General features: G+C 70.9%; 46 protein-coding genes and 5 pseudogenes. 27 read left to right on the top strand and 24 right to left on the bottom strand.

All coding sequences use genetic code 11. The annotated features are described in order from the left end of the window. Nucleotides 1-486: 486 nt before the first annotated feature. The 7 genes and pseudogenes from ABEB13_RS00245 to ABEB13_RS00215 form a co-directional block, all read right to left on the bottom strand. Complete coding sequence (locus tag ABEB13_RS00245; RefSeq protein ID WP_345703705.1) at nucleotides 487-1065, bottom strand: NUDIX domain-containing protein; 579 nt, start codon at nucleotides 1063-1065, stop codon at nucleotides 487-489. Between the two features lie 21 nt (nucleotides 1066-1086). Then, on the bottom strand, nucleotides 1087-1320 hold the full coding sequence (locus ABEB13_RS00240) for a WhiB family transcriptional regulator (RefSeq protein ID WP_345703704.1): 234 nt from the start codon (nucleotides 1318-1320) through the stop codon (nucleotides 1087-1089). 669 nt (nucleotides 1321-1989) lie between these two features. After that, on the bottom strand, nucleotides 1990-2493 hold the full coding sequence (locus ABEB13_RS00235) for a MarR family winged helix-turn-helix transcriptional regulator (protein WP_345703703.1): 504 nt from the start codon (nucleotides 2491-2493) through the stop codon (nucleotides 1990-1992). A 49-nt stretch (nucleotides 2494-2542) separates the two neighbouring features. Continuing rightward, a complete protein-coding gene (locus ABEB13_RS00230) occupies nucleotides 2543-2953 on the bottom strand; it encodes an STAS domain-containing protein (protein WP_345703702.1) in 411 nt (136 codons plus the stop codon). Beyond that, nucleotides 2950-3958, bottom strand: a pseudogene (locus tag ABEB13_RS00225) (cobalamin B12-binding domain-containing protein). The gene ABEB13_RS00230 and the pseudogene ABEB13_RS00225 overlap by 4 nt, the downstream one beginning before the upstream one ends. Nucleotides 3959-4116: 158 nt before the next feature. Next, nucleotides 4117-5726 (bottom strand): annotated as a pseudogene (locus ABEB13_RS00220) (PP2C family protein-serine/threonine phosphatase). Between the two features lie 243 nt (nucleotides 5727-5969). After that, a complete protein-coding gene (locus ABEB13_RS00215) occupies nucleotides 5970-7154 on the bottom strand; it encodes a PP2C family protein-serine/threonine phosphatase (protein ID WP_345709483.1) in 1185 nt (394 codons plus the stop codon). A 1230-nt stretch (nucleotides 7155-8384) separates the two neighbouring features. Here ABEB13_RS00215 and ABEB13_RS00210 point away from each other — a divergent pair. The 3 genes from ABEB13_RS00210 (at nucleotide 8385) to ABEB13_RS00200 (ending at nucleotide 10517) form a co-directional block, all read left to right on the top strand. Then, complete coding sequence (locus tag ABEB13_RS00210; RefSeq protein WP_345703701.1) at nucleotides 8385-8975, top strand: hypothetical protein; 591 nt, start codon at nucleotides 8385-8387, stop codon at nucleotides 8973-8975. An 819-nt stretch (nucleotides 8976-9794) separates the two neighbouring features. Beyond that, nucleotides 9795-10091: a hypothetical protein gene (locus ABEB13_RS00205; RefSeq protein WP_345703700.1), complete on the top strand. Its 297-nt coding sequence runs from the start codon at nucleotides 9795-9797 to the stop codon at nucleotides 10089-10091. Nucleotides 10092-10208: 117 nt separating this feature from the next. Next, nucleotides 10209-10517 (top strand): DciA family protein, encoded by a 309-nt coding sequence (locus tag ABEB13_RS00200; RefSeq protein WP_345703699.1) that lies wholly within the window; start codon nucleotides 10209-10211, stop codon nucleotides 10515-10517. Nucleotides 10518-10577: 60 nt separating this feature from the next. Here the strand turns inward: ABEB13_RS00200 and ABEB13_RS00195 are convergent, their stop codons facing one another. Together ABEB13_RS00195 and ABEB13_RS00190 are read right to left on the bottom strand one after the other, a co-directional pair. Continuing rightward, the gene (locus ABEB13_RS00195; RefSeq protein WP_345703698.1) at nucleotides 10578-11306 is read right to left on the bottom strand and encodes a hypothetical protein; all 729 of its coding nucleotides are present in this window, start codon (nucleotides 11304-11306) and stop codon (nucleotides 10578-10580) included. 45 nt (nucleotides 11307-11351) lie between these two features. Then, complete coding sequence (locus ABEB13_RS00190; RefSeq protein WP_345703697.1) at nucleotides 11352-11981, bottom strand: HEAT repeat domain-containing protein; 630 nt, start codon at nucleotides 11979-11981, stop codon at nucleotides 11352-11354. Between the two features lie 956 nt (nucleotides 11982-12937). On the opposite strand from ABEB13_RS00190, the gene ABEB13_RS00185 reads away from it, so the two are divergent. The 7 genes and pseudogenes from ABEB13_RS00185 to ABEB13_RS00155 all read left to right on the top strand — a co-directional run bounded on the left by ABEB13_RS00185 (nucleotide 12938) and on the right by ABEB13_RS00155 (nucleotide 19395). After that, complete coding sequence (locus ABEB13_RS00185; protein WP_345703696.1) at nucleotides 12938-13579, top strand: AAA family ATPase; 642 nt, start codon at nucleotides 12938-12940, stop codon at nucleotides 13577-13579. Nucleotides 13580-13795: 216 nt separating this feature from the next. Continuing rightward, a complete protein-coding gene (locus tag ABEB13_RS00180) occupies nucleotides 13796-15346 on the top strand; it encodes a Mu transposase C-terminal domain-containing protein (RefSeq protein ID WP_380232069.1) in 1551 nt (516 codons plus the stop codon). Between the two features lie 127 nt (nucleotides 15347-15473). Further along, nucleotides 15474-15767, top strand: a pseudogene (locus tag ABEB13_RS00175) (hypothetical protein); the annotation flags it as partial. Nucleotides 15768-15821: 54 nt separating this feature from the next. Beyond that, a complete protein-coding gene (locus ABEB13_RS00170; RefSeq protein WP_345709482.1) occupies nucleotides 15822-16097 on the top strand; it encodes a hypothetical protein in 276 nt (91 codons plus the stop codon). 122 nt (nucleotides 16098-16219) lie between these two features. Continuing rightward, nucleotides 16220-17158, top strand: a complete 939-nt coding sequence (locus tag ABEB13_RS00165; protein WP_345703694.1) for a hypothetical protein — start codon at nucleotides 16220-16222, stop codon at nucleotides 17156-17158. A gap of 49 nt (nucleotides 17159-17207) precedes the next feature. After that, nucleotides 17208-18224, top strand: a complete 1017-nt coding sequence (locus tag ABEB13_RS00160) for a DUF4238 domain-containing protein (RefSeq protein WP_345703693.1) — start codon at nucleotides 17208-17210, stop codon at nucleotides 18222-18224. A 121-nt stretch (nucleotides 18225-18345) separates the two neighbouring features. Beyond that, entirely contained in the window at nucleotides 18346-19395 is a 1050-nt protein-coding gene (locus ABEB13_RS00155) for a DUF4238 domain-containing protein (RefSeq protein WP_345703692.1), read from the top strand. A gap of 772 nt (nucleotides 19396-20167) precedes the next feature. Here the strand turns inward: ABEB13_RS00155 and ABEB13_RS00150 are convergent. The 3 genes from ABEB13_RS00150 to ABEB13_RS00140 are packed head-to-tail and all read right to left on the bottom strand — an operon-like array spanning nucleotide 20168 to nucleotide 22835. After that, entirely contained in the window at nucleotides 20168-20596 is a 429-nt protein-coding gene (locus tag ABEB13_RS00150; RefSeq protein WP_345703691.1) for an NUDIX hydrolase, read from the bottom strand. Continuing rightward, nucleotides 20593-21846: a DegT/DnrJ/EryC1/StrS family aminotransferase gene (locus ABEB13_RS00145; RefSeq protein ID WP_345703690.1), complete on the bottom strand. Its 1254-nt coding sequence runs from the start codon at nucleotides 21844-21846 to the stop codon at nucleotides 20593-20595. The genes ABEB13_RS00150 and ABEB13_RS00145 overlap by 4 nt, the downstream gene beginning before the upstream one ends. Continuing rightward, on the bottom strand, nucleotides 21843-22835 hold the full coding sequence (locus tag ABEB13_RS00140) for a Gfo/Idh/MocA family protein (protein WP_345703689.1): 993 nt from the start codon (nucleotides 22833-22835) through the stop codon (nucleotides 21843-21845). Before ABEB13_RS00140 ends, ABEB13_RS00145 begins: the two co-directional genes overlap by 4 nt. Before the next feature lie 154 nt (nucleotides 22836-22989). Between ABEB13_RS00140 and ABEB13_RS00135 the strand changes: the two genes are divergently transcribed. Beyond that, complete coding sequence (locus ABEB13_RS00135; RefSeq protein WP_345703688.1) at nucleotides 22990-24315, top strand: helix-turn-helix transcriptional regulator; 1326 nt, start codon at nucleotides 22990-22992, stop codon at nucleotides 24313-24315. Here the strand turns inward: ABEB13_RS00135 and ABEB13_RS00130 are convergent. Together ABEB13_RS00130 and ABEB13_RS00125 are read right to left on the bottom strand one after the other, a co-directional pair. Further along, nucleotides 24302-24802, bottom strand: coding sequence for a hypothetical protein (locus ABEB13_RS00130; RefSeq protein ID WP_345703687.1), 501 nt, complete (start codon nucleotides 24800-24802; stop codon nucleotides 24302-24304). The genes ABEB13_RS00135 and ABEB13_RS00130 overlap by 14 nt on opposite strands. Before the next feature lie 545 nt (nucleotides 24803-25347). Next, on the bottom strand, nucleotides 25348-25665 hold the full coding sequence (locus ABEB13_RS00125; RefSeq protein ID WP_345703686.1) for a hypothetical protein: 318 nt from the start codon (nucleotides 25663-25665) through the stop codon (nucleotides 25348-25350). On the opposite strand from ABEB13_RS00125, the gene ABEB13_RS40100 reads away from it, so the two are divergent. Continuing rightward, entirely contained in the window at nucleotides 25616-26323 is a 708-nt protein-coding gene (locus ABEB13_RS40100; protein WP_380232061.1) for a DNA/RNA non-specific endonuclease, read from the top strand. The two genes, ABEB13_RS00125 and ABEB13_RS40100, sit on opposite strands and share 50 nt — an antisense overlap. Beyond that, nucleotides 26281-26925 (top strand): SMI1/KNR4 family protein, encoded by a 645-nt coding sequence (locus tag ABEB13_RS00120; protein WP_345703685.1) that lies wholly within the window; start codon nucleotides 26281-26283, stop codon nucleotides 26923-26925. Before ABEB13_RS40100 ends, ABEB13_RS00120 begins: the two co-directional genes overlap by 43 nt. A 38-nt stretch (nucleotides 26926-26963) precedes the next feature. On the opposite strand, the pseudogene ABEB13_RS00115 reads toward ABEB13_RS00120, so the two are convergent. The 6 genes and pseudogenes from ABEB13_RS00115 to ABEB13_RS00090 all read right to left on the bottom strand — a co-directional run. Continuing rightward, nucleotides 26964-27067: pseudogene (locus tag ABEB13_RS00115) on the bottom strand (IS5 family transposase); the annotation flags it as partial. A 336-nt stretch (nucleotides 27068-27403) separates the two neighbouring features. After that, nucleotides 27404-29719, bottom strand: a complete 2316-nt coding sequence (locus ABEB13_RS00110) for a hypothetical protein (RefSeq protein WP_345703684.1) — start codon at nucleotides 29717-29719, stop codon at nucleotides 27404-27406. A gap of 80 nt (nucleotides 29720-29799) precedes the next feature. Then, nucleotides 29800-30552 carry a hypothetical protein gene (locus tag ABEB13_RS00105; protein WP_345703683.1) on the bottom strand — a complete coding sequence of 251 codons (753 nt, stop codon included), beginning with the start codon at nucleotides 30550-30552 and terminating at the stop codon, nucleotides 29800-29802. Nucleotides 30553-30967: 415 nt separating this feature from the next. Then, nucleotides 30968-33352: a Mu transposase C-terminal domain-containing protein gene (locus tag ABEB13_RS00100; protein ID WP_345703682.1), complete on the bottom strand. Its 2385-nt coding sequence runs from the start codon at nucleotides 33350-33352 to the stop codon at nucleotides 30968-30970. Nucleotides 33353-33429: 77 nt separating this feature from the next. Beyond that, on the bottom strand, nucleotides 33430-34098 hold the full coding sequence (locus ABEB13_RS00095; RefSeq protein WP_345703681.1) for a TnsA-like heteromeric transposase endonuclease subunit: 669 nt from the start codon (nucleotides 34096-34098) through the stop codon (nucleotides 33430-33432). Between the two features lie 151 nt (nucleotides 34099-34249). Next, nucleotides 34250-35254, bottom strand: coding sequence for a TniQ family protein (locus tag ABEB13_RS00090; RefSeq protein ID WP_345703680.1), 1005 nt, complete (start codon nucleotides 35252-35254; stop codon nucleotides 34250-34252). A 554-nt stretch (nucleotides 35255-35808) separates the two neighbouring features. On the opposite strand from ABEB13_RS00090, the pseudogene ABEB13_RS40095 reads away from it, so the two are divergent. The 8 genes and pseudogenes from ABEB13_RS40095 to ABEB13_RS00055 all read left to right on the top strand — a co-directional run. Beyond that, nucleotides 35809-35949, top strand: a pseudogene (locus ABEB13_RS40095) (DEAD/DEAH box helicase family protein); the annotation flags it as partial. Next, nucleotides 35910-37628 (top strand): helicase associated domain-containing protein, encoded by a 1719-nt coding sequence (locus ABEB13_RS00085; RefSeq protein ID WP_425559944.1) that lies wholly within the window; start codon nucleotides 35910-35912, stop codon nucleotides 37626-37628. The pseudogene ABEB13_RS40095 and the gene ABEB13_RS00085, both read left to right, overlap by 40 nt. After that, nucleotides 37562-38143, top strand: coding sequence for a helicase associated domain-containing protein (locus tag ABEB13_RS00080; RefSeq protein WP_345703678.1), 582 nt, complete (start codon nucleotides 37562-37564; stop codon nucleotides 38141-38143). Before ABEB13_RS00085 ends, ABEB13_RS00080 begins: the two co-directional genes overlap by 67 nt. Before the next feature lie 223 nt (nucleotides 38144-38366). Then, nucleotides 38367-39626 carry an ABC-three component system protein gene (locus tag ABEB13_RS00075; RefSeq protein WP_345703677.1) on the top strand — a complete coding sequence of 420 codons (1260 nt, stop codon included), beginning with the start codon at nucleotides 38367-38369 and terminating at the stop codon, nucleotides 39624-39626. Then, nucleotides 39623-40108, top strand: a complete 486-nt coding sequence (locus ABEB13_RS00070; protein ID WP_111489416.1) for a three component ABC system middle component — start codon at nucleotides 39623-39625, stop codon at nucleotides 40106-40108. The genes ABEB13_RS00075 and ABEB13_RS00070 overlap by 4 nt, the downstream gene beginning before the upstream one ends. Before the next feature lie 31 nt (nucleotides 40109-40139). Beyond that, nucleotides 40140-42089 (top strand): DUF3732 domain-containing protein, encoded by a 1950-nt coding sequence (locus ABEB13_RS00065; protein ID WP_345703676.1) that lies wholly within the window; start codon nucleotides 40140-40142, stop codon nucleotides 42087-42089. A 267-nt stretch (nucleotides 42090-42356) separates the two neighbouring features. Further along, on the top strand, nucleotides 42357-43271 hold the full coding sequence (locus ABEB13_RS00060; RefSeq protein ID WP_345703675.1) for a hypothetical protein: 915 nt from the start codon (nucleotides 42357-42359) through the stop codon (nucleotides 43269-43271). A 29-nt stretch (nucleotides 43272-43300) separates the two neighbouring features. Next, nucleotides 43301-43546 carry a hypothetical protein gene (locus ABEB13_RS00055; RefSeq protein ID WP_345703674.1) on the top strand — a complete coding sequence of 82 codons (246 nt, stop codon included), beginning with the start codon at nucleotides 43301-43303 and terminating at the stop codon, nucleotides 43544-43546. Nucleotides 43547-43609: 63 nt separating this feature from the next. Here ABEB13_RS00055 and ABEB13_RS00050 read toward each other — a convergent pair whose 3' ends face one another. Then, nucleotides 43610-43774 (bottom strand): hypothetical protein, encoded by a 165-nt coding sequence (locus ABEB13_RS00050; protein ID WP_345703673.1) that lies wholly within the window; start codon nucleotides 43772-43774, stop codon nucleotides 43610-43612. Between the two features lie 178 nt (nucleotides 43775-43952). Here ABEB13_RS00050 and ABEB13_RS00045 point away from each other — a divergent pair, with 178 nt between their 5' ends. From ABEB13_RS00045 to ABEB13_RS00025, 5 genes are all read left to right on the top strand, one after another. Beyond that, nucleotides 43953-46496 (top strand): helix-turn-helix transcriptional regulator, encoded by a 2544-nt coding sequence (locus ABEB13_RS00045; protein ID WP_345703672.1) that lies wholly within the window; start codon nucleotides 43953-43955, stop codon nucleotides 46494-46496. Further along, nucleotides 46493-47197, top strand: coding sequence for a helix-turn-helix domain containing protein (locus ABEB13_RS00040; protein WP_345703671.1), 705 nt, complete (start codon nucleotides 46493-46495; stop codon nucleotides 47195-47197). Before ABEB13_RS00045 ends, ABEB13_RS00040 begins: the two co-directional genes overlap by 4 nt. A 118-nt stretch (nucleotides 47198-47315) precedes the next feature. Beyond that, entirely contained in the window at nucleotides 47316-48323 is a 1008-nt protein-coding gene (locus ABEB13_RS00035) for a DEAD/DEAH box helicase (protein WP_345703670.1), read from the top strand. Then, nucleotides 48263-49657, top strand: coding sequence for a helicase associated domain-containing protein (locus ABEB13_RS00030; RefSeq protein WP_345709481.1), 1395 nt, complete (start codon nucleotides 48263-48265; stop codon nucleotides 49655-49657). Before ABEB13_RS00035 ends, ABEB13_RS00030 begins: the two co-directional genes overlap by 61 nt. Nucleotides 49658-50114: 457 nt before the next feature. Beyond that, the gene (locus tag ABEB13_RS00025; protein ID WP_345703669.1) at nucleotides 50115-50732 is read left to right on the top strand and encodes a hypothetical protein; all 618 of its coding nucleotides are present in this window, start codon (nucleotides 50115-50117) and stop codon (nucleotides 50730-50732) included. Nucleotides 50733-51508: 776 nt separating this feature from the next. Here the strand turns inward: ABEB13_RS00025 and ABEB13_RS00020 are convergent. From ABEB13_RS00020 to ABEB13_RS00010, 3 genes are all read right to left on the bottom strand, one after another. Next, nucleotides 51509-52273, bottom strand: coding sequence for a hypothetical protein (locus ABEB13_RS00020; protein WP_345703668.1), 765 nt, complete (start codon nucleotides 52271-52273; stop codon nucleotides 51509-51511). 110 nt (nucleotides 52274-52383) lie between these two features. Further along, entirely contained in the window at nucleotides 52384-53427 is a 1044-nt protein-coding gene (locus tag ABEB13_RS00015; protein WP_345703667.1) for a hypothetical protein, read from the bottom strand. 8 nt (nucleotides 53428-53435) lie between these two features. Beyond that, complete coding sequence (locus tag ABEB13_RS00010) at nucleotides 53436-53693, bottom strand: hypothetical protein (RefSeq protein ID WP_345703666.1); 258 nt, start codon at nucleotides 53691-53693, stop codon at nucleotides 53436-53438. A 1844-nt stretch (nucleotides 53694-55537) separates the two neighbouring features. Here ABEB13_RS00010 and ABEB13_RS00005 point away from each other — a divergent pair. Beyond that, nucleotides 55538-56188 carry a hypothetical protein gene (locus ABEB13_RS00005; protein WP_345703665.1) on the top strand — a complete coding sequence of 217 codons (651 nt, stop codon included), beginning with the start codon at nucleotides 55538-55540 and terminating at the stop codon, nucleotides 56186-56188. The last annotated feature ends 1483 nt before the right edge of the window (nucleotides 56189-57671 follow it).

Below are 57671 nucleotides of genomic sequence, written 5' to 3'. Positions count from 1 at the left end.
GCCGGCACCGCGATGCGTCAGTAGGCGGGGGAGTGGGTGGGCGGGTTGGCGAAGGGGGCGGTGCAAGCCGCTCCTCGAGGCCGGGTGGCCGGCGCGTCCTTGTCGGCTCAGGGGCAGGGGTCCGACGAGCTGTCCTGGAACGTGCCGGGCGTGCCCCTGGGGAGTGCTGCTTCGCGGCACCATGTGAACGGACCGCACAGATGAGTTGCTTCCGGTGGCAGAGCCGTCGACCTCGACAGCCGAAGCACGGTGGCAGCCGACACCACGCGCAACCGGTCGTCAGCACATGGACGACCGCGGCGAACACCGCCTCGTCGTCCAGGTTCGCCGTCCCACCACCGTGCGGCCGCACCCGAGCAGCCGGCCGGACGGCTCCATCACATCCCACAAGCCATCAGGAACTCACCCCCACCCACCGCTCCCCATGAGCGATCCAGCGACCCGGCCACCACGGAGGACCCGCTGTCAGAGCGATCCGGCGGCGCGTCACCGGGCCGTCGCCAGGGAGCCGAAGAAGCGGCGCATGCGGTCCCGGTCCTCCGGAAAGGCGGACGCCCAGGCGCTGTCGAGAGCGAACCAGGCGGCGGGCTGACCGGGCTCGCACCGCAGGGGCTGCCGCGGGTCGACGACCGCCGCGTACGACAGGCCGAGCGTGGTCGCCGCCGAGTCCGCACGGAAGCGCCGCACGAAAGCCATCGCCGGCCTGTTCAGCAGCACGGCGGACAGACCCGTCTCCTCGAGAAGCTCCCTGGCCGCCGCCCGGCGCGGCGTCTCGCCGGCATCGACCTTCCCGCCCGGCGGCACAAGCCCACGCCACGGGTGTTCCTCCAGCAGGATCCTGCGGCCCCGGACATCGAAGACCCAGACCTCGGCCACCAACGGACCGCTGTGCTCGGCGGTCCCGGCTCCGTCCAGCCATCCGGCGGCGCCGGGGAGCCGGACTGCAGCCGCGGCCACGTCCTGCCGCGCGGCCCGGACAACGGTGGGCGACAGGGTGCCGCGGCCGCCGGTTTCCCGGCCGCCGTCCTCCCCGGCCCGCTGCCGCCGCCTCTCCCGTTCGTCCATGCCGCCCCACACCCCGTGGGCCTAGCCCGTGGTCATCGCTGTTTCCGCGCATGTCGCTATGACCGGGCAGTGGGCGCAGACGGCTTTGGCGCGCCGGGTCTGTGTGATCCCGGGTCTCTCATTGCTGATGGGGAAGAACAGTTCCGGATCCTCGGAGACGCAGGCGGCCGCCTGCCGCCAGTGCGGGAGAGGGTTGCTGTTCCCGGGAGAGTGCGGCACGGGGTGGTTGCCGGTCCGGTTCGGGTCGCCGCACATGGATCGATGCCTTCCGCTGCGTGCCGCCCACGGGCGGGGCCGGGAGCGGAGCGTTCATGGGAATGGTGGAAGCATCACTGGCCGGTCACGGCCGATTCCACTTGCATCATTCGCGCATCGTCTGTGCCATCCGGTCGCCCGCCGCTGCCCCACGCGTCCGAACGCGGCCCGCTTCGTGTTCGTCGGGCATGGGAGCGCCTTGCGTACGTTGCTGGAGGGCCTGCGCAGGGGGCAGGCCGTCGTCCTCGTGGCGGGCGCGGCGAGGATCGGGAAGTCCGGTAGTGGGGGCCTCCGACGACAGCGGTGTGCAGGGGGTGTCCGGCCGCCACGGCCGCCTCGACGCGTCGCCCCGGGCCGCCGGGCGCGGGCTCGTTCGGGATGATCGCCGGTCTCGAGCCGTCCCAGGAAGCCCTCGCGGCTCGGCTGCGCTGATCGTGGAGCGCAGCCGGGGGGTTCTGGGTGTGTGGGTGTGGGTGGTGTTCTGCTGGTCTGGTCGGCGTGGTTGGTCGGGCTGGTCTGGTCGGCGTGGTTGGTCGGGCTGTGTTGTCCGGTGTTGGTGGGTGGTGGTCATGTCGGGTGGCTGTTGAACGGCATGGGTGGCTGTTGGGGGGTGGTACGGGCCGGGTGGTCGGCTGGTTGTCGTCCGTGGGGGTGTCGCGGTGGTGTCGGTCAGGCTGCGGAGTGGTTGTGGGGTGTTTGGTGTCTCTCGCCGGGGGTGGTGTCCAGGTGTGTCCGGAGGGCTGTGAGTCCGGTGGCCAGGGCACGGCGTTCGGTGGGGGGCATGCTGTTGATGGCCTGGTGGAGCATGGTGTCGCGTTGTTCGCGGATGCGTTGCAGGTGTTCTTTGCCGGCGCGGGTGAGTTGCAGGGTGATCTCGCGGCCGTCGTCGGGGCAGGGCAGTCGTTGGAGGAAGCCGATGGCCTGCAGCCGGTCGCACATGCGGGTCACCGTCGGGGGAGCGGAGGCGAGGCGTTGGCATACGGTGCGCATCCGTATGCCGTTTTCGCGGTCGACGACGTACATCAGGCGCAGCTGGGAGGTGGAGCTGGGGGCGGTGGTGCCGGTGGTGGAGTGTCTGGCGTGCTCCCACATGACGTCGAGGAGTTCGGTGATGGTGCTGGCGGACCGGGTTGCTTCGTGCCAGGTGTGGGGGGTGGCGTCTGGTGCGGTCACGGTTTCCCCGTCGGTGGGTGCTTGTGCCAGGTGGAGGGCCGGCAGTGGTTCAGGTGGTTCCGTCCGGTCCGGTGGGGCGGGCCGGTAGGGCGCTGTCCTGGGTCGCCGGGGTTTTTGCGGCACCGATGGGGTGGGGATGAGTGAGGTGTTCGCGGGTTCCGGTGAGGTCCAGGAGCCGGTCCAGCTTGGCAGGTCTGTCGTCCAGGTGCAGACGTACGCCTGCCGCGGTGGTGCGGCGGCCGATCATCAGCAGGGCCGACAGGCCCATGGGGTCGACCGTGCCGAGGTCCGCGCAGTGCAGATGCAGGTCGGTCAGGGCGGTCCGCCGCGCGAGTTGCGCGGTGACCTCGTCGAGGAGGAGGTCGGCGCTGGTGTGGTCGAGGTCGCCGTGGAGCTCCATGCGGATGCTGTCCTGGGTGTCGACCGTGGTCAGCTGCAGGTGGCGGGGGTGTGTGGTCATGCGGTGTTCCCGGCGGCGGTGGGGTGGGCGGTGGTGAGGGTGTGCGTGGCGGCCTTGAGGATGCGGGTGGCCCGGGGGAAGTCGTGGAGTTCACGGGCGAGGAGATCCAGGGCGGGGGGCAGGCTGTGGGGGTACGCCTCGTGCCGCGAGGATCTGCGCGGTCCAGGTGATGAACCGGGTGAAGAGTTCGTCGTCGTCGAGGTAGAGGGCGGTGGCGAGGAACTCCACGATGTGCGCGAGGTCTTCTGCGGTGCGTTCACGCTGGGCGTCGTTGTGGGCGCGCAGGGCGGGGACGGTGTCCTGCAACGCGGTGAGGACGGTCCCCACGAGGGTGGCGCTGTGACGGGCGACCGTGGTGTATTCCTGGTCGGCCAGGTGCGGCAGGTCGTCGAATTGCTGGTGGTCGGGTTGCGGTCGCGGCAGCGGACTTCTGGCGAGGTGGTCGGCGGCGGCGCGGGCCTCCGGTGCCCAGGCGTCGGCGCCCAGCAGTCGCGCGTACCGGCCCCGGGGGCCGAAGGCGGCACCGCCGACGATGACGGGGACCCCGACGGCCTGGCAGGCGGTGATCGCCGCGTGCGCGGTCGGCAGCCTGGTGGCGATGGAGCCGGAGAGCGCGACCGCGTCCGCTCGGGTGTGGTGGAGGTGGGCGATGAGATGCGGGGTGGGTACCTGGGCGCCCAGGTAGTCGACGTGCCAGCCCCGCAGTTTCAGGACCTCTGCGAGCAGGCGGGCCGGCAGGGCGTGCCATTCGCCGTCCACGCAGGCCACCGTGATCCGGCCCCGGGTGGCGGTGGTGCGGGCGGTGGGGTGCATGCTCACCGCGGTGACGGCACGGTCGTTGATGGCGGTCGCCGCGTGTTCCTGGGCGACGCTGATCCGGTCGGCCGCCCATTCCTCACCGACGCGGCTCTGCACCACGGCGATCACATCGAGCAGGACGTCCTCCGGGGCGGTTCCCTCGTCCAGCATGCGCAGTACGAGTTCGGTGGCCGCGTACTCGTCCATGGCCGAGACGGCGTGCCACACCTGCTCGGCGGGCTCTTTCGCGTGGCCGGGGTGCCGCACCTGCTCGGCGGGCTCTTTCGCGTGGCCGGGGTGCCGCACCTGCTCGGCGGGCTCTTTCGCGTGGCCGGCGTGGGGAGGACGGGGCGGGGAGGACGTGCTCATGCGGTGAACCTGCCTCGGGTGTGTCCGTTCACCGCGCTGAGGTGGTGGGTGCGGGGGCGGAGATCACGACGACGGCCATGTCGTCGTGGGGACGGTTGCCGAGCCATTGGGCGGCCAGCATCTGTACGTGTTCCGCGATCCCCTCGGCGGGCATGCCCGCGCATCCGGACAGGGCGCGCTTGAGGCGTTCCTCACCGAACAGATCGCCGCCCAGCGGCCCGCCCTTGGCTTCGGTGATGCCGTCGGTGTAGAGGACGCACGACTCGCCGGGCGCCAGGGAGACGGCGGCGGTGGTGGCGGAGATGTTCGGGATGGCTCCGATCAGGGTGCCGTGGGTGTCGGCTTCCTCGACGGTGCCGTTCGCGCGGATGATCAGCGGGCTGGGGTGGCCGCCGCTGGTGAGAGTGAGGTCCACCATGTTCCCGCGTCGTACGGCGGAGGCCAGGACCATGGTGGCGAAGCGGGTGTGGTGGGAGCTGAGCAGCGCCGTGTTCAGCAGGTTGAGCATCCGCTGGTGGTCGCCGGACAGGGGCAGCAGGGCGTGCAGGGTGTTACGGATCTTGCCCGTCAGTACGGCGGCTTCCAGGCCCTTGCCGCACACGTCCCCGAGGGAGACCAGGGAGGCCTCGCCCTCGACGGCCGCGGGGTGCACGTCGTAGAAGTCGCCCCCGATGCGTTCGTGGTCCGCGGACGGCCGGTAGCGGCCGGCGAAGTCCACCCCGGAGATCTGGTGCAGGACCGGCGGCATGAGCTCACGCATCAGCACGTCGGTGATCGCGCTCTGCTCCGCGTACAGGCGGGCGGCCGACATCGCGGCCCCGGCACGGGCGGCGAACAGCCGGCAGAAGACCTCCTCCTCGTCGCTGAAGGTTGCGGTTTCCGCCTTGCGCAGCAGGATGAGCGCTCCGGCCGGCACACCGTGCCCGGGCAGCGGGGTGATCACGATCGAGCCGACCGGCCCCAGCCCCTGGGGCAGCATCCACTCGGGAGCCGTGGACGGGTCGATCCACCGCGAGGGCACCGGCGGGAATCCGCGCAGCGCCTCGCCCAGACCCGGTACGTCGTCGGGGTCCACCGTCACGGTGGACTGGGTGGGAGTGCCGCCGCGCAGGCAGGTCACCACCGGCATCCGGCGCCCGGGAACCGCCGCGACGGCCAGCGCGGCGTCCGCGAGGCTTTCGGCGGCCATCTGCGCGGCCACGTCCATGCAGCGTCCCAGGTTGAGGGAGGAGAGCAGGACACTGGACGCCTTCGCGAGGAACGCGGCCCGCTCCTGCTCCATGCGCAGAGCCTCCCGCACGAGCTGGTGGTCGGTGTCGTCCACCAGCCACCACGCCACCCGGCCGTCGCCCCGCACACTGGGGTGCGCCCGGAAACGCCGTCCGCCGATGCCTCCGCGCGGCGGCTCTTCGGTGTCCGGGGCCGCGTGCGGACCGGGGGAGCCCGGCGCGGCGTGCGGACCGGGGGAGCCCAGCGCGGCGTGCGCGGCACAGAGCCAGGCCGGGGCCACGTCCGCCAGAGGTGCCCCGGGCGCCGCGGCGGGCAGGAGAAGACCTGCGGCGTCATTGCAGTGCACCACAGCGCCCCGGGCATCGGCGACCAGCACCGGGTACGGGGCCCCCACCCAGTCGAGGTCCGGTCCCGCGTCCGAAGGAGTGCGCGCTTGAGTGGAAACCAAATATCGAGGATTCGCTGGGCGAATCCCTCACCTCATCACCTAGATGTTTGCCTGGAGGCAACCATCTCCGGTGCTGCCCCTGATTGGCAACCTGCTCCCTGCCCCGTGCGGGCTTCTCGCAAAGGAGCTGCCGTTTCTCCACATGAGGACCACCCCCGGGTGATTTCGAGGTCAGCGGTCGCGGTCGGCGGTGGGGCCGTGCCAGTCCAGGCACATCACCAGGGAGTCGTCCGCCGCCGGGCCGGACCCGCGGTGGCCCGTCAGCTCCTGCAGCATCACTCTCGGCACCTGCGAGGCGGGCAGGAGACGGGTGCCGCTGATCGAGGCGGCCAGCGCGCGGAGGCTGTACTTCTCACCGCCCGGCGACAGCGCGTCGAAGACGCCGTCGCTGATGAAGAGCAGGCGGTCTCCGGGTTCGACCCGCAAGTGCTGCGGCAGGTAGGAAGTGTCCTCGTACATGCCCAGGGGCATCTGCGCCTCCAGCTCGATCGGCTCGATCACCCCGCTGCGCACACGCCAGACCTTCGGGGAGCCGGCATCGACAATCTCCACCTGTCCGGTCGGAAGATGGAAACGGAACAACAGTGCCGACACGTACTGGCTTCCCCCGTGCTGTCCGTACACGGCCTGATCGGCGAGATAGGCCTGATCGCTCAGGCTCAGGCCGGCGCGGCGGGCATTGCGCAGGGCGTTGATGGCGAGGTTCGTCAGCAACGCGGCGTCGATGCCCTCGCCCATGCCGTTGCTCACGGTCACATACAGGTCGTCGGCCGACGCCGACCAGTCGAAGCAGTCACCGAAGATCGCGTAGGCGGGCTCCAACTGGGCGCCCAGGCTGTACTCCGGCCGGGAACAGGAGCGCCCGGGCAGCAACTGCCACTGCATCTCGGCGGCCAGTGTCAGCCGCTCCGCCCGACGCGCCTGCAGGAAGAGATCCGTGTCCCGCTCCGCGACCACCACCTCGTGCGCCAGCGCGTCGGCGCACTCCTGCAGGTCCGCCAGCACGGCGGCGGCCGGCTCGCCGTCCCCCGGCAGGGTGACGCCGAGGACACCCAGCCGGTCGCCCCGGACACTGACCGGCAGGTACACCGTCACCTCGGACGCCGATCGGTCATGCACGCAATGCGGTTCCTGGGCGCCGAACGCACGGCCCGGAGCACTGTCGTTCACCGATACCGGCGGACGGGTGTGCGGCAGCACCCCGACGGGCTGCAACCTCGTCATGGCGTAGTCGACCAGCAGCAGGTCCACCGCCGAGGCACGATGGCGGCGCACGATCGCGGAGCGGACCACGTCGAAAATCTCGTGGGGCGCGGCCTCGCGCAGAGACCGCTCGACCGAACGAGGTCTGTCCATGGACACCACAACCGCCTTCTTCCGCGAATCTCCATCAAAACGACTGCGACATCGACCAGCCGACCGGCCGACCGGCCGAACGGCACGAAATCCCATCCGGGAGTGTCACATGCGCGAGGCCCCGCGCCCGGCCGACCCACGTGCGCCGGGCCACTTCCCGCGAATCATCCGATCGTTGGCCGATGCGCAACGCCGACCGATGAGCAGCGGGCGCGGACGGAGCCGTCGCTGCCGGAACGGACGCCGCGCAGGGCCGGGAGACTGTGAACTCCGGGCTCTGCAGCGGGGCCGGGGGCCGGGGGCGGGGGGCCGGGGGGTCGGGGCCCGCGGTCGGCTCGTTTCGGTGAGTCCGGCGGGAACGTCCGGCCCCGCCATCGAGTCCGGAGGGTTGCTGTCCCGGTCGGGCCTTCGTCCACGAGGGCGGCCCGACCGGCCCGGAACCGCCGACCTCGTCGATGCCCGGGATCCGCGTGGGCGTCCCGGGAATCCCACGGCACCACGCACGCCACTCCACGCCGTGCCCGGCGAGCCGCGCGCTGTCCGGGAGCGATTTTTTCCGGCTCAGGGCCGGCCGGTGTGAGCCGGGCCGATCGGTTTCGGTGGCCGGCCGTTCCCGCGCTCCACGCCGCCGGCGGGGCCGGCCCGGATGCGGCCGTCACTCCGTGCACCCCGGACGAGCCGGGGCATGCCGGCTTGCGGGCGTGCGGTTCGGTACTGGCCAGGTACCCGCCTGTCCCGGGCAGTTATTTCGCGGCCGGATGCCATGGACAAGGGAGCCGGCGGCTCGAGGCTAGCGCGTGCTTGTGACAGTGGCGAGCGTGTGTTTCCGGGTTGGTTTGGTTCCCGCCCTGTTGTCTCGCGCCCGCTGCTACGGTTCGAACCCAGAAGGAAGCCGCCTCATGGCTAACAGTCCTTCTGTACAAGTTTTTTGATGGCCAATCATCTCTGCTGTGTGTGCGGGGGCAGCTTGACGTGACCCGCGGGGCACGCGTCGCTTCGGCGGGCCAGTCCCTCTGCACCGATTGGAAAGGACTCGCAGGAACAATGCCTTCGAATGCTGGCGCAGGACCGGGCGGGGTGGCTGCCGGTCCGCTGCTGGGGGAGCCTCCCCGGCCGATGGCGCAGTGGATCGTCGCGGAGACGACGCGGCGGACCATCACCGCCCAGACCACTGACGGAGCTCGCCGTTACGAGCTCTCGTACGACTCGGAATCTCCGGGGCGAGGACGGGTGAGCATCATCGGCTGCGACACGGACGGGGAGGTCGTTGCGGAACTGCGGGGCGACGTCGTCACCGCTGACCTCCCGCTGATCGCTCGCCTGCTGACAGCTGCCGCAGGTCCGGGCGGCACAGGCGACAGGGTGACCGCAACGGGTCCGCGGACACCCCACCGGCCTCCTCGCACCGGGGAACTGTGGAGTGGCGAGGAGGAGGACCGCCTGGCTGCCCTCCACGGTGAGGGCAGCGATCCGGCCGACATTGCGCAGCACCTCGGACGCTCCGAGAACTCGGTCCGCTGGAAGCTTCACTCCCTTCGCCTGGCCGCCCGCCCCGACGACCTGGTACCGGCTCCCCGCCCCGCCCTGCCCGAGCCTCCCAAGGCCTACACGGTGGAGGAGAAGCGCCGCGAACACCCCAACGCCTACAAGCGCTGGACGGCGGAGGAGGACGCGGACCTCCTCGACCGCTGCGCCAACGGGGTGTCATTGGCCGAACTCGCCGAGGAGTTCGGCCGCTACGAGGGGGCTATCGCCTCGCGCCTGCTCAAGCTCGACGCACAGGGGCCGGCCGTCGGGGAGGCCGAGGAGTTCGGAGGGTGACAGCGGCCGGCCTGCAGCGCCTCGGGGCGGCGTCCGCTGTGGCGGCGCCGACGTTCCCTCGCGGGCCGGGCCCCGGCCCGCGCCCTGAAACCCCTCTGCCGGGTTGATACACACCCTGTTGTTGTGAACCGAGAACCGGATCCGTCACCGACCGCCGTTCGAACGAGGAACCACCGTGAACCCGACCGGCCTTCTCGACGACAAGAGCTCCGCCCTGCGGGCCTTCTTCGACGACGAGTTCCCTGCCCTCCGCGCGCTGCGGGCCTCTTACCGGGCGGCTCTGTCCCCCCGTCTTCCGGCCCAGCGGCCCGCGCCGCCAGTCGGGAGCGCGCCGCGGTGGGGCACCATCGGCGCGGCGATCGACCGTCGCCTGCGCTGGTCGCTGCGCTCGGTTCAGCCGCGCGGCCGCTCGGTGGAGGCGGGGATTGCGATCTCGGCCGAATACGCCCCCGTCTTGAGGCTGGTCGGCGCTGAACTGCTCGACACGATCGACGACCTCATTGCTCGCGAGCGGCTCGACGGCCGCGTACTGCCCGTCGCCCGGGCGTCCGAGACGGAGGATCGCCTCGCGCGCCTCGCCTGGGCCGCGGCACTGTTCGAGGAGGTCTTCCGCACCGGAAGGGTCTGGCCCGCCATGCCGCTGGCCGAGGCCGACGGTTCTCTCACCCTGGAGACCTTGATGCGGGCCGTGCCCGACCATGAGGTGCGGGACATCGCTGCGATGGTGGAACGGGCCTGCCACGGGGGCCTGGAGGCGCTGCGCGCGGCGACTGCACCCGACCAGGTCGTCCTCGCTCCGACTTTCGCGGCAGCGCCGATGTGGGAGGCGCGGACGCCGATTGGATCGCCTACCGCACTCTCGTCGACGTCAAGGCGACGACCTCCCCGGACAAGCTTCCGGGGAGGGACATCCACCAGCTCGCCGGCTACCTGCTCCTGGACTACGACGACGTCTACCGCATTGAGCGTCTTGGCTGGTACCAGGCTCGGACGGGGTCGCTCACCACTTGGGACACCGCGGAGTTCCTCGCCCTCCTGGGATCGCGGGATCCGTTGCCGCGGTTGCGCGGTCGGCTGCGGGCGGCCCTGGCTTCCCGCACTGCCGTTCTGCGCTGAATCCCGTCCGGCCGGGCATCGGCTCGCCGCGATACCGGCGCCCGCGACGCCGACCGGGAGTGCGGCGTTGTCCGGCCACAGGCGCCACGATGGGCGCCCGGTGAGAGAGGACCTGCGATGTCCCTGAAGCGACCCGGGTGCTTCGGTGACCTGTCGTGGTGGACAGGCGCCGTGGGGGTGGAGGTGGCGCGCAATGTCCGGCCGTTCGGCATCGATGAGCACGACGTGCTGCAGGTCGCCTGCCGCTCCGCGGCCTGGCGACTGCAGGCCGCTGTCCTGGCACCGCAGTTGCTGGCCGTGGCCGGCCGCAGGCTGCCGTCCGGAGCTGTGGTCGCGGCGCTGGCCGCCGACCCCTGGCAGCAGGCCCCGGTGCCCGGCGTGCCGCCGGGCACCGGGGCGCAATACCACCGGTGCCGGGCGCGGTGAGACACCCAGGGTGGGCCGGGACGGCGAGCCGTCCCGGCCCACCCGGCATTCAGAACGCGGTCACCCGCGCCGCCCCCGGCCCGAGTCGGGTGACGGACGGCCGCCGCCGGCCGGCGCATCCCCTCGTTCGTCGAAGGCCCGGACGATCGCCTCGACCACGGCCCGGATCCCGCTCCGGTCGTCGTCGGCGCTCTTTCCCCGGCTGTCGTGCGAGCGACCTTCGCGGTTGCCGTTGACCACGGCCCACGAGTAGCCCACCATCCGACCGTCCTCGGGTGCGGCGCGGCGTCCGGCTTTGGGGGCGAGGCCCGCCCGGCCGCTGCGGGCCGGTGCGGACGGGTCAGCAGAGGGTGTCCTGCTCGTGGTCGGCGAGGTCGACGTGGGTGATGCGTGCGGGGTCGAGGCTGGCCGCGGCCAGCTCGCGCGCTTCCCGGGCGTTTCGTGCGAAGACCCGCATGGTGAGCAGCTGGGGCAGTGGGCGACGAGCGCGGGGCAGGGCCGGACGATGCCGTAGATGCCGCGCCGGCTGCCGGCGGTCCGGGCGGGCCAGCCGTAGGCGAACTGCGGCGCGATCTCGCCGAGTGCGGTCCCGGCCCGGGCGGTCATCTCCTTCCAGGCCTGCCGGTTCACCGCGGCGGCCAGTCCCTCCCGCTGGGCCGGGGTGAGGCGGGTCCACCAGCTCCTGGCGACGGCGAGTTCGGCGGCCTGCGCGGCCTGGTACTGCCGTTCGGCTTCCTGCTCGGCGAGCTCGCGTTCGCGGCGCAGCGCCTGGTCCTTGTCCTGCGACATGTGATCCTGACCGTTCGACAAGCGATCTCGACCGCTGAATTTCCTTCAGGGCGGGTCTCTACAAGACGGAGTAGGTCTGGTACTTGCCCTGCAGGGACGAGGCGGCTGCGCCGGCCACGTCGGCCCGGGGCCGGCGGCGCATCCCTGGAGGAACTCCCCGACCCGGGAACCGGTCCATCCCGCTGCGGCGGCAGCGGCCCGGAACCGGGCGCCGTCGTGGGGGGCCAGAGGGTCGAGGAAGTCGAGGACGTAGTCGATCGTGGCCGTGTCCAGGGGGAGTCGCTGCATGGCGACGGCGCGCAGGGCACCGTCGGCAAGCATCGGGGTACCGGCCTCCAGGCACCATCGCAGGGGATGGGCCGTGTCCTGTGGAGTGCTCAGCCGGATGATGGCATCGCCGAGCGCGACGTACACCATGGTCGCCTCGAAGGGGCGCTGGGCGAGTTCCCGGATCAGACCGAGGGCAGGCCGGTGGCCACATGCCCCGAGGGCCATGACCATCTGGTATTGGGTTTCCCATGTACGGGTGTCGCGGACCTCCCGCTGGAGGGCGTCCAGCAGCGACGGACCCGCAGCGGGATCGGCAAGCCGGCGCAGGCGTGCAGCAGCTGAACGCCGCTTGGGGGAAAGCCGGTGGCCGAGCTGCGCCACGGCTTCGTCCAAGGTCAGTGCCATCTCGAATCCCGTCCGGTCGGTTCCATGCCGGCAACGGTAGGCCCCCGCGCTGACACGGCAGTTCGCGGCTCCACGGCGCCGGAAGCCCCTGCCACTGATCAGGATCGAGTGGCATGCGATTTCTCAGCGTGGTGTCAGTGGTGATGAGAGTCGGTTGTGCTGTAGGGCATGAGGGCCAGGCTTCTGCTGGTCAAGGTGTCTTTGGTGTGGGTGAGCGGCTGGCGGGCTGACTGTCACGTGGCGAGAGGTTGGCGGTTGGGTTTGCTGTCGTGGGGCTTTATCGCACCGCCGGTAGTGCTGTCATGGGTTCGACAGATCTGATGCCGGTGCTGGTGGTGTGCGGGTTTGATCCCCGGTATGGGAGATGACGGCGCCGGTGGACGTTCGGGGCGGGTGCTGCCGCGTGCGTTGGTGGTACGGCGTCTGGTGGAGCGGCAGGTGGCCGGGGAGTTGACGTCGTTGCATGTGCGGGCGGTGGCTGACACGGTGGGTGTGTCGGTGCGCACGGTGTGGCGGTGGCTGGCGGAAGCGAAGGCAACTGGTGAGGTCGTCAGGAAGCCTGCGCGCCAGGGCTACGCAATGCCGGACGAGACATGGGCACTGCTGGCGGAAGTGGGCGGGAACGTCGCGGAACTGCGGCGCCGTATGCTCGCTGCCGCCGCCGGCTCGAGCACCGCCGTGCCGACTTTGGGAACGTTGCACCGGGTGGTGCGCCGTGACCGCCTGGCGGGGCGGTTGCTGGTCGTCGAGCGGGAACCGAGTCTTGCCGAGCCGCTGCGCCCGGATCCGCTGAGCGAGTTGGGCCTGGGCACGGTCAGCGGCGCGGGTCTGGGCGGTCGGGTGTTCCTGCGCGAGCAGACCCGCCTGGCCAAGGTGCCGGTTCTGGTGCCCGGCGCGCGGGTCGTTGCCACCCCTCGGTCGCCTCGGTGGTGCAGTGCGTCGCGCACGCTACGGCGGTGGGTGCGGTGGCGTGCCTGTACGGGGATGCCGGCCACGGCAAGACGGTGGCCCTGCAGTACGCCCTGTCCCAGCTGCCGGAACCGGTCCGGGTCCGCCGGGTCCATGTCGGGGTGCACCCATCGGTGCCGGAACTGCGCCGGGTGCTGGCCGACGCCCTGGAGCTGAAACGGCTGCCGCACGCCACCGGCGCGGCGGACCTGATGCTCCTGGACGCGCTGCGCCAGCCCAGGGTCCTGGTCCTGGACGAGGCGCAGCGTCTGCCTGTTCCGGCGCTGGAGTTCCTGCGGCAGTTGTGGGACCACCCGGACACGGACGTCGCGCTGCTCCTCGCTGGCGCGGGGGCCGAGCGCGCCCTGCGCAGGGTGCCGGCGCTGGCATCACGGGTGCTGACCTGGGAGCTGGTGCCGCGCCTGGGCCAGGCCGCGGTCAGGCCGGTGATGGAGGCGTTCCACCCGCTGTGGGGACAGGTGGCACCCGTGGACATGGCGTGGGTGGAGGAGCACGTCGGGCACGGCAATTTCCGGACCTGGGCGAAGGTCACCTCGCATCTGACTGCGGAGGTCTACGGCCAGGCCCGCGCGGTGGTCGACCGCCCGCTCCTGGAGAGAGTCTGCGCCCGCCTCACCGGACCGGTGTGACGGCCGCCGCCCCCGTGACGAAACCGGCAGCGACAGCTGGCCGGCACCGGAACGCCGGATGGCCACCGCGCGGTGGTGCCAACGGCCCGAGGAAGGCAGGAGAACATGATCGATCCACCAGAGCCCGTACCTGTACCCGAGGACACCGTCGCCGCCGACTGGCCGGCCGATGCCGTCCTGCCAGAGGCATCTCTGGCCGCGTTGCGCGGGCCGGCACTGCGCCGCCTGCTGGCGCTGCGGGAGGAGGGCGCCCTGACGACGGGGCAGGTTCGGACGGTCGCGCAGTGCCTGGAGGTGACGGAGCGCACGGTGTGGCGGTGGCTGGCCGCCGCCGGACGGGATCCGGCCGCGGCCCGTGAACCCGGCTCCCGTGCCCAGAGCAGCACCCGGTTCACCATCACGCCAGAGGTCCGCCACCTGCTGGCCCTCTGGAAAGGCAATGTCGCCGCGGTGCACCGCGAGCTCGCCGCCAGGGCCGCCCGACAGCAGCCTCCCGCCGCACCCCCGTCGCTGCCGACCCTGCACCGGGCGATCCAGCGGGACCTGAGCGCGGGGGAGCGGGCGGGGCTGACGGCGGGGGAGCGCGCGGCCCGCAAGCACGATGTGTTCCTGACCCGGCCTCGCGGGCACCGCAATCAGGTGTGGGAAGCGGACCACGTGCAGGCCCCCGTTCTCGTGCTCGTGGACGGACAGGAGCGCAGGCCATGGATCACCTGGTTCGTCGACTGCGCGACGGACGCGATCGCGGGCGTGGCGGTCACCCCGGGCTATCCCTCCCGTGAGTCGGTCCTCGTGGCCCTGCGTTCGGCGGTGCTGCGCACCAGCCCTTACGGGCCGGTGGGTGGCCTGCCGGAGAAGGTGCGGATCGACCGAGGCAAGGACTTCCTCTCCCGTACGGTGACGGCGGCGTTCGGCGCCCTGGCCGTCACCGTCGAGCCCCTGCCCGCCTACACGCCCCACCTGAAGGGCACGGTGGAGGGGCTGAACCGCTCGGTGGAACGGATGCACCTGGCCGCGCTGCCCGGCTACGCCCACCAGCCCCGCCCGGGACGCCGACCGCAGCCGGTCGACCGAAGCGCTCTGCTGTCGTTCGAGGAGTTCACCGCGGGCCTGCTCACCTGGGTGACCTGGTGGAACACCGAACACCGCCCGGCCCCGCTGCGCGGCAGGACCCCGCTTGAGGCGTGGCAGGAGGACCCCACACCGATACGGGACATCCCGCCAGCCGATCTGTGGTCCTTTACCCTCGAGGACGATCGGGCCGGGTCCCGCCTGGTCACCACCCGCGGGGTGAAGTTCAAGGGCCGCTTCTACGTCTCCCCGTGGATGACCGGCCGCGCCGGAACCAGGGTGAGCGTGCGGTACATGCCCCACCACCGGCACGAGATCGAACTCTTCGACCCCACTACCGGCCGCCACCTGACCACCGCCCACCTCGCCGACGAAGCCACCCGCGAGCAGATCGCGGCAGTGCGCCGCGCCCGCGCCGCCCGTACCCGCCGCCTTGCTAAGGACCTCGAGAACGCCCAGCGCGCCCGCAACGAGCGTCATGGCGCCACCACCGAGCCCTCGGCGCCCCGACCGATCGACCCGCTGACCGCCGCCGAGGCCGGCCGCGAACTGGCCGCCTCCACCCACACCGACCTGACTGCCCTCGCCCGACCCGACCTCATCCCACCCACCGCCCCACCCGCGCACTGGAACACCCCGCCCGGCCTACTCACCGCCAGCCCCGCCGCCGACCCGACCGGAAAGAAGACCCCGTGACCGGACTCCTGCCACCCCAGGCCAGCGACCAGTACCTGCGCCTGCCCGGCGCCCAGGTCGTCACCACCCGCGCCCTGCTCGCCGCCCGCGACAACCTCGCCGACACCATCAACGCCCGCGCAATGATGTGCGTCCACGGCGGCGCCGGCTTCGGCAAAACCCTGGCCGTCAACACCTGCCTGCGCGACCTCGACCCCGCCCAGGACGTCCGCCGCATCACCTTCCGCGTACGCCCCACCCCACGCGCCGCCCGCCACGAACTCTTCGCCGCTCTCGACCTGCCCGGAACCCCGCCCCGCGGCCCCAGCGAGTTCGACGCCCTGCTGCGCCAAGCCCTCGCCCTCACCCCCGAACCCTCGTCGTCGACGAGGCCCAGTGGCTCAGCGGCGAGACCTTCGAGTACTTCCGCTACCTGTGGGACGACCCCTACACCCAGCTCGCCATCATCTTCGTCGGCGGCGAGGGCTGCCACCAGGTGCTGCGCCGCGAACCGATGCTCTCCTCCCGCATCTTCATCTGGCAGCACTTCACCCGCCTCACGCCCGAGGAAGTCCAGGCCGTCATCCCGCTGTTCCACCCGGTGTGGGCCGACGCCGACCCGGCCGCCATCGCCTCCGCCGACCAGCACGCCGCGCACGGCAACTTCCGAGCCTGGGCCCAGCTGACCGCGCACGTGCGCCTCGGCCTGGAGCGCACCGGCCGGGAGCGGGTGGACAGCGAGGTGCTCGGCTGGGCCTTCAGTCGGCTGTGAGCCACCACCCGCCTCCCGTGCGCGGCGCCGCCGGCCCAAGAAGCCCCGCGGGTGTCAGCACGCCGGAAACTGTGGACGAGCCTGCGTGCGAGCGATGCCTGCCACCGACCGGACCAGTCGCGATGACGGCGCGCGACCTGCCCATCGACCTGCTGGTGGACCCTGCCCTGGTCCTGCCGGCGTCGAAGCGGCGCGCTCTGCCACCGGTGACGGTGGTCCTGGACCGCGGCGACGACGCCCGCTTCACCGCCGCGGCCCTCGCCGCCTCCCGACCCCGGGCCGGATGCATCACCATCCACCCCACCGTGGGCACGGCTCGAACCGATGTCCTTCTCCACGACCACCTCACCGCCCTCGGCAGGTCGGTGGTCAACCTGAGGACGCAGGGTCTGGCGCAGGAGGCAGCGGCAGAGCGTGCAGTACGTGCATGGATGTGGGCCGAGGGCATCCGTCACGTGATCGTTCTGCGCTCGCACCTACCCCGCCTCCGCCTGCACTACCTGCTGGACCTGCACGCCGCCACCGGCGCCGCCCTCACCGTCGTCTGGCATGCCCCAGCCCTAGGGCGAGACCTGGAGCGCCTGCTCAACAGCGTTAACCACCGTGTCGTCGACACCCTCCACGCCGCTCGCGAGGCATTCCACACACCCTTCGTCCGCGCATGCCGTTGCCCGGGCAGGCCGCCCCGCGCCCGGATCCTGATCCCGGGCTGGGACACGCCCGTCGCAGCCCTGCCCCCGGCCGTGGTCCTGGAGAGGATCCGCCGTCACATCCCCCACCCGCTCTACGCCGCGGCACTCACCGCGGCCTGGACCACCGGCGCCTCGCCACATCTTCTGCGCGGCGCACGCCTGCAGGACCTCACCCCCGCGGCGACGCACTGGCGCTGCCGATGGCAGCCTCGCCCGGCCCGGGACCCGTCAGCCGCCACGGGACGCGGGAGACCTTCCGTATCCCGGCCCGGCTGCGCCCCCACCTGTTGGCCGCAGCGCACTACCGCCACCTGGAGGACGCCGGGCCCGGCGCGCGGCTGTTCGCCGGGATTCGCGCGGACCGCCTGAGCGCCATGGCCACCACCTGCGGACTTCGCGTTCGTGCCTGACCAGTCGGATGGACGTACCCGAACAACGTGGACAGCGTGCCGTCGAGGCCGAACGGATCCTGGCCCAGATCGAGGAGCTGCAGCCGGAGGGACAACGGCGGGTGGTGAATCAGCACGTCGTCTCCCGGGTCCTGCTCAAGCGCTTCGCGGCAAACGACCGGGTCATCTCCTTCGACCTCCACCACCCCGCGAACCGGCACAGACCCGGATCGACCAAGACGTGCGGCACGGTGCCGGACTTCGTGCCCTTTGCCTCCGCCTCATTGGAGGAGGTCTGGAGCCGGGTCGAGAACCTGCTGCCGACCGCCGCCGACGCGGTGGAGCGCGGCGACATCTTCGAGCACGAGGAGCACATCCTCACGCTGAAGGACTTCATCGCCCTGCACCGGGCCCGCTCCCTGCACTACCTCGCGATGCACTACCGCGCCGCCGCGGCAGCCTACGAGCGGGCGTGGGATGCCCTGGCCGCCATACCCACCGACCGGCTGCGCGCCACCTACCGGCAGCACACCGGCCTGTACGTCGCAGCCAAGGGGGCCCGGGAGGCCATCGGCGCCCGGCTCATGCAGCCGTTCACCGACAACCTCCGGAGCGGGGCCGACCTGAGAGTCAGCATCGAGAGGATGTTCGGCGAGCTCAGGACGGCGATCCGGGAGACCTGCCTGGAGATCGTCACCCCAAAGAGCGGCGAGTTCCTCATCGGCGACATCCCGGCCCTGCCCGTCCGCCGGGAGGGAACCGTGCTCTCCTGCGTCACGGCCCTGGAGGACTCCGCCGCCATCGTCCTGCCGTTCGGCCGCAAGCACCTCCTCGTCGGCAGGGCACCGAGCAACGACATGGCCGCGATCCCCGCCGACATGGTGGACTGCCTCAACACGCTGCAGGTCGAGGCGGCCTACAGCCGCGTCTACCTGCACCCCGGCAGCGGCCTGGAGCACTTCGTGCGCGCGCACCTCGCCGCCGGCGGCCGGGCGGACCGGACACCGCTGGAGCCCCCGCGACGCGACGCAGGCACCACACCGTAGACCCCCGCACCCGGGGCAGCCACGGCCGCCCGCCTGCTGCGCCCCGGCTCCCGGCCGGGCCGGGCAGGGCGGTCTTCCGCCGGCGGGCGGGTCTGTCGCTCCCGTCCGGGAGACTGGGCGGATGAACGAGCAGCCCAACTGGCGGTCTGCCGCCGAGCGGACGCAGACCCGGATCGAGACGCTCCGCGCGGACGGACGTGCGCCGGTGGTGAACCAGCACGTCGTCTCCCGGGTGCTGCTCAAACGCTTCGCGGCGCACGCCGGCAGCGCGGGGCACCAGGTCTACTCGTTCGACCTGGACCGCCCCACGAACCGGCACAGGACCAGGAGCATCAAGACCTGCGGCACGGTGCCGGACTTCGTGCCGTTTGCCTCCGCCTCGCTGGAGGAGGTCTGGAGCCGGGTCGAGAACCTGCTGCCGGCCGCCGCCGACGCGGTGGAACGCGGCGACATCTTCGAGCACGAGGAGTACGTCCTCGTACTGAAGGACTTCATCGCCCTGCACTGGGCCCGCTCCCTGCACTACCGCGCTCTCCACGACCAGATCTTCGCCGCGCTCTACGAGCGTCAGCGCACCAAGCTGCTCACCGTCCACGCCGACCTGCTGCGCGCCGACTACCTGAAGCACAGCGGCGAACACGTCGCCGACCCCCAGACCCTGGCGATGTGGGCGGAGGACCTCATGCGGACCGTCCGCGACGACGAGCTGAGCGGGTACAACCTGCGGATCGGCATCGAGGAGATGTTCCACAAGACCAGGGCGGCGATCCGCGAGAGCTGCCTGGAGATCCTGATCCCCGCCAGCGGCCAGTTCCTCATCGGCGACACACCGGCCCTGACCGTCCGCCGGGACGGGAGCACCCTCACCTACTGCATGGCCCTGGGCGACTCGAATGCCATCGTCCTGCCGCTCGGCCCCCATCACCTCCTCGTTGGCAGGTCACCGCACGACGTCCTGGCGCCGATCCCCACCACCATGGTGAACGAACTCAACGGCCTGCAGATCGAAGCCGCCCGTAGCCGCGTCTACCTGCACCCCGGCAGCGGCCTGGAGCGCTTCGTGCTCGCCCACCTCGCCGCCGGCGGCCGAGCGGGCCGGACACCGGTGCCGCCCCCGCGGCGCCCCGCAGCGGACACCCCGGCGGCCCGGCCCTCCGACCCCGCGCCGTAGACCGCCGCACCCGGACCGGTGTCCTCGGCCGGTGCACCGTCGTTGGACCCGGCAGCGCCCCGCCACCCCTCACAGGGGCCGACATCCGGCTGCGCCCCGCGGCCGCGCAGTCCGGCCCGCCGCACCCCGGCGCCCGGACGACCGCGGCCGCGCAGCCGAATCCTCGGGGGCGGCCGGCCGCGGAGACCGGCCGCCCCCGTTGCCTGGCCGGCACGCGCCCGAACCAGCCAGGTGGCGGTGACTGGCCCGGCCACCGGCGGGGACCAACTGCCCAACGGCTCGGCGGTGCTGCGTCCTTGTCCGGACCGGGTGCTGACGGCGCGTGGGGCGGACATGCGAGTGGCTCCCGGGCAGGCAATGGCAAGAAGCCCGGGAGCCATGTTGATCTTCTCATCCCCGCGCCGGGCCGGGGGACAGGGCCGGCCTTGCAGGGCGCATTCGAGTCGCCCGGATGTTCGCCGCCTCACCGCGACCTGCCGGAATGGGTTTCCGCCTGCGAGGGCCCGCGCAAAGCCACGACGTGGCTGCGCGGGGCCCCGCCTCGATCGGTCCGCGCGTGGCCCGGGCGAACCCGGCCCCACCGCGTCGGCCCTGCTGATCCGTCAGGCAAGAAGACGCCACAAGCGTGCCGGAGCCTGCTTGAGCCACAGTTCCAGGCCCGGCTGCCGCCGGGTGCGTCATCGGGCAATACTCCACGGTGCGTGGTCGGACCGGAAGCGCCCGGCTCGTCGAGAAGGCGCCGTTTGGCTGCGCCGGTGCGGCGGTGTGAGTGTCAGGCGGCGGTGAGCAGGTCGCGGACCGCGTTGCTGACTTCGGGCAGGTCGCCCGGCAGGGCCCACTGGTGGGCGTCGTGCTCGGTGAGGACCACGGGTTCGGTGGTCGCGACGGTGACGGCGAAATTGAACTGGCGGGTGGTGGTTCCGCGGCTGTTCGTGTAGTCGAAGTGGCCGATGTAGTCGGTGACCTGGTCGATGGTCAGGCCGGTTTCTTCGAGGGTTTCCCGGTGCAGGGCGTCCAGGATGCTCTCGCCGTTTTCGACCGTTCCGGAGGGGATCTCCCACAGGCCTCCCATGTAGTCGTCGGGGTTGCGGCGTACGAGCAGTACGTGGCCGTGGTGGCTGATCACGGCGGCGGCGACGAAGCCGGTGATGCCGGTGGCCGCGGCGTCGGCCGCGAGGTCGGCGGAGGAGGGGAGGGTCACAGCAGCTCCTTGTGATGGTCGCTGATCTTGATGGCCGCGGCGATGTACTGCGCGGCCAGTTCCAGATCCTGCTCACGATGCCAGACGGGGAGCTTGACGGTGTGCGCGTGGGAGTGTTCGGCGACGGGGAAGTCTCCGTGCTGGTAGCGGCGCTGGGAGTGCGGGTGGCCGGGGAAGAGCATGCCGGGGTCCTGGTAGAGGGGGAGCTGGTTGAGGGGGCAGGTGGAGCCGGGCCGGTCGAACTCGGTGGCGCCCTCGGCGAGGAGTGCCTGGTGGAAGCGCTCGATCGGGAGGCCGCCGAGCTCGTCGGGCGTGTAGGTGAGCGTCAACGCGTACCAGGACGGGAGCACTCCTTCGGGTGGGGTGGTGACCTTCAGGCCGGGTACCTGGGCCAGCCGGTCGGTGAGGTGGTGGGCGATCTCCGTCCGCCCGGCGAGGTAGCCGTCGAGGCGGGCGAGCTGGTCGTGGGCGATGGCGGCGGCGAGCGGGTGGATGCGGAGTTTGAGGCCGGCCCCGGTGACCGCGTACCGCGCGAGCGGGTGGTCTTCCGGGATCTCGGTCCTGGCACGCTTGTTGTAGTGCGCGAAGGTGAGGACCCGGTGGTAGGTGTCCTCGTCGTCCGTGAGGACGAAGCCGCCCTCGCCGCCCGACAGCGGCTTGGGGCCGTTGAGGGAGAACGCCGAGGCGAGGCCGAACGTGCCGACCTTCTGCCCGGCGATGCTCGCGCCGTGGGCGTGGGAGCCGTCCTCCAGCACCGCCAGGTCGTGGGCGTTCGCGACGGCCACGAGCCCGGCCATGTCGGCGGGCTTGCCCCACAGATGGGTGACCATGACCGCCCGGGTCCGGGGCGTGATCAGCTCCTCGACACGGGCGGGGTCGATGTTGCCGTCCGGCCCGGTTTCGCACAGCACCGGGACGGCGCGGAGATGGAAGAGAGGGGAGGCGGTGGCGTGGAAGGTCCAGGCCGGCACGATCACCTCATCGCCGGGCCTGATCCGGGCAGCCCAGTAGGCGGCGTGCAGGGCGGCGGTGCCGGAGCTGGTGGTGATCGCGTGCCGGACGCCGAAGTAGTCCTGCAGGCCTTCCTCCAGTTCGGCGACGATGCCGGACCGGCCGGGTAGGGAGATCGCCTCGTCGAGCTGGGCGGTGACCTTGGCGCGGGTGGTGTCGTCGATCGGTGGCCAGGTGAAGTGGGGGCCCGTGGCGGTGACGGCGGGCTTGCCGCCGAGGAGGGCGAGCGTGCTGGTCACAGCATTTCCTTCGGGTCGATGTAGCGCCCCGCATCCTTGGAGCGGTAGCAGGAGGCGATGAACGCGGCGTGCGCGAGGTGCTGGTCGGGGCCGGATGTGTTGGGCCTGTCGCCGTCCAGGACCCGGCAGAAGTGGTCGATCTGCGCGGTCGCTGCGGAGGCGGGCGCGTGCGGGCGGGTCAGTTCCTCGACGACCGTGCCGTCCAGGTCGAGACGCTGGACCCGGCCTTTGGACAGCAGTACCGAGCCGCGGGTGCCGACCACGTGCAGGTGCTCGCTCTTCGGCGCCATCCACCGCGACAGCAGGAGCGACCCGTACAGGTCGGTGTCGTAGCCGAGCTGGATGACGGCGGTGTCCTCGGCGTCGTAGCCGCCGCCTGGTACCGCGGTGGTGGAGAATTCGGCGATGACCCGGCTGGGCAGGCCGAAGTACCAGAGCAGCAGGTCAATGAGGTGGTAGCCCATGTCGATGATGCAGCCACCGCCGGCCTGCCGGACGTCCCCGCGCCATCCGGCGCCGGGGTCGTCGGTGTGGAAGGTGTACTGGCCGTCGATCAGGAACGGGGTGCCGATCTGGTCCAGTAGGCCGGCGACGCTGGTGTAGATCGGGTTGAACCGCCGCTGGAGCGTCACCATCAGCTCCACCTCGCCGGCCCGGCAGACCTGGGCCAGCTCCCGGGCCTCCTCCACGGACGTGGCGAACGGCTTCTCCTTGAGGACGTGGACGCCCCGGGCGGCGCACTCCCGGACGACGTCCCGGCCGGCATGGTGCGGGACGGCGACGATCACGAAGTCCGGCGCCGCCGTGTCCAGCAGTTCACCGGCGTGGATGAACCCGGGGACCTGCAACAGCTCCTGCTGCTGCCGCAACGTGTTCGGGTTGCTGTCGCAGATTGCGACGAGGTCGGCCCGGCTGGAGGCGAGCAGGCCGGGCAGATGGTCCTCGAGCGCCTGGTGGCCGAGGCCGATGACTGCAGCGCGTCGTTTCATGCGTGGACTCCTTCCGCTTCGTGAGTGAACTTGTCGGTGCACGACGAGTAGAGCCCAACGGGTAGTCCCCATCCAGGCGTTGTCTGTAGTCCCGGGGTGGTCCCGCCCGTGCGCGCAGTAGGCTCGCAGCCACTGTCGATGATGGGATCGGCCCGTGGACGACCAGATCAGGCACCCGCTTGCGTACGCCCGCGCGCTCCGCGGCTGGTCCCAGAGCGACCTTGCGGCCCGAATCCACCGTGCGGCCCGGAACCGGCCTGAAGGCCTTCGATCCGGCACCGACAAGGCCGCCGTCAGTAAATGGGAGACCTGGCGCAAGACGCCCAGCGCCGAATCACGGCTCCTCATCGCCGAAGCCTTCGAGGTCCCCCTCGGCGACCTGGAAGCCGTCGACTGGCCTCACTGGCTGCCCGGCCAGGAACAGCCGGTGCCCCTTGGACCGGCGTTCACCGTTCACGCACTTCGAGACGCACAGAGGGCCGCAATGGACCATCGCCGCCGCACCTTCATGACCTTCAGCGCCCTCGCACTGGCCGGCCTCTCAACCCAATGGGCCACCCTCGAACCCGATCCACCCGCCACCTCCTGGAACGGCGCGCGAGTCGATGCCGAATTGGTCGACTGGCTGGAGGACACCACCACCCAGCTGACCAACCTTCCGACCGAACAGCGCCAGCACACCGCCAAGCTGATGGACGCCCACCTGGAAACGGTCACCGACCTCCTCGAGCACGGCCGCTACACCGAACCCCTCGGCCGACGACTCCACCTGCTCGCCGCCACCCTGGCCAGCACCTGCGGCTGGCACCGCTTCGACCAAGGCCACCACTACGCCGCCGGCAAGCTCTGGAACGCAGCCCTCACCAACGCACACGCCGCCCGGGACCGCGATCTCGGCGCCGGCATTCTCTCCGACTTCGCCTACCAGTCCATCTGGCTCACCCGACCCGACGCCGCGGTCGAGCCGCTCAGCCAGGCCCTCATCCACACCCGCCACCCCACCGCCCGGTCCCTGCTCCACCTCCGCCGGGCCCGCGCCCACGCCGCACTCGGAGAATCCTCCGACTGCCACCGCGACCTGGCCGCCGCCGAGACCGCCCTGCTGACCGACAGCCCCGACCCGGCCCCCGAATGGTGCCGATGGATGAGCACGGCCGACCTGGCCGTCGACTCGGGCCAATGCATGCTCGACCTCGGACGCACCGACCAGGCACACACCCGCATCGACGAAGGCCTGAGCCTGCTGCCCCGATCACGCGACAAGACCCGCGGCATCTTCCTGACCTACGAAGCCCGGAGCCTGCTGCGAGCCCGCGAAGTCGAACAGGCCCTCACGGTCACGAACCAGTCCCTCGACCTGGCAACCCGGATCGGCGCCGCGCGGTGCATCACCCTGGCCCGCGAACTCGTCCCGGAGTTCAGGCCCTACCGGCAGGTCGACGGAGTCGCCGACCTCATGGACCGCCTCAGAGCGAGCTGACCGACACAAGCGCGGTGCGGCGGGCCGGGCCGAAGACGTGGTCGAAGGCGAGGGCGCGGTCGGCGGGGACGAGGAGGTAGGGCGCGCCGGAGCCGGCGGTGGTCCGAGGCCCGCCTATGCCCGTGCCGAGGGCGTCGCTGGGGGTGAGGATGTCGAGGTCGTCGAAGACGTAGTACAGGGGCAGCCGGGTCCAGGCGACGAGCTGGAGGTGGGCGGTGACGGCGGCGTTCTCGATGGCGTGCCGACTGCTGGTCCGGCTGGTCATCCGGCTCTTGCAGTCGATCAAGACGACCTGCCCGTCCCGGGCAGCTATGAGGTCGGGGGTCCAGCGAAGGAAGCTGTCGGTGCTGCGGAGGGCCACGCGGACGGGCTCACCCATGACTCCCTGGCCCCAGGGGCTGACATCCCAGCCGCGGTGGTTGAGTTCCTCGGTGACGCGTCGCTCGTGGGCGTCACCGATCGCCTTCCTGGCGTGAAAGCTCGGCATGCTGGAAGTGTGGCGCGTCCTCGCCCTGACGAAACGACAGCCGCCTTTGGCGCGCTCGGGTTCAGCCAGGTCTCATCGCTGTCCGCGGAGGTCCGTGGTTGTCCGTGGTTGTCCGCGTGGGTCCCAGGCTGTCCCACCATGTCTCATCGTCGGCGGCCTGAACATGACCGGATCCAGCCCCCGTGGACGAGGCGGCGCCTGAGATCCGGATCGCTGCTCCTGCGCTGGCGGTGGCAGGAGACCGCGGAGACGATCTTGCCACCATGCCACAGTCACCCGTGGAACCGGTGTGCTCAGCGACATCGTCCACGGAACCGGTCCACTGCACGACCGCTGCGCCGGTGGTCCTGGTGCGGCCGGTGACGACGAACCGGGGGATGCTCTGGGTCGGTGGCGGCGTTGTAGCTGGCAGTGAGCTTGGTCCAGGGTTGGAGTTGAAGGGCGCGGCGGAGTTGCCGGTGTCGTCGTCGTAGGCGGCGCCAGCCGGGTCGGCAGGCTCAGCGTCAGTAGACCGCCCTCCCCGAAGGGTTGGTGTTCCGCGTTTCTTACGGACTGCCGGTGGCTGCCTCACTTGGAGCCAGGCCACGGATCTGTGAGGTCAGTGGTCCGGTCAGGTCGGCGTGGGTGAGGAGGGTCAGGTTGGCGCTGGGCGCGGTGAGGGGTGAGTCGATGGCGGTGAAGTGGAGACGAGGATCTGCTTTGAGGAGGGCGGGGATCGCCGATCCGGGGCTGCCGACGGTGATGATGAGAGTGCAGTGCTGGGCGGCAAGGCCGGCGAGGTAGGAGGCCGCCTGTCCGGGCTTGGTGTCGGGGATGGTCAGTTGCTGGAGATTGATGTTCTGGCCGTTCGCGGCGGTGCGCATCGTGGATCAGGCGCTCGCGGCGGTCTTGCAGAACCCTCTAAGGGACGAAAATCCAGGCGATTCTTGTCTCAGGGGCGGCCTTGGATGGCGAGAATATGGCGACCCTGACCCAAATAATGGCGGGCGAGCAACCGGTATTGAAGCTTGCCTTGACACGGAGTGGATAGAAACCCATCCCGGATCCAGCACGCAAAAGGATATAAATCCACCAGGAACCGACTGGGCGAAGGACTTCGCCAGATACCTGGGCCTTCTTCCGAGTGCGGATATCAATAAATGCCATCTTCTCGCTGATACGCTCTCGGGCGAAGGAGGCCGAACCGATAATCTGGTTCCGTGCTCTCGGGCCACCAATTTTCCCAAGAGATTGGGAGACCCGGGTCGCATGGAGGACAACATGCGTAAATTCGAGGGCGAGACGAGAGCGGCTGTGGATGCCGGCAGCATCGTGCACTACAGGGTGGTCCCGGTCTATGCTGGCCCTAGGACTGTTCCATACGCGATCGAAATGTACGCCTACGGAACTGACCGGAACGGCATCCCGAACTTTGCCCTGAGCGAGACGGTCGCTAATACCATCTATAGTCCGCGAGTGGGTTCCGTGAACATGGGCCTATGGACGGATTCGCGGACTGGCAGTGTCGTGCCGACGAACTAGAAACTGGGGTAGATGTGCATATCGACCGGCTCCTCGAGATTATGGACCCGCAGGCGGGCGCGGGTGATCGATTTGACTGGGATGAGGTTGGCAGGGCTCTAGGATTTGGCCTGCCAGACGATTACATCGAATTCATGAATGCATATGGGGCGGGTGGCATAGAGGATTACCTGGATATCTTTTCCCCGATTTCACTGGGTGACCTCGGGGGTCCGTATACCTGCATCCTCTCCGAACTTGGCACGGCTGCCAGCGTCTATATGGAAGAGGCTGGTAGTCGAGCCGGAGGAGGTGGCAATCTTGAGCTTATTCAATGGGGAGGTGATTTTGATGGAAATATGTATTGCTGGATATTGATGGAAGCCGGAGATCCATGGCCTGTCGCTGTATTTAATCGGTCGGCAGTGCGATGGGAATTTTACTCCTGCGGCATGCTGGATTTCCTTGTGGGTGGAATTTCGGGATCTCTCATCGGGGCTCGACAGGTTCTTGGCCCGATTTGGGATAACCCCGCGCCGAGATTTTTCAACTGGAAGGAAGATCTGCGGCTGCGGGCGTCCGGTGTCAACCCGTGGACAGGCGGCGAGTCATATACATTCTGAACTTCTCTGACTGGGCGTTTCGTCCCTGACCTTGGTGGTCAGGTTCCGCGCCACGTTGGGGTGGTTTCGCCGGTGAGTCGGCGGGTCATGAGGTGAGGCTGATCATCGCGACGTGGACCATGGCTTCGGAGCGGGCCGGGTGCTCCGTCCCGGGTGCTTTGAAAGATCTTGTCAATTGATCATGTGTTGACCATTGGGCTTGCAGAATCTGGGACTTTAGAGCTTGGCTACCTGAACTGCGGTTTTGCTGCCGTGATTGACTTTTCATGGCTTGTGGCCTGTGACTTTGCAGAATCTGGGACCGCTGTTCAGTTGAGTCGGGACAATCGCTGTATGGAGGATGGGGTCGCCTCAGCGCTGTTGATCTTGGTTCGGTGGGACGATCACCTGGCCCCTTCTCGTGTCGGCTGTTGGTGTGCCTGTCCTCGGGCTGCCGCTGGTTCGGCTGACTCGGCTCGGGTGCTCGCAGAGGGCTGGTTCAGTCCATGGTGAACGGGGCACCGTCGAGGGTTGTGATCTTCGGGTTGGTCCCCAGGCATGTCAGAAGCAGCACCTGTGGGCTGCTGACGCCCTGCGCTGTGTCGCCTTGGAGTTGCTTGTCGATGGCGTCGACGGTCGCCTGTTTCCAGGTGTCCTTGGGGGTGGCAAGGACGAGGTGCGTCGCGCCGAGTGTGCGGCATCCGTTCAGGAGCTTGTTGAGCTCGGTGAGGGTAGCTTTCGCGGTTGCGGCGAGGCAGTCGTTCTTCTTGGACTCGCCCAGGAAGAGTCCCTCGACGGTTGCTGCGGCGAAGTCGAACTCTACGACGGCTTTGCCGTTTTGGACCAGTTCGAACTCCTCGGTGACAAGGCAGGCGCCGGCCCATGCCTTCGAGCGGAGGAACTGGGTGGCGAGCAGGTCGTAGTTGCCGTCATTGGCGATCAACTCGGTGATCGCCGGGTGGAGTTCGTAGAACCAGGTGGGCTCGTTGCGGATCGGCTTCCACCGTGGTTGCTCCAGCGTGTTGCTGCTGCCGCAGCGTCGGCAGGTGTACTGCTGCGCTACTTCGGCGATGGGGTAGAACTCGACCCGTGGGCAATCGTGGCAGCCGAGCACCAGTCCGCGGCGCAGGAGCCCGCAGGTGCTCCACGCGTCGATCTGCGCCCGTAGCTCGGCCTGGGCCCAGTTGCCGGAGGCGGCGGCGATGGCCTCCCACGTCAGGAACGCCCCGGACTTGAGCTCCCAGGCACTGTCTGCCGGAAGGGCCGAGCGGTCGTGACCGGGTAGCCAGTGCGACAGCAGCGCCCACGGCGCTGGTGCGGCCAGGGCTTCGACGGCAGTTCGGGATCCGAGTAGACGCTTCGCGACGCGGGCGCGTTTCCCGGCGGGGCTGGGGCGGATCTCGTCGGGCTCGGCGGTGAGGCGCAGAATCCGCTCAAGCGAGGGCCACACGAGTCTGGGGCCGGCGAGGGAGCCGGCGAGCGACGCACCGGCGGGGACGAAGTCGACCCGGTTGGAGGCGTAAGTGATCCCGCCGTCCGCGGCTCGCACGAATGTCTCCCGCTCGTCGCCGGCTGCGACCAAGCTGGGGCCGGACAAGTCGGAAAGGGGCGGGACAGGGTGGCTGGTAGAGATCATCCCCACCTGCCAGCGGTGCCGTGCCGCGTCGAGCGGGGCGGGGACCTGGACGGGCATCCGCACGGCCGAGACCAGGGATCCGTCCGAGGTCTCCTCCACCGGGAGGGACAGCGGCATGTCCCAGGCGTTGAGCAGCGCGACCTGGTCGCGGCCGGTCGGTCGGAGCTGTCCGGGGGAAACGATCGTGACCGGCATGGTGTCGGCGCCGTGCACCCGGATGCCACGGGTGATCCAGCGGTCGGTCAGATGAGCGTGGATTTCCTCTTCCGACAGGGAGGCGCTGACCACGGTGATGGGCTCTGGGCGCCGGGAGAGGGGCAGATGATGCCAGGCCAGCGCGCTCCCAGGGAGCCAGCGAGTAGCTCCGTAAACCTGGCGGGCGAGTTGGGCCAGCGCGAAGTCCTCGGGCCGATCGCCGAGCACGACGAGATCGCTTGACCGGTCCGCGTTGTAGCCGCGGTGGATTCGGGCGCACAGCGCGGCGGCTGCATCGAAAGGGCTTGCTGGGTCGTCGGAGTTCCACGGGGTTCTGGCGACCTGCGTGAGCCAGTCCGCTTCGGACTTGGGGGCCTGCGCCTCGTCGCCGGCCGCCGCGAGGAGGACACCGAGCCGTGCTGCGGCGGACAGGGCAGCAGGCGTGCGGATCTGCCCGATCGGCACGCCGCCGGTCGGCTGCGGGGTAACGTCCCTGAGGGCGGTGAAGCCGCTCTTGCCGGGATCGTCAGCAAGGTGGAACAACCAAGGCTGGGAACGGTCGAAGCTGTTGACGCCGTGTGCCGCCCGCAGTCGCTCTGCGGCCGCCTGCAGGGCCGCTCCATCGGCGTGACCGTCCCAGGTATCGGCAGCCAGCAGCTCCTTGTTGAAGGAAAAGCTCTGCTCATCCAGGTCGAGTCCCCTCAACTCCCGCTCCAGGATGCCTGGATGAATCAGGTCAGCCGTCGTCCACGTGAGCTGGTATTCCAGGATGTGATCGGGCTGGTATCGGGCGAGGAAGGGCGCGAGGGCCGCATGGCTCGCGGCGCTGACCGGGACGACGGCGCTCGCACAGCCTCCCCAGACCTTCCCGACCGCGCCCAGCGCGGCCGCTGACATCGCCACCCAGTCCTCGCCCTCGGGAGCGAGGACCAGCAGCCTGGGAGGACGGACGAAGGACTGCAGCGACAGGTAGGAGAAGGTCACCAGCTGATCCTGCCAGCTACGGGGAACTGGCGTGCCGAAGGCAGGCACGTCCAGCCGGCCCAGCGCATTGGAAAGCTGTGCTACGAGTCCGACTGTTCCGCGTCGTCCAGCCTCGCCTGGGCTTGCGGGTCGCCGTCGGCTTCGTCAGTGGCCGGTTCGGCCAGGGCTGGCAGGCAGTCGTATGTCGGGTCGTTGTAGCCGGTGAGGATGGTCTCCAGGAGTTTGCGGTCGATGGCTTCGGTCTGCTGGAGGATGCTGGTCTGCGCGGCTTGGCACAGCAGTTGGTTCAGGGCGTGCATGGAGCCGTCGGTACGTGCGTGCAGGTAGGCGGCCAGCTGCACCAGGGTGCCGGGCTGGTGTTTGTACAGGCGCAGGTTCTTTTCGGCGTCGTCGAGCACGTTGCACCACTGGTCGGGTTCGGCGGCGGTGTAGGGGACGGGCCTGACCCACAGCGTCGGGATGCCCAGCGGCGCCGGCCGGTCGGCGCCCGCTGCGGGCGCCTTGCTGCGGTGGTCGCCGAGGGCGTGGTGCAGGATCCCCTGCGCGCCGATGCCGCAGAACAGGAAAGTGATCCTCGGCAGGGCGTCCTGGAGTCGAAACAGGTAGTCGAACGCGGTCTGCCGCTCGTTGTCCTTGATGTACTCGATGCCGTCGACGATGACCAGGCGCGTGCCGGCGCGTTCCATGACGCGGGTGATGGGACCGGTCATGTCGACGGAGCGGTGGTTCATCGTCTCGGGCGAGCGGGAGTGCTCCAGGCCGAAGTACTCCGCGAACGGCAGGGACCAGTGCAGGGCGTCGCTGCGGTCGTGCGGCACGTGGATGTACACCACCGGGTGCCGGTCTGCGTCCGCGGGGAAGTGGTGGTCGACCAGGCCCTGGAAGGCGAATCCGATCCTGGCGGCGAGTAGCGACTTGCCGGCAAGTCGCGGTCCGTCGACGGCGAAGTTCGGGCTGCGGCCGGGGAGTCGTACAGGTTCTTCACCAGCATGGTCCGGGCGAGGTGCACTCCTCGGGCGAAGTCGTCGGTCTCCAAGGGCAGCAGAGTGCCGTGGTAGGCCAGGCGCGGGTCGGTCAGCCGCACCTTCGTGCCCAGGGGCGCGCTGTCTTGAAGGCCCGGCGGGGTGACGGTGCGTCGAGCCCGGGCGAGGAAGCCCTCCTTGGTCGCCAGCGGCCCGGGATCGGCCAGGTGCAAGGGGTGCGTGGCGGCCTTGGCCGCGGGCACCGGGCGGGCGCGGACATGGTCGTTCATGTGATCTCCTCGTCGCCGGACGGGTCCGGGCTGTCGCTGTCATCGGGGGCCGGGGCGAGGCTGCGCAGGAACAGGTCGGTGGCGCGACCGGAGAGCGTGCGCGAACGCCACCGCCGCGGATCGGGCGCCTTCGCCGGCCCCGGCAGGGCCGCGTCGGTGTCCGTGCCCGAGGGCGGGCTGTCAACGCTGTTCGCGCCCGGCGGCGCGGGCGAAGCGGTCGGGGACGGTTCGGGGCCGGCCAGGGCCGCGCCGGCGAACAGCAAGTGGGCCGGGACGTTCAGCGACCTGGCGGGGCGCACCCGGGCCGGGTCGGGCGCCGGGATGCCCGCGTACCGGCCAACGGCAGGCGCGCGCACGGCGAGGCCGGGACCGGTGTACGGGGCCGCGGGGCGGCGCCAGCGTGTACGCCCGCGGCCGCGTCGCGTCGGCGTGGCCGGCTCGTCGGCGGGGCCCTGCCTGGCGCGCCGACGCAGCTCGGACACCTCCAGCGCGATGTCGCGCTCCCACTGCCGGTCCTCCTCGCTGCCGCCGGCCTCGAGCCGCAGGCGTTCGGCGGTCTCCCACAAGAACAGCGACCAGTCGTCCCCGATGAGGTCCTGGTGGACGAACTCCGCCTCCACCCAAGGGTCTTCGCCGCGCTGCTCCTTGCGCTGGTCGAACAGCCACACGTAGCGCGGGCTGTAGGGGTCGTGGCGGATGGGCCACTTCATGCCCTTCCCGCGTACCCCGGACGGCTCCTTGTTGTACTCCTGCAGGGCCCGGCTGTCGTAGGTGCGGTTGCCGATCCGCACACCTTTGTCGGTGACCTGCCGCCACTCGCACAGCAGCAGCTTGCGGTTCTGCGACTCCGACAGGGGCAGCGGCACGTAGCCCTCGCAGGCCACCAGCGCCGCGTACATCTGGTTCGGGGTCAGCACGACCCCGGGCAGGTGCGGGTCGCGCAGGCCCTCGTGGCGGTGCTGCTGCCAGCCCAGCGCGATCCACTCGTTCAGAAGGTCCTGCAACTCGTTGAGGCGCCACATGACGCCCTCGGTCACGAACTTCCCGCGCCGGGACAGGTCACGCGCGGTGTACCCGGCGACGTACTGGCAGAACAGCTTCTTGATCGCGCTGAACGTCGACTCGATGACGGCCTTGTCGTCGGCGGTGCGGTCGCGCGCTGAGCGCACCGAGATCTTCAGCGAGGTACACACGTCGGTGAAGTGCTCACTCTGGTAGATGCTGCCCTGGTCGACGACCACCATCTTCGGGCGGATCACCGGACGCGCCGCGGCGCCGGCCATCCGCGGGTCGCACGCCACCAGGTCCGCGTACGGCAGGTGGCGGGCCTTCTCGGCCGCTGCGGACGGCGACCAGCCGGGCCGTCCGGGCATCGGCGCGAGCGCCTGGGCGAGCATCAGCGTCGCATCGAAATAGGTGGTCGCCCGCCCGCCGAGGCGTTTGCCCTTGTAACCGCGGCCCGGAGCACGGGGCACGATCATCGCCGCGATGATGCTGCGCGAGGCCACGTCGATCGCTGCGGTCAGCTCGACCTGGACCGGGTAGCCGTGGTCGCCGACAGCCAGGATGTCCAGCCCGGTGGAGTCGATCTGCACCACCTCGCCCAGCATCGCCGCCCGGGTCGGCGACCAGGGCGGCTCGGGCGAGCTGGCCCGCTCCTCGCGGCGGCGCACCGGCCCGCGCAGCGTCTCCACCCGCACGCCCAGGTCCTTCAGCAGCCGGTAGAACCCGGTCCGCGACAGGCTCAGGCCCTCCTTCGGAAACTCAGCGCGCAGCCGGGCTTCGACCCGCTCCCGCAGCCGGTTGGCCCACCCCGAGGACTCCTCCGTCCCGGCGCGGAGTTCCTCCAGCAGCAACTGGACGATCCGCTCGTCGGTGTCGCCGTACAGGGACCCGGCGACGATCTTCACGAGCCCGGCGACGCCCCGCTCCTCGTAGTCCTGGGCGCGGCGCCGCAGTGTTGCGACTGACACCTTCGCCCAGCCCAGGTCCTTGAGTTCGCGGGACTTGGCGTCCAGTCGGCTCCACCGCGACGTCTCTTCCGGGTCGTACTGCGGGCGCGGCCGGGTGCCCGAGGGCGCGCCAGGCGGCAGTCCGTGAACGACCTCGTGCAGGTGCCACTCCCAGGTGCGCATTCGCTCGCGCTCCAGGGGGTCGAGCACGTCCACGATGCTCACGTCCGGGATCCGCGGGCCGGGCCGCTCCCGGCCCTGCGCCTCCACCAGCGCGAAGTCGGCGGCGCAGGTCACTGCGGATACCAGCGCGACGGCGTCCTCGCCGTTCTCGTCCAAGGCGTGCAGGTGCACCCGGGGGCCTTGGAGGGCGGCGACCTCGTACAGGCCGCCCAGCCAGCGCACTGTCACTCCCGGCGTCAGGTCCACGCGACGTCGGTCCCACGTGGCGTGGACGGACGTCGCCCGTGCCTCCACGGTTGCCAAATCGAGCGTCACGACGCCTCCTACCGGTGGGCTGTGTCGGCGGTCCACGCCGCGGAGACGGGGATCAGGGGCCGTGCCTGGTCGAAGAGGAGGTCGCCGCGCCACAGCAGGTGCCAGGCGTGGGCGAGGGCGGTGTCGGGCAGGCCGGCTTCGGCTACTCCGCGGACCAGCGGGCGGGGTTGGCGGAAGGTGTCCAGCAGGGCCGGACGGGTCGCTGTGTCGAACAGTTCGGGGAACCGGAAGTTGGCCACCACCTTCAGCCATGCCAGCCGCACCCCGATGGGGACGTCCAGGTCCGTCAGTGTCCACCCGGCGGCCTGCGCCGCCATCTCCAGCGCCTGGCGTTCGCGCGCGCCGTCCGGCTCCGCGCGGCCCGGGTGCACGATCGCCAGCCGCCGCCCGTCAGCGGTGCGGGCGAAGAACGCCGGGCTGACCGTTCCATGGGCGCTGCCGTCCTCCCAGGCGATCTCGGTCGCGGGGGCCGAGAAGCAGGTGATGGCGGCGTCGTAGTCCAGCAGCATGGCCGCGTGCATCAGCCGCTCACTGCCGCACACCACCATGCCGCCTGTGGTCGCCGACCAGTACCGGGTCAAGATCGACGGTCGGCCGTTGTAGGCGTGTGGTTCACGCAATGGCTCGCACCGTTCCAGCGGCACCGCCCGCACCTGGTCTGGGCCACTCTCACGCATCCGCCCGTCCCCGTCGCGGTAACGCACCCGCACCTGCACAAGGATCACCTCTCCCGTGCCGCATCCACTCGTCCCTGACCTGCTTTCTGCGGATAAATAAGGGGCGCCTCGTCCCATGGGAGCCGCCCCCGCTCCTGGCGGACCACGGCCGTCACAGGAAGGGCCGGTCGAACGGGCTGGCCACCGGGCCGGAGGGCAGGCAGCTGAGTTGGTGCACCGAATCCAGCGGCGCGATCCGTGTGTGCGGCGTGACCAGCACGGCCCGCCCCAACTCACCCCCGCGCCTTGGCGCCGGGCCAGGCACCGGCTTGTGGCACTCCATCCACCGCCTCAGCACTCCCCGGTGCCTGGGCCCCAACTCCTGTGAGCTGCGCGTGAACCAGTCCTCGTAGGAGTCCGCCGTCAGCTCCCGGCCGAGTCGGCGGCGCTCGGCCCGCGCCAGGACGCGGGCGATGCGCACGGTGTGCGGGTAGGACAACAAGGACGCGGTCCGCGCCTCCCCGAGCCGGTCGGCCATCGACTGGAGTCTGTCCGGTGCGCTCGATTCGGCTCTGCTCATCGTGTGCGCGTCGGCGAACAGTGCGCGTGCGGTGCGGCCCAGGCACCGCACCATGGCCACCCGCTGGTGTTCCGTCGCCAGGATCTGCGGCCAGTCGGCCACGTCGATCCAAGGGGTCTGCGGATCACGGGAGTTGTCCGACCACCGTGCGTGCCGGGCGCACAGGTGCCAGGGGTCCGCCACCATCATCCAGGCCGGCTCACCGATGCCGCGGCGGGCCGCGCACAACGCGCAGGCCCGCACGAGATAGCCGTCCCGCACCGCCCACGGGAACGACCAGGCGGGAGTTCCGTCACCGTCGTCGAGCAGGTACGCCGCGTCCAGGCTCGCGAGTGCCCGCCGCATCACCTCCAGCGGACGGCCCGCCAGGGCGGCCAGGCGCTCGGCGGCAGGACGGTTGAGGTAGAGCTCGGTCAGGTGTGGCGCGACGGCCCTCGTGCTGCCATGCCCGACCTCGTCCAGCAACTGCTGGACCTCGAGCCCGTTGCGGCCGGCCAGGCGGGTCACGTAGGAGCCGGTCGACTCGCCTGCCATGAACCGGACGTGCAACGGCAGCTCACGCGCCCGTACCCGATTCAAAGCCGCTACCGAATCCATGACCCTCCCTCGCCTCTGCGGCCATGGCTATCACGCCGAGCGGCACGAGGAGCAGGAACAGGGAAAAGAATCCGGCAAAGCGCACCAATTCTTGACAGTGATCTGCCGAATATGAGAAGGGTCGCCCGGGCGGCCGAATAGGAGGAGCGTTTCCTCGCTCCGAAGGGGCCGCCGCAGAAGGCGGCTGAAGTGGTTGGCCTCCGTACTGCGGGGGCCGGGACACGTCACCTTCGGCTGCCTGGCGGGGTGGCTCCTGTCCTGCCTGCTGAAACCCGGCTGATGGTACTGGCTCGGTGAGCCGCGAGGTGGCTCCCCGGCGCCCGCGGCTCAGCCGATTCACGCGGAACGGCGGCATCAAGGCGAACCGAACGAATCAGAATGACATTTAGGGTCCTGAAGGCGCCACCCTGGCAGTCAAATCGACGAGAATTTCGAAGCCTGCTTGACAAGGAACGCCGGAAAGCCGATCGAATTGGTGTCCGGAGCGGGGCACGAGCCATGCAGGCACGGCGATCGCCCCGCCGATCCAGCTGCCGGTCGCCGAGGACGCCCACGTGCCCCACAAGCCCATCCGACTACGTCCGCATCAACAACGCGCCGTCGGCGCCATCACCGCAGGCCTCCAGCGCCACTCAAGAGTGACCGTGGTCGCGGCCTGCGGCACCGGCAAGACCGTCATCGCCCGGGCCAGCGCCGACACCTACACCCCCACGGCAACATCCTCGTGCTCGCCCCCAGCCAGGATCTGGTGGCGCAGACAGCACGCGAGTGGGACCGCGGCCGCCCGGACGAGAAGCACATCGCGGTCTGCGCCTTGCCCCCGTCCGGCCGAGGCGCCCTGTGCATCCCGTTCACCACCAGCCCGGCCGAACCCGCCCGCCGTGTCGCCGACCACAGCGGCCCGACCATCGTCTTCTCCACCTACCAGTCCCTGCCTGCGATCGTCGAGGCTCACCGCCGCCACGGCTTGCCGGAGTGGGCCCTCGCCGTCGCTGACGAGGCCCATCACACCACCGGCAGTCTCGACAAGAGCTGGGGTGACATCCACGATGATGCCCAGATCCCCGCGCAGCGCCGCCTCTACATGACGGCGACGCCACGCCGCTGGAGCCACCCGAAGTCCAGAAAACCCGGCGCGTACAAGCAACCACTGGCATCGATGGACAATCCCGCACTGTTCGGACCCGTCGTCTTCCGCCTCGAACTGGCCGAAGCCATCGCCCAGGGCATCCTCGCCGACTACCGCGTCGTCGTCCCCGTGATCAGCGCGGAGGACCTGCACGACATCCTCACCACGGCCGAGACCACCCCTCACCTGGACGGACTGCGCCTGGCAGCCATGCAAGTGGGACTGCTGCGCGCCATACAGGACTACCGCCTCAGCCGTGTCCTGACGTTCCACCGCCTGATTGCGGCCGCTCGCACCTTCGCCCGGACCCTGCCGCGCACCGCCACGGCTTTCACCCAGGGCGGCCAGCCGATGCAACTGTGGGCTGCCGCTGTCGACAGCCGCCAGCCCCGCTCCGAGCGCAACACCAAGCTCTGGCGTTTCGCGGGAAGTTCCTGGCAGAGCCGCACCGCCCTCCTGCCCGGACAGTCCCACACGCACATTCTCAGCAGCGTCAGATGCCTGGGCGAAGGCGTCGACATGCCCGAAGCCGACGCGGTGCTGTTCGCCGACCCCAAACGCAGCGTCGTCGACATCATCCAGACCCTCGGCCGCGCCCTGCGCCAGCCGCCAGGCAGCGGCAAGATCGCCACACTGATCATCCCCGTGTACATCCGCCCGGGACAAACCACCCGTGAGGCCATGGAGTCCTCCGACTTCCGCGACCTGTGGGCCATCCTGGACGGGCTGCGCACCGCTGACAGCAAGTTCTACACCCGCCTGCGCCGCGGCTCTGGCCGCCGCTCCGAGGACCCGGTCCTGACCGAGCCCGAGCGCCCCGACGAGATCGCCGACGTACTCTCCCTGCGAGCCCACCAGTTCCAGGGCGACGGCTGGAACAGCGGCTACGAGGCCGCCATGCGCTTCTACGAGGAGCACGGCCATCTCGAAGTCCCCACCGACCACCGGGACTCCGCCGGCGTCCACCTCGGCTCCTGGATCGGCGAACAGCGCAACCGCTATGCCGAGGGCACCCTCGACCCCGACCAGGCCTTCGCCCTGTACGCGCTGCGCATCTCCTGGCCCCACCCACCTGGCAGCTTCGAACACAACCTCGCCCTGGCCCGCGACTTCGCCACCGCCCACCACACCCTCGCAGTCCACGCCGGTACCCCCGACGTGGACGCCGGCCTGGCCCGGTGGCTCGACCAGATGCGAGCCATGACCCGCGAGGACGAGCTGCCCCCGAACGCATCGAGGCGCTGAACTCCACCGACCCTTGCTGGAATCCGGCCTGGAGCATCGACTGGCAGTACAACTGCGCCCGGCTGCGGCGCTGCCTCGCCACCGGCGACTGGCGGCTCACGTACCAGGTCGCTGCCGAGACGAACCTCTCACTGGGGGCGTGGCTGGACCACCAGATCGAGCAGAACCACATCCTGGAGCCGGGGCAGCTCGCCCAACTGGCTCTCCTGGCACGCCAGTACCCGGACCTTCACCCCCATGCCCTGCTGCTGTTTCGGCAGACCACCGGCCCGGCGATGAGCTTCGCGCGCGGACTGAGCGCCGCGCGCAGGTTCCTCCGACGCGAAGGCCACCTTCAGGTTCCCGACGGACATGTCGAGGTCGTCGGTACCGACCACGTCAGACTGGACATTTGGATCGACCAGCGCCGGTACGACGCCGCCCAGCTCACCTCCCAACAGGCCGCAGCGCTCGACGCGCTCGGCCTGCCAGTTGTGCCTCGGTTCCTGGAACCGGAGCTCCCCGAAGTCGCCTGACGGTGTGATGTTTGTGCGCGTCTTTGGATAGGGCCTGGCCCACCGCCTGACAAGTGGCTGCCCTCGCAGTCGAGCATGTGACAGCTCATCGGCAGAGCTGGGTGAAGGCTGCCGAACCAGTGCTATGTTGTCGCCACGGGGGAGCGGCAGACCGCCCGGACCGTCGGTCGCAGGTGATCAGCGGAACCACAGGAGCGCGCCGCTCGGGCAAGCACGATCAGTAGTGGGCAACGTGGCGCAAGCTGGTTCGCATTCGGCCGCAGGCCAGATGACCGGATACCTCTACCAGTGCGAACTGGCTCTGCTGGAACTCGCGCGCCGTAGCTGGGAAGACGCGTCCTGCGCCGTCCGGATGGAAGTCCTCGACGACATCGAGTTCCTGGACCCTGACAGCTACACCCCGCTGGAACTGATCCAGTCCAAACACCGCGAAGCAGCCGGCCCGTTGAGCGAAGCCGGAAAGGATCTCTGGCGCTCGGTCGCCTCATGGATCGATGCCCTGGAAGCCATCGCAGCCTCCTCGAGCGCAGCGATGCCGCTGCTGCGCCTGGTCTCGACCCAGGTCGCTCCCGCCGACACCTTTCTCTCCATGCTCCGCTCCGGAGCCGACCGGGACACTCGTGCCGCACTGGCCCGGATGGAGAAGATCGCCGGGGACGAGAACGGCGCGGACGGCACGGCGAAAGACCGCGAACTGTTCATGGCACTGACTCCGTCGCAGCGCCACCAACTGGTCGACGCCATCACGGTCGATGACGGCGCCCCGGTGATGTCGGACCTGAACCCTAGTCTGGCCAAAGAGCTGGGGATCACACCGAGCGACCACGCTCAAGCCGCTCTCGACGACATCAAAGGGTGGTGGTACGGCATGGCTGTCGGCCTGCTGGACCGCAAGAACCCCCAGCGCAAGCGACCTGCGGTCAGCGCCCAGGAGCTCATGTGCCGCAGGGACGAAGTCCTCGACCGGTACGCCGGAAAGAACCTGCCGATCACTGAGACCCTGCGCAACCTCACCCAGGCCGAGATCGCCGGCTACGAGGACCAACTCGTCGTGAACCAGATGCGATGGATCAGCTTGCCCGATCCGGAGATCGCCATGCACCTGCGCGAGTACCACTACGCACGCGCCCAGCGCTCCGAATGGCTGCGCACCTTCAAGATCACACCCGAGCGGCTCGGTGAGTACGAGCAGGAACTGCACGACGAGTGGGAGCACGTCTTCCGCCGTCGCACCCGCCGCTTCCACGGCGACATGCCCGCACCCGAACGCGAGTCCCTCGGCCAGGCCGTACTGGACGACACCATGGACAGGGCCGCCGACAGACCCGCCCGCCCCGGCAGCATCACCGCGCCGTGGATCGGCCGCGGCACCATGCACAGCCTGGCCGACCAAGCGGACACCGCGGTCCCGGACCGTGCCGTCGGTTGGCACCCGGACTACAAGGACCTGTGCAAGCCCCGGGAAGAGACGCAGGACCAGTGACCACGACCCCTCATCACCGCGTTCCCGAGGCAGAAGCCCTCTTCAACCCCGCCTTCGGCGCCTATCTCCTGGCCAGCAGCGTCCACGCCGCGGTCAAGAAGGTGGAAGGCCCTCTGCCGTGGCCCAGCGCCTTCCTCGTCCTCCCGCTCGTCCTTCCAGAGGACACCCGACGCTCACTGCCGGGTAAGTCCACTGTGACCCTCATGGCCTGGGCCCACGCCAACCCGCGCCACCAGGCGGCCTTCGCCGAACGAGCTGCCGCACTGACCGACTACACCCGCGCCAGCCTGCGCACCGCCCTGCGCCATCAGGCCATAGGCACCAGTCCGCAAGGCCTGACATGCCCCCGCGCTCCGAAACCTTCCTCGCAAGCCCCCGGCGAGGAGGTCGCCGAATGCGCACGCGCCGCCGTACTAGTCGGCCGCTGGCTTGCCACGACAGACCCGGCTCGCGCCTTCACCGTTCTCGGCGTCCGTCCCTGACCCGCCCCGTACAAGGAGTTCTGGAACCGCCATGCAGCTGCTCGCCCTGGCCATGTACCACCGAGACGGCGGGACAGCCCCGAGAGTCCTGCGTTTCCGTCCCGGGGCGCTGAACATCATCACGGGTGAGTCCGAGACCGGGAAGTCCGAGGTGCTCGACATCGTCGACTACTGCCTCGGACGAAGGACACCGAACCTGCCCGACGAGCCGATCGACCAGACTGTCGGCTGGTACGCACTCCTCGTCGTCTTCGGCGACGGGAGCCGCATGGTCCTGGCCCGGCCCCGTCCCGCCGGCGCCTCCACACTCCACGCCATGGTGCAGACCGGCGACAGCCGACTCGATGTCCCCGCGATCGGCGAACTCGTCCCCAACTCCAATGTGGCGGCTCTGCGCAGTGAGGTCAGCGCCCGGCTCGGGATCGAGGACTTCCGTTTCCAGCCACCTGCCGGCGCCGGGCGTAATGCCTTCGACGTCTCGATCGCCCACGCGGCCCTGCTCTGCTTCCAGAACCAGAACGAGATCGCCGATAAGAAAGCGCTGTTCCACCGGCAGACCGAAACTGGAATGACGCAGACGCTCAAAGACACGCTGCCTTACTTCCTCGGGGCCGCGGGCCCCGAACAAGCCCTGCGGCGCCACCACCTCACGGAAGCGGCCCGTGCCCAGCGTGCGGCGCAACGCAAGTACGACGACGCCCTGCGCCACCAAGCCGCAACCGACGCCAACGGGCTCGCCTTGGTGCGCCTCGCGCAGAATGAGGGACTGCTCACCGACGTTCCCGCCGCACCGAACACCACCCAGGTCGTCGATCTTCTGCAGCAGGCACTGGCCGCCTCGCCGCGAACCGCAGCACCGCTCAACCTGTCCGACCGGCGTCAGGGACTGAACGACGAACGCCGCACGCTGCGCGATCAGCTCCAGGAGTACGACGAGGCCCTGGCGGCAGTCGACCGATGGCAGCAGCAGGGGCGCGCCTTCACCGGGGAACTCCACCTCCAGCTTGACCGCCTCAAGACGCTCGCCCTGCTCGGCCCCGAGCACCAGCACGACACGAGCATCTGCCCGATGTGTACCCAGCCTCTTCCGCAACCCGACCCGTCGGCCCAGGACATCGCCGAACTCACCGGCCAACTGGCCGAGGAACTTGCCCACGCACAGACTCTGCAGCCCGTTCGTGAAGAGCACCGGCGCACTTTGCGGGCCGAACGCGACGGCGTCGCCGAACGCCTGCGGCTCAACGGAGTGCAACTGCGAGAACTGATGGCCAGCGACGAACGGATGCGCAACCTGCAGGAACAGAACCTCCGCATCGCGCACATCCAGGGACGGATCGCCGAAGCCCTCACCCGTACTGGTTCGGACAGCGACATCAGCAGGCTGCGCCACAACCTGGCTTTGGCCGAGGAACAGACCGCCGCGCTCCAAGTCCTCGCGGATGAGGACGACGTGGCCGCCGAGACCGAACGCTGCCTGGCCGCTATCGCCACCGACATGACGGCGTGGGCGAAACGCCTCGACCTCGGACAGGCCGCAGACGCGACAGAGGTGAGCATCAGTCTCAACCTGCTCAACGTCGTCGTCAGGCGCCCGGCCGGCCGACTGCCCCTCACCCGGATCGGCAGTGCCAAGAACTGGATCGGCTACCACCTTGTGGCCCATCTCGCCCTGCACACCTATCTGCGGCGCAACGACCGGCCGGTGCCCGGTTTCCTCATGCTCGACCAGCCCACTCAGGCGTTCTTCCCCGAGAGGCCGCGCGACGCCTCGAAGATCCAGGACGCCGACTGGGCCACCGTCACCGCCTACTTCACCCTCCTCAACGAGGTGGCACAACTCAACGAGGGCAGCCTCCAGATCATCGTCAGCGATCACGCCAACCTGCCCGACAGCTGGTTCCAGGACGCGGTCATCGCCAACTGGCGCCCCGACGAGGACGGGAACCGAAACGCCCTCATTCCCCCGGGGTGGCTCGGCTGACGGTTCGCCGGCTGTCGGGCTCGCCGTCCGGCAGCCCCTGCATCCCGTACGCCAGGTGTCGACCGGTAAGTCCTCCGTCCGCCCACCACGGTGCTCCAACTGATGAAGCCGCCATCGCCGGGCCTCGGCCGACATGCGACCGGCCGCTGCGGCTGGAGGGACAGGTCGTTTTCCGGCGTGTCCGAGCGCGGCCCGGGGCGTTGTCCAGGCGGACATGGCGCGGCCCGGCAGAGCGGTCCGCGACCATGAGGGATCCCAAGGACGGCCATGGCAGGGGCCAAGCCCCGCAAGGGCCGCAAGGACGACAAGGACGACAAGGACGACAAGGCTAAGGCGAGCAGGGAGAGTCGACTGCAGGGGGAGATGCAGCCGCAGGCTGAGTGGTTCGGCAGCGCCGTGCGCGCCGACCTGTGGCTGATACACCTCGATGTCCGTGCCGCCGGGAACGGACTGCTGGTCACCGTGTCCCCGGCAGAGGTGGGCTACCCCGCCATGGCGCGGCAGCTGCGCCTGCGCAACGACGACGGCGGCCAGGGCCTGCGCGACCTCGCCGCGGCGTTCCGCACCGGCACCCAGCACGCCCTGGGAGGAGGCACCGACCGTTGGCTGGCGTTCTTCCCCGACCCCCAGCAGCCCGGTTTCGGCACACTCGTCAGCGCCAGGCCCGGCCCCGATCCCGAAGGCCCCGCCGACATCCTGCGCCGCGCCGACCGGCCGCTGACGCTGTGGGCCGACGCCGGCACCGCGATGGACGGGATCATCGAGAGCCTGGACACCACCCTGCCGCCCGAGCAGTGGGATCCCGAACGCCCTGGTCTGCCCCGGCTGCCTGCGGCCCGTCTACGACAGCACGCAGTCCATCGGCATGTTCCTCGGTGCGGGGATGCCGATCGCTGGGCTGTGCCGGTTCTGCGTCAGCGGGCGGACGCTGCGCACCGTCCGGGAGGCGAGCCTGGTGATCCCCGAGCAGCAGCGCGCCGTCCTCGAGGCGATGGCGGGCGCGTAGCAGGACGTGCCCGCCCCGGCCCCGGCACCACCGTCACGGTGGCGCCGGGGCCGAGGTGCTTCCGGGCGCATTATCGGTTCCGAAAATCCGTGCCGGATCGTGGTGCTGCGCCCCAGGCCATAGACGTTTCTACGCGCGGGTCCTGTCTGTTGGACTCTGCGCGCCTCGAAGGGTGAAGGAACACACCTCTCTCGAAGGGGGCGCCATGACGCCCATTCAGTCCGCTCTGCAGTTTCTCGCCGAGGTCTTCGCCGACCCGGTCGGCCCGCAGGCCGATCAGCTCGCCTACGCCGTCCGCAACCTCAGCTCCGTCCTCTCCACCGTCCCGGCCGCCGCGAACGCCGTGGCCGCCGTCCGCAAGCTGCGTGCTCCCAAGGCCCCGGCTTCCCTCCCCGCCCCGGGCTGCTGCGGCGCGTGCTCGGCGCCCCGCCCCGAGGCCGGCGCCGAGTAGGGCCCGAAGCAGTTCGGCCCGGCCACCGGGAGGGTGGTCGGGCCGAACGGTGCTGGGCCTGCGTCAGGCCTTGCGCAGGGCGAACGCGACGCCCGCGCTCAGCACAGCGAGCTGGGCCGCGCTCAGGCCGAGCACACGCGCCTGGCTCTTGGCCACGTTGCTGAGCACGTAGCCGCCGACCAGCGCCGCGCCGAGCACGACCGCGGCCTTCTGCTGTCTTCCCGTCATCTCCTCCACCTCCTCCCGCCTTTGTTGGTAATCGACCACGCTCCCACCTGGCACCGACAATCAGGGCTGACCAGAGGCCATGAGCACCGCGTGCTGTCATTGATGAGATGTTTTTGAGAGTAGAAATGTTGCCAACAGCGCGGCGCTCTGTGCTACCTATTGGGATAGGAGGTATGTGATGTCTGAGATCTTCGCGGCGGTGGACGCGCTGCTGGCCAGGGCCCGGGACGGTGGTGACCTGCCGGAACCGGCCGAGCGGGAGCGGCTGCGCAAGGCCGCCGGCCTCACCCAGGTCGAGGTGGCCGAGGCGCTGCAGACACGGCGCGAGACGTTCGCCAAGTGGGAGAACGGCACCGCGCAGCCGCGCGCCCCGAAGCGCGGTGCCTATGCGTTCCTCCTCGCCGGTCTGGCTGACATTCACGGCACCCAGGGCCCCGACGGCTGGCTCACCCTGGCCCGTCAGGCCCGCCCCCACGACACTGCCCACCAGCCCGACACCCAGGGGAGTGAGTCGCTGATGGACCGGAAGACGTACACCGCCGAGCTCGCCGGCCTGCGCGAGCTGCGCACCGAGATCACGGCCGCCGAGAAGCTGGTCGCGGCCGCGCAGAAGGAGCTGGACAAGCTCACCGCCCAGCGTGCGCGCAGGGTGGCCGGGCTCGCGGGGTACGAGGGCGCGCAGGCGCCGGCCATCGCGAAGGCCTCGGGCCTGTCGCTCGGCGACGTCGTGCGGATCGCCCCGCTGCTGGACCCGACCCCGGCCGCCGTCCGCGCCGCCAAGGCCGACGACCGGGCCGCCGCCGCTGTGCCCGCCCCGGCGCCCGTGGCCGAGCCGGTCGTCGAGCCCGTCGCCGCGGTTGCCCCGGCGCTGACCCGCCCGGCTGCCGTACTCGAGCAGCCGACCCCGGCCGCCCCGCCCGTCGAGGCGCCGACCGAGGCCGAGCACCAGGCCGTCGTCGAGCAGCCCGCCCCGGCTGCGCCCGCTGTCCCGGCGGCTCCGGTTGCTCCGGTCGCTGTCGGCCCGCGTGAGCTGCCCGCCCTTCCCGAGGGCCCGGCCGGTGCCCGGTTCGAGGCGGTGACGACCGGCCTGGTGTCCAAACGCCCGAACTTCACACAGCAGGCCCGCTCGACGGTGTTCCTGGACGCGGCGACCGGCGAGCTGGCGGTGCGCGACCGCGTGGTGCGCCTCGACCTCGGCACCCGCACTCCCGGGGAGATCCTCGACGCGGTCCTGGCGACCGCGCCGGGCACGGAGCGCATCTACATCACCGCCGGTGCCCCGTGGCACGACGGCGCCGAGCGCTACTCCACGCTCAAGGACGCGGTCGCCGCGTGGCTGAACACCCCGTCCGAGCGCTGGACGACCGCGGTCGGCTCGGGCCGGGACAAGCTGGCCGGGCACTTCGTCCACCAGCGCCAGCCGGTCGGCCGCTACGCCCCCGCCGCCTCCCCGGACGGGCCGGTCACGGAGATCCGGTCCATGGGGGAGTGGTTCGACCCGGACGGCGCCGACGTCGTCACCTGCCGCCAGGCGTTCACGCTGCTGTGGCAGGCGCTGCGCCGGCACTGGGACGACGCGGTGCTGATGGGTTCGCCGTCGCAGACCGGCCGGGACCTGTGGTCGCGCACCATCCCGACCACGGGCAAGTGGGCCGGGGGCTACCCGGTGCTGTCCGAGGAGTTGCGGGGTCTGCTGCACGCGACGGGAGGGCAGGGCCGGACCGAGCTGATCCTGCCGCCCCGGGTGCCGGAGCAGCTGCCCGCCCTCGTCGAGTACGACCGCACGTTCGCCTATGCAAAGCACCTGTGGAAGTCCCCGGTCGGTGTCCCGCGCCGGATTACGGCGGCTGCGTTCGCGGCGATGACGGAGGCCGAGCAGGTCAAGGCGCTGATGTCCTGCTCGCACTGGAACGTGCGCGTCACGGTCCCGGCCGGGTGGAACCACGTCGGCCTGCTCCCGGCCCCGGTCACCGGGGACCGCGCCTGGGTCTACCCGTCCGAGCCCGGCGCCACGTTCACCACCTGGGCGGGTGGCGCGGAGGTCCACCTCGCCCTGTCGAACCACCTGGGGCCGTGGAAGGTCGAGATTCTCGGCGGCCTGCTCTTCGAGGACGGCAAGCCGCTCGACGAGTGGGGCAAGCGCCTGAAGGCCGCGTGGGCGGACCTGACCAACCTCTCCAAGCTGCACGCAGACGAGCGCCAGCGGCAGGCCGCCTACCTCGCCTCCCGTGCGGTCCGCTCGGTGCTGCTGTTCGGCCTGGGCGGCTTCGCCCAGCGCCCGCGCCTGGTCTCCGGCACCACCCCGGTCGGCGAGGCGCTCCCGGCCGGGGTCGAGATCCTCGGCCAGGCGGGCGACGTGGTCACCTGGCAGCGGCAGGCCGGGTTCTCCCGCGACCCCTACGCCCACCCGGAGTGGGCGGCGTACGTGTGGTCGGGAGCGCGGGCGGCGCTGCTGGACATGAAGTACCGCCACGGCAAGGAGGTCATCGGCCACGCCGGCGCCCTCCACGCGAAGCCCGGCACGGTCGTGTACTTCGGTACGGACGGCATCGCGCTGACGGAGCGCCAGCCCTGGCCGTACCGCGGGGAGCCGGGCGACTACCTCCTCAAGGGCCACCTGACCGGGCCGGTCGAGCACCCGGCCAGCCAGGAGGAGTACCTGAAGCTGCGCGGCCTGGGCCGCGCCGAACTCGTCGCCACCGAGAAGGGGACTGACCTGTGAGCCCCGCCGATCCGCAGAACCCGAACGAGGCCGCGCGCCTGACCCAGGAGCTGCTCGACCGGGGCTACACCAAGCGGAAGGTCGCCAGGATGCTAGGCCGCGACGCGAGCCTGGTGTCTCAGTTCTTCACCAAGGGCAAGGGCGCGAGCATGGTCGGCGCGCTGCGCCAGCTGGTGCGTGCGGTGCGGGGCGGCGAGCGGGACGAGGAGGCCCTGTCCGCCGTGGCAGAGGCGAACACCAAGCGGCGCACCACCAAGACCGGTCAGAGGGCCCGGGTGCGGGGCAAGGACACGGTCGGCGAGGCGGGCGGCAGCATGGCCGGCCGGGCCGGCAGGCAGGCCATCAAGTCCGGCGCGTCCCACCTCGCGCCGGTCGTTCATGAGACAGGCCAAGCCGGCGGCCGGTTGGCGTTCACCGTCCGGATGAAGGCCGACCAGTACGTGTACTCGGCGGGGTCGGAGAAGGACTCCGGCGGCATCCGCCGCGGCTTCGTCCCGCGCGCGGACGGCACCGAGGAGCGCACCTACGGCTCCGCCAGCACCGGCGGGTTCGACGCTGGCGAGTGGTCCCAGCGGGTCGCGGACCACCACGGTGACGTCACCGAGGCGATGAGGGAGTGGCTGGTGGAGACCGGCCGGGCCGTCGCCGATGCCGACATCGCCTACCTGGAGGTCCGCGGCTGGATCCCCGAGGAGCAGTAGGACCGGGCGGCCTCTCCCCATCCATGACCTGGCCCCGAGGAGAGGCCGCCCGCGCGACCCTCCCACAGCACCGCCACCCCCGCCCAGCCGTCTCAGCATCCGAAGGAGCACCGCAGCCGTGGAGACCACGACCACCACCGCCACCCAGGCCGCCGTGCCGGCCGGGCTGCGCCCGACCCCGCAGCCGCCCGTGCCCGCCCAGCCGCTCGGCACGCTGGCGCCCATCACGCTGCACTGGTTCCAGAAGGACGCGGTCGCGGCCGCGGTGCGCGAGGTGAGGAACGGGGGCCGGGCGACGCTGGTCCTGGCCACCGGCTCCGGGAAGACGCTGATCGCCGCGAACTGCGCCCGGCGCCTCGCGGCGCGCGGCCGGGTGCTGGTCCTGGTCCCGACGATCGAGCTGCTGGAGCAGACCGCCGAGTCCTGGTCGCTGCTGGGCGGGCGCCGCGGTGTGGCGGTGGCGGCGTGCTCGCGCCAGGAGGCACTGGAGAGCGCGGAGGCGGGCGGGCGGATCGAGGCGGCCGTCACCACCCAGGCCCCGCGCATCGCCGACCTGGTCGCCTCCGCGAAGGCGGGCGAGCCGGTCACCGTCTACGCCACCTACGCCTCCATGGAGCGGATCACCGCCGCACACCAGCTGCACGGCCTTCCCGCGTGGGACCTCGTCGTCATCGACGAGGCCCACCGCACGGCAGGCGCCGAGGGAAGGCCTGGGCGGCCGTCCACGACGACGCGAAGATCCCGGCGAAGCGCCGCCTGTACTTCACCGCCACCCCGCGGATCGCCGACGACCGCACGGCGAAGGCCGGCCTGTCCGACCTCACCGCCGACGGCGAGAAGCTGCCCGCCCTGTGCTCCATGGACTCGGAGGAGATCTACGGCAAGACCTGCTTCACCTGGACCCTCGGACAGGGCATCGAGCACGGCTACCTCGCCGACTACCGCGTCCTGGTCCCCGTCGTCACCGACGAGGACCTGCGCGAACTCCTCAACCTCCCCGCCGTCGCCGACCTCCGCTCCCAGCGCAGCAACGAGGAACTCCTCAGGCTGGCCCTGCAGATCGCGGTGCTGCGCGCGGTCGCCGACCTCGGCCTGCGCCGGGTCATCACCTTCCACTCCCGGGTGACGGCGGCGCGGGAGTTCGCCGGCACCCTGCCGGAGAGCGCCGAGCTGCTGCCCGACGCCGACCGGCCCGAGCGGATCTGGGCGAAGGCGATCGCCGGCACTGACAAGCTCAAGCACCGCAAGCAGGCCTTCACCGAGTTCAAGGCCCACACCGGCGACGACGGCGAGGAGTGCGGAATCCTCTGCAACGCCCGCCTCCTGTCCGAGGGCATCGACGTCCGAGCCGTGGACGCCATCTGCTTCGCCGACCCCAAGAGCTCGGTCATCGACATCGTCCAGGCCGTCGGCCGCGCGCTGCGCCAGTCCTACCGGCAGGGCAAGGTCTCCTGGGTCATCATCCCCGTCTACCTTCCCTCGCCCGATGTCGGCGACGACACCGCCACCGCCGACCCGGCCGAGGTCCACGACGCCGGAGAGGCCGTGAAGGCCGAGGCCGACACCGAGATCGAAGCCTCCTCCTTCCGCACCATCTGGCGCGTCCTGCGCGCCCTCGCCGCGCACGACGCCCGCGTGGTCGGCCGGATCACCGAGCTGCGGGCCCACCGCTCCCAGGGCTCCGCGCACACCACCACGACGGGGGCCTCCGAGGACGAGGCAGCCGGCGCCGGCCCCGCCGAGGGGGAGCAGCCGGCCGCGGGGGAGTCGCCGGTCGAGTGGCTGAAGATCAACGCCCGCCACCACGCGGGCGCGATCCTCCAGGCGGTGAAGCTGCGGGCGTTCAACCCGCGCGCGGTCGAGTGGCAGCGGATGCACGGCCTGGCGACGCGGTTCCACATCGAGCACGGCCACCTCGACCCCACCGACAAGGCGAAGCACGCGGAGCTGATCTCCTGGCTCACCCGCCAGCGCCACCTGAACGGCCAGGGCCTGCTCGATGCCGCGCGGATCTCGGAGCTGGACGCGCTCGGCATGATCTGGTCGAAGAACGCCAACGCCTGGGAACGCGGGGCCGCCTACGCCGCCGCGTTCCACCACCAGCACGGCCACCTCGCCATCCCGGCGACCGCGAAGCTGGACGACTACGCCGTGGGCGCGTGGATGCGCCGCCAGCGCAAGGCCGAGAACCTCACCCCCGACCAGACGGCGAAGCTCGACGCCCTGGACGAGCTGTGGCGACTGGAGCCGGACTGGAACCGCTCCTACCGGCGCCTGCTCGCCTACCTCGCAGCCGGCGGAACCCTCGACGGTCCGGCCAACCGCACCGGCCTCGGCGACGACCCGACGTTCCGGCCGGGCACCTGGCTGCGCAAGCAGGACAAGGCTCGCACCGAGGGGAAGCTGACCGAGCAGCAGACCGCGCTCCTGGGCGCCCTCAGCGCCCCTCTCCTTCGCTGACACGGGAAATGCCTGCCGGGCAAGGACGAGCGACGGGCATCCGTCCGAGGTAGCGAGTTCCTCCAGGCGCCCGAGGGTGGCCTGGCGGACGTCACTCCCGACGGCGAAGGCTGTCCGGGCTTCGGATGCAGCCTGCACCTGCACCTGCGCCTGGGCACTGCGCGGGCGGACACCCGGCCCTGTTGGGCTGCCCCGTCCGGGTAGCACCGGGGTTGGGTGATCGACGGGCGTGGGACACGCGGGAGATGACGAGCTCTCCCGCGCAGCGCCCGCGGCGCCGCAGGCCGAGCGCCCGCACCGCTGCGCCTTCTCCGTCGGCCGCCGGGGTGGAAGAGCCCGGTCCGTCTCCGGCCGTGTTCTGCTGCCGGACCTGGACCACGGAGCGCCGACTCCCGGGCGGGACCGCGGTGACCACCGTCTGGCACGAACCGGCGTGCCCGGCCGCCAGGACGCGCCCGTGACCGGCCACGGCCCAGCGGGCGCCGACGACACCGGTACCTGGGCGCCGCGACCCACCGGACGCCTGCCCGGCGACATCACCGCCAGGATCCGGGCCGCCCGGGAAGCCGGCGTCGACGAACGCCACGTCCGCCTCATCCTCGCCGAGGCCTTCGCTGCGCCCGGCGTCGCCGGTGCAGGGGTGCTGTCGCTCCGCTGCCCGTCCCGGGCCGCGGGCTCCGTCCGGCCCGGGGGTCGGCCTCCACCGCACTGCTCGGCGACTGGGGTGGACCCGCTCCACGACGAGGGCCGGCCGACTGCCGGCGCGCCGGACCGGCTCAATGACGAGGCCGGCCTGGTTCACCGACGGCTCCTCCCGGTCTGGAACCGCGAGACCAACGGGCCGCGCCTCCTGCTGCTCCACACCCCACGCGGTGACGGGCTGACCCTGTACGACCTGGCCCCCGGACGGCTCGACGCCGACAGCGACGTCGAGGGCTTCGACGATCCGCGCATGAACGAGCTCCTCGAGGTGGTCAATCCCGGACCTGGCGGCCCGGGGCCGCTGTGCCGCGGGCGGCCGGCCTGGCGGTGGTCCGGGTGGGGGACCGGTGTGCTCGGGTGGCGGTGTGCGTAGTGGCGCCTGGTGGACGGGTCCGCCGTGGCTGGTGACGCTGATGGGTAGGCGGGCCGGTCGCGGACCCCCGAGCGCGACCGGCCCCTGCACCGGCCTGCCCCCGCCTACGGCGCGTCCCAGGGCGCCGGGGGTGTCCCGGGACGGGGCCGGTCGTTGGATGAGGCGACGGACCGTTCCCGAACCCCCTGCGGGGACCCCGTTCCGGCTGCGCACGGGTTCCGGCCCGGCCGCTCAACCCCCCGGTGCCCCGGCTGGCAGCCCGCGCAGCCGCACCCCCGAGGGCGGCCCGGGGCCGTACATACCCCGGGCCGCCCCGGGCACATCCCGGGCCGCGGCAGCCAGCGCCGCCCCCGGCGATCCCGTCGGCCACCCAGCCGCTGGGGATGCCCACGCTCCACGCCCGCGTCGCCCCGGCCGGCCACGGTGCGCCCCGCTGCCGGCGCCCGTCCCCAAAGACCGCCCGGGCCACCGGAACCTGTCTGCCTGTCACCGGCCCGGGGAGAGCCCCTCACCAGGGGACGCCAGGCCCCACTCCTCGGCCCCGACCGCCCCGCGCTGCGCCGCGTGTCCCCGCCGTCCTGTCACCGGCCCCCTAAGGCGGTGACAGCTCTTGCATCTCCGAGCACCCGGCACAGCCCGGCCCCGCGCCCCGGAACCGACCCAACCGGGGCGCCGCAGCCATCCCCGCTACCCACCAAGGGGCCGCCATGCCCCGATCTGCCCTCCACGTCCGCCAAGACGTCCGCCTTGCCCCCGCGTTACGCCGTGCCGGTTGGTCAGTTTCGGGGGAGGCCGGGGATGCGGTCATAGCCGAGGTCGCCGGGGAAGACGATGGATGCGATGTGGGACGCGGGGACCGGGGCCCGGTAGAAGACGTCGGCGTTGGCCGGTGTGTGACCGATGGCTTTGCCGACGAAGGTGTGCACCAACGACTTGGAGACCTTGTGGTCGCCCGGGTACGCGAGGTCGAGGTGGGCGGTGACGAGCGCGGGTCGGCCGAGGCTGCGCAGCTTCGCCGCGAGGCCGGGGTCGGTGTCGCAGTGCGGTGAGTAGACCACCTCGCCTCCCCAGTTGGTCAGCAGCGGCCGGGCCCCGTGAGTGTGGTGGGCGGTCGCTTCGGCGGACAGGGTCAAGCAGACCTCGCCGCTGCTCCCCATGACTCTGCGACCGGGTGCCAGCCGGTGCCCCGAGCGCAGCAGCGTGTGCTCGGCGTCGGTGAACAGTCCACGCTCCCGGGCTTGGTCGAGCCGGTCGTTGACGAGGTCCTCGTCGAGCAGGCGAAGGCCCTCGGCGCGGATGGCATCAGCCTCGTAGTCGAGGAGCCGGGTGCAGTGCAGGGCGCGGACCAGGTGGCCGTCGAGCAGAGCGAGCACGTCGTCCTCGTAGGCGTCCAGGTCAAGGTCGACGTACTCGTCCCGGTCGGCCTCGGCCAGGTCGACATCGTCTGCGAGCCGGCCGACGAGGTCCGCCAGGGCCGGGGGCCACGTGCGGGAATCGTCGACGTCCACGGCGGGCCGAACAGCGGGGGCGGGATGCGTCATGCCCGAAGTATCCCAACCCACAGCCGCAGCCCGTTCCGATCGCGCACCCACCCGTCAAGACACCGCCCCCGCCCCCGCCCCCGCGGCCGCAGGCCGTCCCGGCACCTGGCTCACGGCCCGCTGCGCCGCGGCTTGGGGACGGCCCGGAGGGGCTGTGTCCGGTCGGCGGGGCGGGCCCGCTTCGCCATGTCGGCGAGCAACTGTCTGTCCGCCTGCCGGTGATCGGCGGTGGCCTCGCGCTGGAGCTTGTCGAGCTCCTCGGCGGTGAGGCTGTCGATGTAGGCGACCTGCTCGTTGAACTCCTTGTCGCGCTCGTGGTCGAGCTGCTCGTCGTACCAGTCCCGGTCGACCAGGTGCCCGATCTTCCGCTTGATCTCCTCCATGCGGTCCTGGCGCTCCTGGGTGTCCAGGCCCCAGGTGTGCCAGTCGGGGTCGGTGGTGGCGCGGGCCTCACGGGCGTCCGCGCGGGCGCTGAGCCGTTCGTCGGCGTCGACGAGACGCTGGTAGGCGTTCTTCCAGGCCTTCCTGTGGCGCTCGGCCACGTTGCAGCCGACGAGGAAGGCCTCGAAGAGTTCCGGGGTCGGCAGACGGGGCTTGGCGCGGTGGTTGAGGACGCGGTCGAGGGTGGTGTGGCGGAGGTGGCCGGTCGGGTCCGCGCCCTCGAGCTCGCGGCTGGAGGGGCCCCCGGCCTGGAGGCGGATGAACCGCATGGCGGTGCGCAGGTCACGGAGACTGACGACCTCACTGGGGGAGATGTGCCGCGGCGGCGGATCGCCGGCATCCCAGCCCTCCCGCAGCGCCCTGTTGTAGGCGTGCCGGACGCTGCGCCAGGCATCGGCTCGGGCGGCCTCCCGGCGCAGCTTCCGAGCCTTCGCCACGTCGCCGCCGCAGACCCGCGCGAACGCCTCGGCGACCTTCTCGGACGGGATCTGCTCACCCGCCACGATCTGTTTGCCGTCGGCCCCCTTCCGCCGGATCCGCTCACCGGACGCCGCGCGCTGGAAGGTGATGGCGGAGTACCGGCCACCGTCCGGGTGTACGGCCATCGCGCGGAAGTTGAGCCCCGCGTTGGCCCGCAGTTTCCGCAGGTACTGCGCGAGTGCGCGGAGCTCCTTGCTCGCGTTGTCCGGGATCGGATTCTCGGGGCGTCCCACGGCCGCGCTCACCGCCCCTGCAGGGCGGCCCGGCTGCGCCGCCGGTTGGCCCAGCCGCCGACGGCCAGGTCCGCGAGCCTCACCGCGGACGGCGGCAGCGCGAGGACCTCGACCACGGTGGAGACGTCCGCGCCGAGCGCGATGGCTGCAGCCGCGGTGAGCAGGACGACGATGACCACCAAGCGGCGTCGGGCGCCGGCCGGGATGCCGCGGACGCGGTCCTGAAGGCCGACACAGAACAGGCGGGCGGGGCCGGGCTTGGGCATGGGTGAGGAACTCCTGTCGGAATGTGGAGAGGGACGGATCTGAGCGGCCGCCAGAGCGCGTTCACCGCACCGGATTCGGCAGGCGCCGGGCGCCTCCTGCGACCTGGATCAACCATGGCGCGTGGGCGCCCCCGGACGCCACCTGCTTGCCCTGGATTGATTCACGATCGCCTACGTACGTCAGACCAGTGGCGGCGCCAACCGAACCGACTCTGACCGCTATGAGCAGTCTGAACACCGAATCAAAGAAGCAGATCCGCCCCACTTGCCCAGGGCGCTCCCGACCCGCCACCGGGACCCGCCCACCACCTCCGGCAGCGGGCCCGGAACCCGGCCCGCTGCGCCCTGTTCCGGCCCGCGGGCGGCCAGGGGCATCCGCCCGTGCCTTCGTCTGGCGGCCCCCGGCGGCTCGGTCGTCGCGGCGCTCTGCAGCTGCTGGGACAGCCACGGAGCCGCCGGCCAGCACAGCGTGCTGCCCGGGCCAGGCGCCGTTCTGGACGGTCCCCAGCGCCTCCGTAGAGGCTGGCGCGGGTCCGCTGCATCGTGCGTCTTTGTGGGCCCACCACATCCGTTCGCGGGACCAGCCGTGGCGGGGTGGCCCCGTTCGGCGTCCGGGGCTGCAGTGAGGTCCCTGGAGCCGTCCTGAGCGCACTGTCCGGCCCTCGCCCGCCGCTTCGGATGTTGACCCCGTTCAAGGGAGCCACGGCAGGGCGCCGGCGGGCCGTCAGCGCCCGAGCGGCCATCGGGTCCGGCCAGCCGTTCCCCGCCCGGCCAGGGCGCGCTGCTGCGCCGACCGCAGGCGGTGCCCCAGCGCCGCCGCCCAGACCGGCCCTGCCCGGTCCCCGACGTCTCAGAAGAGGCCGGTGCGAATCCCGCGTCGCCGTGCGCCACTCCGGCCCGCCACAGCCGTTCGCCCGGCTGCGGCGGGTACGGGCCGCAGCCGGGACCGGGGAGCGCCGCGAGGGCCCCTGCAACCGCCCTGAGCGCGGGACCTGGCCCCGGTCAGGCCTAGCTTGCCGACCCTGTCCAGGTGGCCGAGGCAGGGTCCTGGCGGGCCGTCAGCGCGCTGGCGGGCATCGGGGGTGGGCACCGTCCTCGTTGCGGCCAGGGCGCCCCGCTGCGTCGACCGCAGGCGGTGCCCGGCACCAGCCGCCAAGACCCGGCCCTGCCCGGTCTGCTTCCGGCCCGGCTGCGGGGGCGGACTGCCCTCTCACGACGGCGAAGGTGTGACCTGTCGAGATAGAGGGGCGTGAAACAGCCATAAACGCCGAATTATTTAGACCTTTGGTTGGACCTGTCGGGTGCTTCGCCGGGCCGGTGTCCGACAGGGCTTGGTCACTGTACGTGGTGGATTGTGGGGCCGGGGGTGGTGCCGGCCAGGTCGGGCGGGTGGGCGGTCTTTTCTGGCGCTTGTTCGGCTTGGAATTTCGGATCTCGTATTTTTACGAATTGACTGCATGGCTTTTCTTGGTTCGGAGTGGAACGGCTGGGTGAGGGCTCGTTGCCGGTGGCCGGTGTTCGGCTTGTTGGGGCCAGTTGGGTCTGTGCTCTCGCTGCCGTCCCCGCCGAGCGGAGCGTGCCCGCCTGCCGCCGTCCAGGCGGCTGGCCCCCAACTGCTGGATGCCAGGGCCAGCCTTCGGCGGGCCGCGCCGCGCCGGCCTGCCCCAGCACGCGGGCGCCGCTGCGGTCGGGCCGCCGTCCGGCCCTGAGGGAGGTTCTGCTGCGCCCGGTCCTGAGTAGGGTCGATGCCCTAGCTGGACCTGAGCAGGCTTCGTCCGTCCGTACGGGCTGTGGCGGCAAAATGATTGGCTTCCGCTGGTCAGGGCCTCCTAGCCTGCCGGGGTATGACGAACCCGGAGAAGGACGAAGACGAGACGGTCCTCCTGCGTGCTCTGCTGCGCCACTTCGAGCGTGTCGTGCCGCTCGGCGAGCGCACCGCAGGCCCCTGGCCCGGGTGGAGCGTGGCGGTCGGCAGCGCACTCGCCGGCGACGATATGAAGACCGACCCGCACCAGGTCTCCCACAGCGCCCACCACGCCCTGGTGGTGGCCGTCGACCACCTCCAGGCCCTGGCCGCACTCGTGAGCGGAACGGAGAGCGACGGTCACCGCAAGATGCTGCTGCCCACCCATGCCTCGTTCACCCTGCTGCGCGCGGCCCTGGAGAACGCGGCCCGGGCGCTGTGGCTGCTCGGTCCCGCCTCCCGCCGCGAGCGGGTACACCGGTGCCTGCGGATGCGCCTCGCGGACCTGAAGAGCAACGCGGCGAAGGCCGAGCTGCTGGGTCAGGTCCTGGCGGACTACGAGAAACGCCAGAACCGGATCAAGGGGCTGCTCCGCGCCGCCGGCGTCCCGGAAGGCGAACTGTCGAACGGGAAACTGCGCATGCCCGGGTACGGCGACATCGTGCACACGGCCGGCACGCTCACCTCCGTCGGAGGGGTACACGCCGAACTGTTCTGGAGTGCCTGCAGCTCCACTGGCACGGCGACCTGACCGGCACCCTCGCGGTCCTGGACCGCGAGATCATGGCCACCGACGGCAACACCAACTGGGTGAGGTTCACCGGCTCCGTCAAGGCCGCGCTGGTCATCACCGCGAAGACGATCGACATGACCGAGACCGCCTTCACCCTTTACCACCCGCGCCCGCGCCCCGTACTGAACGAGGGCTCCACGGCGACAGCCCCGGTCTGCACCTCCCCTAGGCCCTCGCCGCCCTCCCGGACGGCCGCCAGGCCGTCCGCTGCGCCCCGCCTGGCCCGCTCCCGTCGCCCGGTGCTGTGCACTTTGGCTGCCGTCCTGATCGGCCGCCAGGCCTGTCCTGGCCCGTTCCGGCCTGGCCGTCTCCGGGCCCGCCCTGCCCGCCGTCCCGGCCGCCGTCCAGGGCCGTCGTCCAGGGCCGTCGTACTGCTGCGCCGTGGCCGCTGCCCGGGCCGCCGTCCCGGTCTGTTCTGTCCGGTGTTCGGTTTGCCGGTGCTGCTCTGGGGATTGCCCCGTTGATGCCGAGTGGGATTTCTTGGGGGGTCTGGATTGGTGTTCGTGGTGTCGGTGGTGAGGGCCGTAGGCCTCTTTTCGGCGTGTCAGAATTCGATTTCCCAGAGCTGCGCCCCATGGGCTTTCTGATTGTGGCATGAAAAGAGAGCGGAAGGGAATTGATATTCTCGCCGAGGGCGCGGCCTGATAGAGCCGTTATGGGCGATGGACGCGACGTTGACCGTTCGTGTCTCGCGCCCATTCGAAGGCCGGTGGGACAGGACCGTCCGGTGCTCCGGGAAACGCCGCCGAAGAGCACAGGAAACGCCGCCGAAAGAGCACAGTAAACCCTTTGGATGCCCGGCCGGGAATCTGTGGTTGAGGTGCCGTCAGGGACCGGCGCACGGGGTGCTGGTGAGGGCCCGCCACGGGGGTCGGTCAGGCCCGGGCCGGACCGACCCCCGGAGGTGGCACCGAACGCTCCTCCCGAGGGCCGCAGGCCCTGCCCACGGGCGGCGGGTGGGCCGAAAGTCGAGCAACCGCAAGGCGGAACCGGCCATCGGTCGGGACCGGGGGCGGGCCGGGGGTAGGGTTGTGGCTAGTACCCGAAGTCCGCGACACATCGTCAACGCCCGGCGCCGCAGGCCGGGCCGGCACCCCTCCCGATCGGGGAAGGGGCCGCTACCCGAATTTCGCGTCACATCGTCAACGCTCACCCCCGGCGCAGCCCGAGAAACCCAGTTAGCAAACCGGCCGTAGGGCCGTGAAAAATACCGGCCAATTGACCGGGAAAGCCGACCGATTGACGGGCCGTAGGCCCGGCGCATTGTCCACGGATTGGCGGAGCGCAGCGACGCCAAACCAGCCCCCAACCACCCAAGCAGGCCCACGAATTCGCCACCGGCGAATTCCCCCCGCCACCCGCCCGCCCGCCCCGGCGCAGCCGGCCAGCCACGCACGGTGACGCCGCAGGCGGCACCCCCGGCTGACGCCGCGTCAGCGGC

The sequence above is a fragment of the Kitasatospora paranensis genome, assembly GCF_039544005.1.
Lineage (GTDB): Bacteria > Actinomycetota > Actinomycetes > Streptomycetales > Streptomycetaceae > Kitasatospora > Kitasatospora paranensis.
This window is presented reverse-complemented; position numbering and strand designations above follow the sequence as displayed.

Bases quoted from the DNA above. Each gene is read 5' to 3' on its own strand.
- ABEB13_RS00245 (WP_345703705.1), bottom strand. From the start codon at position 1,065: ATGGACGAACGGGAGAGGCGGCGGCAGCGGGCCGGGGAGGACGGCGGC.
- ABEB13_RS00240 (WP_345703704.1), bottom strand. From the start codon at position 1,320: ATGTGCGGCGACCCGAACCGGACCGGCAACCACCCCGTGCCGCACTCT.
- ABEB13_RS00230 (WP_345703702.1), bottom strand. From the start codon at position 2,953: ATGACCACACACCCCCGCCACCTGCAGCTGACCACGGTCGACACCCAG.
- ABEB13_RS00215 (WP_345709483.1), bottom strand. From the start codon at position 7,154: ATGGACAGACCTCGTTCGGTCGAGCGGTCTCTGCGCGAGGCCGCGCCC.
- ABEB13_RS00200 (WP_345703699.1), top strand. From the start codon at position 10,209: ATGTCCCTGAAGCGACCCGGGTGCTTCGGTGACCTGTCGTGGTGGACA.
- ABEB13_RS00195 (WP_345703698.1), bottom strand. From the start codon at position 11,306: ATGTCGCAGGACAAGGACCAGGCGCTGCGCCGCGAACGCGAGCTCGCC.
- ABEB13_RS00190 (WP_345703697.1), bottom strand. From the start codon at position 11,981: ATGGCACTGACCTTGGACGAAGCCGTGGCGCAGCTCGGCCACCGGCTT.
- ABEB13_RS00165 (WP_345703694.1), top strand. From the start codon at position 16,220: ATGACGGCGCGCGACCTGCCCATCGACCTGCTGGTGGACCCTGCCCTG.
- ABEB13_RS00160 (WP_345703693.1), top strand. From the start codon at position 17,208: ATGGACGTACCCGAACAACGTGGACAGCGTGCCGTCGAGGCCGAACGG.
- ABEB13_RS00155 (WP_345703692.1), top strand. From the start codon at position 18,346: ATGAACGAGCAGCCCAACTGGCGGTCTGCCGCCGAGCGGACGCAGACC.
- ABEB13_RS00140 (WP_345703689.1), bottom strand. From the start codon at position 22,835: ATGAAACGACGCGCTGCAGTCATCGGCCTCGGCCACCAGGCGCTCGAG.
- ABEB13_RS00130 (WP_345703687.1), bottom strand. From the start codon at position 24,802: ATGCCGAGCTTTCACGCCAGGAAGGCGATCGGTGACGCCCACGAGCGA.
- ABEB13_RS40100 (WP_380232061.1), top strand. From the start codon at position 25,616: ATGGTCAGTTGCTGGAGATTGATGTTCTGGCCGTTCGCGGCGGTGCGC.
- ABEB13_RS00125 (WP_345703686.1), bottom strand. From the start codon at position 25,665: ATGCGCACCGCCGCGAACGGCCAGAACATCAATCTCCAGCAACTGACC.
- ABEB13_RS00120 (WP_345703685.1), top strand. From the start codon at position 26,281: ATGGACGGATTCGCGGACTGGCAGTGTCGTGCCGACGAACTAGAAACT.
- ABEB13_RS00095 (WP_345703681.1), bottom strand. From the start codon at position 34,098: ATGCGTGAGAGTGGCCCAGACCAGGTGCGGGCGGTGCCGCTGGAACGG.
- ABEB13_RS00090 (WP_345703680.1), bottom strand. From the start codon at position 35,254: ATGGATTCGGTAGCGGCTTTGAATCGGGTACGGGCGCGTGAGCTGCCG.
- ABEB13_RS00065 (WP_345703676.1), top strand. From the start codon at position 40,140: ATGCAGCTGCTCGCCCTGGCCATGTACCACCGAGACGGCGGGACAGCC.
- ABEB13_RS00060 (WP_345703675.1), top strand. From the start codon at position 42,357: ATGGCAGGGGCCAAGCCCCGCAAGGGCCGCAAGGACGACAAGGACGAC.
- ABEB13_RS00055 (WP_345703674.1), top strand. From the start codon at position 43,301: ATGACGCCCATTCAGTCCGCTCTGCAGTTTCTCGCCGAGGTCTTCGCC.
- ABEB13_RS00050 (WP_345703673.1), bottom strand. From the start codon at position 43,774: ATGACGGGAAGACAGCAGAAGGCCGCGGTCGTGCTCGGCGCGGCGCTG.
- ABEB13_RS00045 (WP_345703672.1), top strand. From the start codon at position 43,953: ATGTCTGAGATCTTCGCGGCGGTGGACGCGCTGCTGGCCAGGGCCCGG.
- ABEB13_RS00020 (WP_345703668.1), bottom strand. From the start codon at position 52,273: ATGACGCATCCCGCCCCCGCTGTTCGGCCCGCCGTGGACGTCGACGAT.
- ABEB13_RS00010 (WP_345703666.1), bottom strand. From the start codon at position 53,693: ATGCCCAAGCCCGGCCCCGCCCGCCTGTTCTGTGTCGGCCTTCAGGAC.
- ABEB13_RS00005 (WP_345703665.1), top strand. From the start codon at position 55,538: ATGACGAACCCGGAGAAGGACGAAGACGAGACGGTCCTCCTGCGTGCT.